The 57,671-nt window shown below is 68.1% G+C and carries 41 protein-coding genes (1 of these 41 running past the window's edge); 22 read left to right on the top strand and 19 right to left on the bottom strand.

The genetic code is table 11. The features are described 5' to 3' along the window. The 3 genes from A5663_RS14330 to A5663_RS14340 all read left to right on the top strand — a co-directional run. Positions 1 to 881, top strand: an 881-nt coding sequence (locus A5663_RS14330; protein WP_068150048.1) for an acyl dehydratase, incomplete at its 5' end; no start/stop codon positions are given. Between the two features lie 39 nt (positions 882 to 920). Next, positions 921 to 2,048 (top strand): CoA transferase, encoded by a 1,128-nt coding sequence (locus A5663_RS14335; protein WP_068150052.1) that lies wholly within the window; start codon positions 921 to 923, stop codon positions 2,046 to 2,048. After that, positions 2,042 to 3,343: an amidohydrolase family protein gene (locus A5663_RS14340; protein ID WP_068150055.1), complete on the top strand. Its 1,302-nt coding sequence runs from the start codon at positions 2,042 to 2,044 to the stop codon at positions 3,341 to 3,343. Before A5663_RS14335 ends, A5663_RS14340 begins: the two co-directional genes overlap by 7 nt. Here A5663_RS14340 and A5663_RS14345 read toward each other — a convergent pair. Next, positions 3,340 to 4,242 carry an alpha/beta hydrolase gene (locus A5663_RS14345; RefSeq protein WP_068150058.1) on the bottom strand — a complete coding sequence of 301 codons (903 nt, stop codon included), beginning with the start codon at positions 4,240 to 4,242 and terminating at the stop codon, positions 3,340 to 3,342. The two genes, A5663_RS14340 and A5663_RS14345, sit on opposite strands and share 4 nt — an antisense overlap. 88 nt (positions 4,243 to 4,330) lie before the next feature. Here A5663_RS14345 and A5663_RS14350 point away from each other — a divergent pair, with 88 nt between their 5' ends. From A5663_RS14350 to A5663_RS14365, 4 genes are all read left to right on the top strand, one after another. Next, positions 4,331 to 7,066, top strand: coding sequence for a LuxR C-terminal-related transcriptional regulator (locus tag A5663_RS14350; protein ID WP_255396376.1), 2,736 nt, complete (start codon positions 4,331 to 4,333; stop codon positions 7,064 to 7,066). A gap of 70 nt (positions 7,067 to 7,136) precedes the next feature. Further along, positions 7,137 to 7,340: a ferredoxin gene (locus tag A5663_RS14355; protein ID WP_068150060.1), complete on the top strand. Its 204-nt coding sequence runs from the start codon at positions 7,137 to 7,139 to the stop codon at positions 7,338 to 7,340. A gap of 2 nt (positions 7,341 to 7,342) precedes the next feature. Continuing rightward, the gene (locus A5663_RS14360; RefSeq protein WP_068150063.1) at positions 7,343 to 7,981 is read left to right on the top strand and encodes a metalloregulator ArsR/SmtB family transcription factor; all 639 of its coding nucleotides are present in this window, start codon (positions 7,343 to 7,345) and stop codon (positions 7,979 to 7,981) included. Then, the gene (locus A5663_RS14365; protein WP_068150066.1) at positions 7,978 to 8,418 is read left to right on the top strand and encodes a hypothetical protein; all 441 of its coding nucleotides are present in this window, start codon (positions 7,978 to 7,980) and stop codon (positions 8,416 to 8,418) included. Before A5663_RS14360 ends, A5663_RS14365 begins: the two co-directional genes overlap by 4 nt. Before the next feature lie 6 nt (positions 8,419 to 8,424). On the opposite strand, the gene A5663_RS14370 is transcribed toward A5663_RS14365, so the two are convergent. Next, the gene (locus tag A5663_RS14370; protein ID WP_068150069.1) at positions 8,425 to 10,587 is read right to left on the bottom strand and encodes an acyl-CoA dehydrogenase; all 2,163 of its coding nucleotides are present in this window, start codon (positions 10,585 to 10,587) and stop codon (positions 8,425 to 8,427) included. A 176-nt stretch (positions 10,588 to 10,763) separates the two neighbouring features. Between A5663_RS14370 and A5663_RS14375 the strand changes: the two genes are divergently transcribed. Both A5663_RS14375 and A5663_RS14380 read left to right on the top strand, forming a co-directional pair. Beyond that, positions 10,764 to 11,987 carry an alpha/beta hydrolase gene (locus A5663_RS14375; protein WP_068150071.1) on the top strand — a complete coding sequence of 408 codons (1,224 nt, stop codon included), beginning with the start codon at positions 10,764 to 10,766 and terminating at the stop codon, positions 11,985 to 11,987. A 30-nt stretch (positions 11,988 to 12,017) separates the two neighbouring features. Further along, positions 12,018 to 13,436 carry a wax ester/triacylglycerol synthase family O-acyltransferase gene (locus tag A5663_RS14380; protein ID WP_068150074.1) on the top strand — a complete coding sequence of 473 codons (1,419 nt, stop codon included), beginning with the start codon at positions 12,018 to 12,020 and terminating at the stop codon, positions 13,434 to 13,436. Here A5663_RS14380 and A5663_RS14385 read toward each other — a convergent pair. Together A5663_RS14385 and A5663_RS14390 are read right to left on the bottom strand one after the other, a co-directional pair. Beyond that, positions 13,423 to 14,685: an alpha/beta hydrolase gene (locus A5663_RS14385; protein ID WP_068150076.1), complete on the bottom strand. Its 1,263-nt coding sequence runs from the start codon at positions 14,683 to 14,685 to the stop codon at positions 13,423 to 13,425. The two genes, A5663_RS14380 and A5663_RS14385, sit on opposite strands and share 14 nt — an antisense overlap. A gap of 41 nt (positions 14,686 to 14,726) precedes the next feature. Continuing rightward, the gene (locus A5663_RS14390; RefSeq protein ID WP_068150079.1) at positions 14,727 to 15,536 is read right to left on the bottom strand and encodes a lysophospholipid acyltransferase family protein; all 810 of its coding nucleotides are present in this window, start codon (positions 15,534 to 15,536) and stop codon (positions 14,727 to 14,729) included. 109 nt (positions 15,537 to 15,645) lie between these two features. Here A5663_RS14390 and A5663_RS14395 point away from each other — a divergent pair, with 109 nt between their 5' ends. The 5 genes from A5663_RS14395 (at position 15,646) to A5663_RS14415 (ending at position 18,910) form a co-directional block, all read left to right on the top strand. Beyond that, complete coding sequence (locus A5663_RS14395) at positions 15,646 to 16,842, top strand: protein kinase (protein WP_068150082.1); 1,197 nt, start codon at positions 15,646 to 15,648, stop codon at positions 16,840 to 16,842. Positions 16,843 to 16,960: 118 nt separating this feature from the next. Next, positions 16,961 to 17,734, top strand: coding sequence for a crotonase/enoyl-CoA hydratase family protein (locus A5663_RS14400; RefSeq protein WP_369816636.1), 774 nt, complete (start codon positions 16,961 to 16,963; stop codon positions 17,732 to 17,734). 47 nt (positions 17,735 to 17,781) lie between these two features. Continuing rightward, the gene (locus tag A5663_RS14405; protein WP_231976789.1) at positions 17,782 to 17,970 is read left to right on the top strand and encodes a hypothetical protein; all 189 of its coding nucleotides are present in this window, start codon (positions 17,782 to 17,784) and stop codon (positions 17,968 to 17,970) included. Positions 17,971 to 17,993: 23 nt separating this feature from the next. Then, complete coding sequence (locus A5663_RS14410; protein ID WP_068150087.1) at positions 17,994 to 18,323, top strand: hypothetical protein; 330 nt, start codon at positions 17,994 to 17,996, stop codon at positions 18,321 to 18,323. A gap of 35 nt (positions 18,324 to 18,358) precedes the next feature. Next, complete coding sequence (locus A5663_RS14415) at positions 18,359 to 18,910, top strand: dihydrofolate reductase family protein (RefSeq protein ID WP_068150090.1); 552 nt, start codon at positions 18,359 to 18,361, stop codon at positions 18,908 to 18,910. On the opposite strand, the gene A5663_RS14420 is transcribed toward A5663_RS14415, so the two are convergent. Further along, positions 18,879 to 19,451: a TetR/AcrR family transcriptional regulator gene (locus A5663_RS14420; RefSeq protein WP_068150094.1), complete on the bottom strand. Its 573-nt coding sequence runs from the start codon at positions 19,449 to 19,451 to the stop codon at positions 18,879 to 18,881. The two genes, A5663_RS14415 and A5663_RS14420, sit on opposite strands and share 32 nt — an antisense overlap. Positions 19,452 to 19,903: 452 nt before the next feature. Here A5663_RS14420 and A5663_RS14425 point away from each other — a divergent pair, with 452 nt between their 5' ends. Then, positions 19,904 to 21,739: an acyl-CoA dehydrogenase gene (locus A5663_RS14425; RefSeq protein WP_068150098.1), complete on the top strand. Its 1,836-nt coding sequence runs from the start codon at positions 19,904 to 19,906 to the stop codon at positions 21,737 to 21,739. Between the two features lie 9 nt (positions 21,740 to 21,748). Here A5663_RS14425 and A5663_RS14430 read toward each other — a convergent pair whose 3' ends face one another. Both A5663_RS14430 and A5663_RS14435 read right to left on the bottom strand, forming a co-directional pair. Further along, a complete protein-coding gene (locus tag A5663_RS14430; RefSeq protein WP_068150167.1) occupies positions 21,749 to 23,224 on the bottom strand; it encodes an aldehyde dehydrogenase in 1,476 nt (491 codons plus the stop codon). A 54-nt stretch (positions 23,225 to 23,278) separates the two neighbouring features. Continuing rightward, entirely contained in the window at positions 23,279 to 24,040 is a 762-nt protein-coding gene (locus tag A5663_RS14435) for a class I SAM-dependent methyltransferase (protein ID WP_068150101.1), read from the bottom strand. 41 nt (positions 24,041 to 24,081) lie between these two features. On the opposite strand from A5663_RS14435, the gene A5663_RS14440 reads away from it, so the two are divergent. Beyond that, the gene (locus tag A5663_RS14440; protein ID WP_068150104.1) at positions 24,082 to 25,242 is read left to right on the top strand and encodes a glycosyltransferase family 4 protein; all 1,161 of its coding nucleotides are present in this window, start codon (positions 24,082 to 24,084) and stop codon (positions 25,240 to 25,242) included. A 298-nt stretch (positions 25,243 to 25,540) separates the two neighbouring features. On the opposite strand, the gene A5663_RS14450 is transcribed toward A5663_RS14440, so the two are convergent. The 4 genes from A5663_RS14450 to A5663_RS14465 form a co-directional block, all read right to left on the bottom strand. Beyond that, positions 25,541 to 26,137: a VOC family protein gene (locus A5663_RS14450; RefSeq protein WP_068150108.1), complete on the bottom strand. Its 597-nt coding sequence runs from the start codon at positions 26,135 to 26,137 to the stop codon at positions 25,541 to 25,543. A 121-nt stretch (positions 26,138 to 26,258) separates the two neighbouring features. Further along, complete coding sequence (locus A5663_RS14455; protein WP_068150111.1) at positions 26,259 to 26,717, bottom strand: DUF2834 domain-containing protein; 459 nt, start codon at positions 26,715 to 26,717, stop codon at positions 26,259 to 26,261. 18 nt (positions 26,718 to 26,735) lie between these two features. Further along, complete coding sequence (locus A5663_RS14460) at positions 26,736 to 28,364, bottom strand: hypothetical protein (protein ID WP_231976790.1); 1,629 nt, start codon at positions 28,362 to 28,364, stop codon at positions 26,736 to 26,738. A gap of 44 nt (positions 28,365 to 28,408) precedes the next feature. Beyond that, positions 28,409 to 29,605 carry a DUF3068 domain-containing protein gene (locus tag A5663_RS14465; RefSeq protein ID WP_068150116.1) on the bottom strand — a complete coding sequence of 399 codons (1,197 nt, stop codon included), beginning with the start codon at positions 29,603 to 29,605 and terminating at the stop codon, positions 28,409 to 28,411. Positions 29,606 to 29,834: 229 nt separating this feature from the next. Here A5663_RS14465 and A5663_RS14470 point away from each other — a divergent pair, with 229 nt between their 5' ends. Continuing rightward, positions 29,835 to 30,947: an acyltransferase gene (locus A5663_RS14470; protein WP_068150172.1), complete on the top strand. Its 1,113-nt coding sequence runs from the start codon at positions 29,835 to 29,837 to the stop codon at positions 30,945 to 30,947. A gap of 24 nt (positions 30,948 to 30,971) precedes the next feature. On the opposite strand, the gene A5663_RS14475 is transcribed toward A5663_RS14470, so the two are convergent. Next, on the bottom strand, positions 30,972 to 32,441 hold the full coding sequence (locus A5663_RS14475; RefSeq protein WP_068150118.1) for an AMP-binding protein: 1,470 nt from the start codon (positions 32,439 to 32,441) through the stop codon (positions 30,972 to 30,974). A 2-nt stretch (positions 32,442 to 32,443) separates the two neighbouring features. Beyond that, on the bottom strand, positions 32,444 to 33,415 hold the full coding sequence (locus tag A5663_RS14480; protein WP_068150122.1) for a phosphotriesterase: 972 nt from the start codon (positions 33,413 to 33,415) through the stop codon (positions 32,444 to 32,446). Positions 33,416 to 33,489: 74 nt separating this feature from the next. On the opposite strand from A5663_RS14480, the gene A5663_RS14485 reads away from it, so the two are divergent. Beyond that, positions 33,490 to 35,085 (top strand): MFS transporter, encoded by a 1,596-nt coding sequence (locus A5663_RS14485; RefSeq protein WP_068150126.1) that lies wholly within the window; start codon positions 33,490 to 33,492, stop codon positions 35,083 to 35,085. Here the strand turns inward: A5663_RS14485 and A5663_RS14490 are convergent. Beyond that, a complete protein-coding gene (locus A5663_RS14490) occupies positions 35,078 to 39,304 on the bottom strand; it encodes a DUF3367 domain-containing protein (RefSeq protein WP_197503401.1) in 4,227 nt (1,408 codons plus the stop codon). The genes A5663_RS14485 and A5663_RS14490 overlap by 8 nt on opposite strands. Then, complete coding sequence (locus A5663_RS14495; RefSeq protein ID WP_068150129.1) at positions 39,282 to 39,455, bottom strand: DUF2613 domain-containing protein; 174 nt, start codon at positions 39,453 to 39,455, stop codon at positions 39,282 to 39,284. Before A5663_RS14495 ends, A5663_RS14490 begins: the two co-directional genes overlap by 23 nt. A gap of 110 nt (positions 39,456 to 39,565) precedes the next feature. On the opposite strand from A5663_RS14495, the gene A5663_RS14500 reads away from it, so the two are divergent. Together A5663_RS14500 and A5663_RS14505 are read left to right on the top strand one after the other, a co-directional pair. After that, positions 39,566 to 40,756, top strand: a complete 1,191-nt coding sequence (locus A5663_RS14500; RefSeq protein ID WP_197503402.1) for a glycoside hydrolase family 3 N-terminal domain-containing protein — start codon at positions 39,566 to 39,568, stop codon at positions 40,754 to 40,756. 35 nt (positions 40,757 to 40,791) lie between these two features. Beyond that, positions 40,792 to 41,421, top strand: coding sequence for a TetR/AcrR family transcriptional regulator (locus A5663_RS14505; protein ID WP_068150135.1), 630 nt, complete (start codon positions 40,792 to 40,794; stop codon positions 41,419 to 41,421). Positions 41,422 to 41,458: 37 nt separating this feature from the next. On the opposite strand, the gene A5663_RS14510 is transcribed toward A5663_RS14505, so the two are convergent. Further along, complete coding sequence (locus tag A5663_RS14510) at positions 41,459 to 42,301, bottom strand: MaoC/PaaZ C-terminal domain-containing protein (protein ID WP_197503403.1); 843 nt, start codon at positions 42,299 to 42,301, stop codon at positions 41,459 to 41,461. Between the two features lies 1 nt (position 42,302). Continuing rightward, the gene (locus A5663_RS14515; RefSeq protein WP_068150140.1) at positions 42,303 to 43,655 is read right to left on the bottom strand and encodes a 3-oxoacyl-ACP reductase; all 1,353 of its coding nucleotides are present in this window, start codon (positions 43,653 to 43,655) and stop codon (positions 42,303 to 42,305) included. A gap of 46 nt (positions 43,656 to 43,701) precedes the next feature. Between A5663_RS14515 and A5663_RS14520 the strand changes: the two genes are divergently transcribed. Next, the gene (locus tag A5663_RS14520) at positions 43,702 to 45,000 is read left to right on the top strand and encodes an acetyl-CoA C-acetyltransferase (RefSeq protein WP_068150144.1); all 1,299 of its coding nucleotides are present in this window, start codon (positions 43,702 to 43,704) and stop codon (positions 44,998 to 45,000) included. Between the two features lie 140 nt (positions 45,001 to 45,140). Beyond that, a complete protein-coding gene (locus tag A5663_RS14525) occupies positions 45,141 to 46,103 on the top strand; it encodes a TIGR03564 family F420-dependent LLM class oxidoreductase (protein ID WP_068150148.1) in 963 nt (320 codons plus the stop codon). A gap of 194 nt (positions 46,104 to 46,297) precedes the next feature. Here A5663_RS14525 and A5663_RS14530 read toward each other — a convergent pair whose 3' ends face one another. Beyond that, complete coding sequence (locus tag A5663_RS14530) at positions 46,298 to 48,133, bottom strand: acyl-CoA dehydrogenase (RefSeq protein WP_068150150.1); 1,836 nt, start codon at positions 48,131 to 48,133, stop codon at positions 46,298 to 46,300. 229 nt (positions 48,134 to 48,362) lie between these two features. Then, positions 48,363 to 57,671, bottom strand: partial view of a type I polyketide synthase gene (locus tag A5663_RS14535; protein WP_068150153.1) — the 3' portion only. 1,674 nt of this gene lie beyond the right edge of the window; 9,309 of the gene's 10,983 nt are visible here — the last part of the coding sequence; its start codon lies off the right edge, out of view; the stop codon is at positions 48,363 to 48,365.

Consider the following 57,671-nt stretch of genomic DNA (forward strand, 5'->3'; position numbering starts at 1 on the left):
AGTCGATCGTCGGCGATCGCCTCCGCCTCGCCCTGGACGGTGAGCTCGCGATGGCCGTTACCGGGGCGACCGGCCCGCTGGCACACCCGGCGTTGGTGTGCGATGTGGCGATCGGCCAGACCACGCTGGCCACCCAGCGGGTGAAGGCCAACCTGTTCTACCGCGGGCTGGTTTTTCACCGCTTTCCCGTCATCGGCGACACCCTGTTCACGCGCACCGAAGTGGTGGGCTTGAAGCAGAACTCGACGAAGCCCGGGCGGGCGTCCACCGGCTTGGCGGCCTTGCGGATGACGACGATCGACGAGCTTGGTCGACTGGTGCTCGACTTCTACCGGTGCGCGATGTTGCCGCTGCGCGACGGGGCCGCCGAGACCGGCCATGCCGACGACCTTTCGACGATCGGCGCCGAAACCCTGCCCACACCCGACCCGACCGCGGACTGGGACGCCGCTGCCTACCGCGCCAAGGTCAAGGGCGTCGAATTCGACCCGGGGCTCGGCGGAGCGGTATTGCACAGCAGCGCCGACGTGGTGAGCAGCGCGCCTGAGCTTGCCCGGCTGTCACTCAACATCGCTGCGACACACCATGATCGGCGCGTCAGCGGCCAGCGGCTGGTCTATGGCGGCCACACGATCGGGCTGGCGCTGGCGCAGGCCACCCGGCTGCTGCCCGACCTCGTCACCGTGCTGGGCTGGCAGTCGTGTGACCACACCGGTCCGGTGCACGAAGGGGACACCCTCTACAGCGAACTGCACGTCGAGCGCGCTGAACCGCTGCCCGACGATCGCGGGGGCGTGCTGAGCTTGCGGTCCCTGGTGTACGCCGTCGGCGAACCAAACCGTCAGGTGCTGGACTGGCGGTTCACCGCGCTGCAGTACTGACGGCCGCCCGATTTCGGCGCTCGCGTCGTACGAAGCACAATGGGGACTGTGACGTCGACACCGTTGTCCGTCCCCACCGCCGTGCTCGACCGGGCGCGGCGCGTCGCCGACACCTATGCGACCTTCACCGGCGTCCGGCTCGATGCCGCCGAGCTGATCGGCGGACGGGCGGCGCTGCTGGGCCTCTCGCCGGACGGGCGGCTGTCGGCGGGTGGGGCGACACGGCTCATGCCGAGCCGCGACGGCTGGTGCGCGCTCACGTTGGCCCGGCCCGACGACCTCGACGCCGTACCCGCGCTGCTGGGTGCCGGCCGGGTGGACGATCCGTGGCCAGCCGTGCAGGACTGGGTCGCCGACAGCGAGAGCGCCGAGGTGACTGACCGCGCCCGACTGCTCGGCCTGCCGGTCGCCGCGCTCGCCGAGACACCTGCCGAGCCGCCGCGGGTCTACCCGTTCGGTGCCGCCACCGTCACCCGCAGCCCGGCGGACCTGTTGGTCGCCGATCTTTCCGCGATGTGGGCGGGCCCGCTGTGCGGACACCTGCTGTCGCTCGCGGGTGCGACGGTCGTCAAGGTGGAAAGCGCTGCCCGTCCCGACGGCGCGCGCAGTGGGCCGAAGCCGTTCTTCGACTGGGTCAACGCCGGAAAGCTCTCGTATGAGGCAGATTTCGACGAACCCGCCGAGCTACGAGCACTACTGGCCGCCGCCGACGTGGTGATCGAGTCGTCACGGCCGGCCGCGCTGGCCCGCCGCGGGCTGGCGCCGACGGACGTGCCGCCTCGCGACGGCCGGGTGTGGCTTCGGGTCACCGGCCACGGGACCGACGGTGACCGCGCGAACTGGGTCGCGTTCGGCGACGACGCGGCGGTGTCGGGCGGTCTGGTCTGTGGCGAGAGCGCCGATCCCGTCTTCTGCGGCGATGCGATCGCCGATCCGTTGACCGGTCTCGAGGCGGCGTTGGCCGTCGTGCAGTCGCTGCGCAGCGGCGGCGGCGAGTTGATCGAGACGTCCATGGCCGCGGTGGCCGCGACGTACGCGCAGCTGCCCCTCGAAGACCAATCACAATTCGATGCGACACCGCAACCCATCGCCTCGGCGCCGCCGCTCGGCGCGGACAACGAGGAAGTCGAACGACTGATCACGCAGCGACGGTTCGCGTCTTGCTGATCCAACGGGCCACGCTGCTCGACGGCTCCGTCATGGATATCCGTGTGGCCGACGAGATCACGGCCGTCGAGCAGACCTTGGCGCCCCTGCCGGGTGAGGACGTCTACGACGCCACCGGCCAGACCGTCATCCCGGGGCTGCACGATCACCACGTGCACCTGCGCTCGGCCGCCGCCGCGTTGAAGTCGGTGCGGGTCGGCCCCGCCGAGGTGCGCAACCGGGCGGACTTGGGCCGCGTCCTGGCGACTGCGGACGTCGGAGACGACGGCTGGATCAGGGCGGTGGGGTACCACGAAGCGGCCGCGGGACCGCTCGATCGCGAAGTGCTCGATGAGCTGTCGCCGCGCGTGCCGGTACGAATCCAACACCGCAGCGGTGTGCTGTGGACGTTGAATTCGATCGGCCTGGCTCGCGTCGGGATGGCCGATCATCCCGACGGCCGGGTGCACAGTGCCGATCACTCCTGGTCGGGTACGTTGCAGCGCAGCGTGATCCGGCTGGACGAGGTGAGCCGTCGGCTCAGCCGGTTCGGCGTCACCGGGGTGACCGACGCCACGCCCGACCTGGAGGTCGGCGACATCGTGAAGTTGTTGCGGTCGCATCGCCAGGGCGAGCTGCGGCAGCGGGTGCATTTCCTGGCGCCCGGCAAGCGGATCCTGCATGACACAGATCTCGACCTCGACGGTCTCGTCGAGTGGATCGCCGACCGGCATGAGCAAGGGGTACCGGTCGCCGTGCATTGCGTGACCGCCGCCCAGCTCGTCCTCACGCTGTCCGCCCTGCAGGTCACCGGAACGCACCCGAACGACCGCATCGAACACGCGGCTGTGGTGCCTGACGGCTGTTTGGCCTCGCTCGCCGAGAGTGGGGTGACGGTCGTGACGCAGCCGAACTTCGTCGCCGAGCGTGGCGACCAGTACCTCCAGGACGTACCGGCCGCCGAGCAGCACGAGCTGTGGCGGGTCGACTCACTGATAGGCGCCGGAGTGAAAGTCGCGCTGTCGACCGATATGCCGTTCGGCGCCGACGATCCGTGGGCGGCGATGCGCGCCGCGGTGCGACGCGTCACCGCCGGCGGCAACGTGCTGGGCGCGGGGGAGCGCATCGCGTCGCATACGGCGTTGAGCATGTTCCTCGGACATGCGGACCGGCCGACCGAGGTTCGCACCGTGGCGGCGGGTCAGCCCGGGGATCTCGTCGCCCTTGCCGCCGCGCCTGCGGAGATTCTCGCCGAACTCGATGCGGACATGGTCGCGGCCACCGTGACAGCCGGCGACACCGCGTTCGTTCGCTAGGCCGCGGCGGGCGCCAGCACCCGCTCCAGCATCGCGCACTGACTGTTGAAGAACCGTTGCGACACGGAGGCGTTCGGGACGATGCCGTCGAAACCGTGGAACGCGCCCTTGATGACTTCGACCTCGCAGGGCACCCCGGCGGCCCTGAGACGTTCGGCATAGGCGAGATCCTCGTCGTGGAAGAGATCCAGGTCGCCGACGCCCATCCACGCGGGGGGCAGGCCGGCCAGGTCCTCGCGCCGCCCGGGCACCGCCACCGCGGGGTCGGCGTCGCCGAGATACGCCGACCAGCCGAACTTGTTGCTCGACTGGTTCCACAGGCGATGGCCGGGCTTGTCGAGGCCACGGCGGCTGGAGGTCCGGTCGTCGAGCATCGGATACACCAGTAGCTGCGCGACAAGGGGAATCTCGCCACGGTCGCGAGCCAGCAGCGCCAGCGAGGCCGCCAATCCGCCGCCCGCACTCGCCCCACCGATCGCGACGCGCCCGGAGTCGACGGACGGCAACGTCGCCAGCCACTTCAATGCCGAGTAGCAGTCCTCCACCCCGGCGGGGTAGGGATGCTCGGGTGCCAACCGGTAGTCGACGGAGGCGACGGTGACCCCGAGTCGCCGTGCGTAGCGGCGGCACAGTTGGTGGTCCTGGCCGGGGTGGCCGATGAGGTAACCGCCGCCGTGAATCCATAGCAGGGCAGGGGTTTTCCCGGTCACGCCGGTCGGCCGGTACAGCCACACCCCGACACCCGACGGCAGGGTCAGCGCCTCGACGTGGCGGGGCACCCGCGACCACAGCCGCCGGGTCGCCATCCGGATGATCGGCAGCGTCACAGGCGTGATCACCTGTTTCGGTGCGAGGCGGGCGGCGACCCGCAAGTCAGGATGCAGAGGGTTGGGTGCCATTCGACCAGTATTACGCGACCAACCCGAGGAATGTGGCGACCGGTCCGGTTCCACCACGGCGCCGTTTGCTGGCTGTCATGATGTGGCCGTGGCGGTGGTGAGCCGGTCCGAGGAGATGCGGGTGATCGAGGGCTTGCTCGCGGACGCAGCGCGCCAGCCCGCCGGTCTTCTGCTGGAAGGCGATGCCGGCATCGGGAAGACCACCCTGTGGCTGGAAGCGCTGGACCGGGCCCGCGACGCCGGTTTCCGGGTGATGTCGGCGCGGGCATCCGAAGCCGAGACCAAACTCGCTTACGGCAGCGTGGCGGACCTGCTGTCGAGCGTGGACGCCGCCGCGTTCTCCGGACTGCCGAGTGTGCAACGTGTCGCGCTGGGTCGGGTCCTCATGCACGACGACGGCGGCGGACCGGAGACCGATCAACGGGTGGTGGCGGCCGCGGTGCTGTCGCTCATCGAGATACTCGCGAGGGAGGCACCGGTTCTCGTCGGCGTCGACGACGTCCAGTGGCTCGACAGTTGCAGCCGCGAGGTCCTCGCGTTCGTCGTCCGCCGCTTGCGCGGCGCCGTTGCCGTCATCGTCTCCGAGCGCACGGAGTCGAGCCGGGACGCCGCGGTGCCGTGGCTGCACCTGCCGAGGCCGGACGCGCTGGTTCGGCTTCGGGTCGGTGCGCTGAACCTCGGCGGACTGCACGAGTTGATCATCAGTCGCCTCGGATGTTCGCTTCCACGGCCGACCATCACCCGGATCGCCCAGGTGTCTGCGGGAAATCCGTTCTACGCGTTGGAGATGGCCCGCGCGATCGACAGCGGGCCCGACCTCCCGAGCACACTCGCCGAACTGGTCCGCCTGCGGCTCGCCGATCTGAACGCCGACACCTATGACGCCTTGCTGGCTGCCGCGAGCGTGCCGGATCCGACAGTGGAGCTGCTGGCCCAGGCCACTGAAACAACACCCAGTGCGATGGCCGCGACGCTCGAGGACGCCGAAAACCGCAGCATCGTCGAGATTTCCGGAAACCGCGTCCATTTCACCCATCCGCTTGTCGCCCACGGCGTTTACGTCGGTGCGGATGGACCGCGCCGCAGGCGGATGCACCGGAAACTGGCCGCCGTCGTCAGGGAGCCCGAGGTGAAGGCGCGCCATCTGGCGCTTGCCTCGACACGTAACGATCCCGAGATTTTGAAGGCGTTGGACGAAGCCGCGGACGCCGCACGAGCAAGGGGTGCGCCCAGTGCGGCAGCCGAGCTCGTGGACCTGGCGATCCGGTTGGGCGGCGACACCGCGTCGCGTCGGCTCCGCTCGGCGAGCCACCATTTCCGCGCCGGTGACCATGACACGGCCTACGAAGTGCTCATGCCCGCGATGGCGGATCTGCGGCCTGGCTTGCTGCGTGCTCTCGCCCTCAACCTGCTCGCCGGAATCTACATCTATCGGCGCAGCTTCGCCGAAGCCACCGAGGTGCTCGTCGAGGCCGTGAGCAATTGCGCTGACAACCCGCCGGTGCACGTCCAGACCCTGTTGATGCTGTCGTTCACACAGGCCAATCAGGGCCGATACGACGAGGCTCTGCACAGCGCAGAACAAGCTGCGAAAGACGCTGAGGCGCTTGGGATCAACGTGCTGACCAGTCAGGCGTTGGCCGACTTGCAGGTGGTGAAAGCGCTGAGCGGCGACGGTTTCGACGAAGACGGGCTGAACAGGGCGGTCGAGCTGGAGGACCCGAATTTCGACGCGCCGATCCCGTTCCGCGCCCACTCCGCCGCCGTGCAGGTCTTGGCCTGGGCCGGTCGGCTCGACGAGGCGCATGAGCACGTGTTGGCGTTGCGCCGATCGTGCATCGAGCGTGGTGCGGACAGCGACATGTTGTTCGTCGCGGTGTGGAGCACGTTGATCAACGTCTGGCTCGGCAATTTCCCCGCAGCGAGTGACTCCGCGGACGACGCGATCGAGCGCGCCCAGCAGATCGGCGGTGACCATGGATTGGTCATCGCGCTGACCGTGCGGGGCCTGGTTTCGGCCTATGCCGGTCGCGTCGAGCAGGCGCGGGCCGACGCGCGCGCGGCGATCGAGGCGGCTGAGCGGTTCAACGCACCATTGCTGAGTGATTGGCCGATCATCACGCTGGGTTTCGTCAGTGTTTCGGTTGGCGATGCGGAGCAGGCACTTCGCGATCTCGATCCGCTGCTGTCGGCAACCGACCGACTGCGTTGCACCGAGATCATCAAGGCGGCCTTCATTCCCGACGCCGTGGAAGCGATGGTGACACTGGGCCGTTCGGCGCAGGCCGAGCCGTTGGTCACGGCGCTGGAGCGCAACGGCAGCAAGCTGGACAGGCCATGGATGTTGGCGATCGCCGCGCGGTGTCGCGCGATGATATACGCCGCCGCAGGCGATCTCGCGGCCGCGGAGGACTCGCTGTCACGAGCGATGGCCGAGCATGAGCGGTTGGAGATGCCCTTCGAACGGGCCCGCACCCAGCTGCTGCTGGGGCAGGTGCAGCGGCGTAACCGCCAGAAGCGGTATGCCTCGGAAACTCTCACCGATGCACTACAGACCTTCGAGCGGTTGGGCGCTCCGCTGTGGGCCGACCGCGCCCGCGCGACACTGGATCGGACGAATGTTCCCCGTGGCCGAACGGTCGATCTCACGCCGTCGGAGCAGCGCGTCGCTGAACTGGTGGCCGCGGGAATGATGAATCGTGACATCGCCGCCAAGCTGTTCATCAGTGCGAAGACTGTGGAAGCCAACGTGACTCGGATCTATCGCAAGCTGGGGATCCACTCGCGAGCGGAGTTGGGCCGGTTGATGGGCCAGCGCCAGTAGCCAAGCTTGTTTATACATTCGAACTCGTATAAATTACGTCTATCTTGAGCGCGAGGACCGAGGAGGCATCGTGCGTGTGGTGGTGGACCGCGATCGATGTGAAGGCAATGCGCTGTGCGTCAAGTACGCGCCACAGGTGTTCGAACTCGACGATGACGACTATGCCGTGGTGACAGCCGATCCGGTGCCCGCCGAACTGCGCGAGCACGCCGAGAAGGCGATCGCCGAGTGCCCGCGTGCGGCGCTGTCCCGAGAACCCGGGCCGGACGACTGACGATGCCTGACGCAAGGCGTGACAAGGTGCTGTCGACGCTGCGGGCTGCTGGCATGCCCTTGAGCATCGTCGACGTCGCACAGCGCCTGTCGATCCACCCGAACACCGCGCGCTTCCATCTGGAAGCGCTGGCGAGGCAGGGCCGGGCGGAAGTGATCAAGCCCGAGTTCGCAAAACCGGGCCGTCCGCCCCGGATGTTCCGTGCCCCAACGGGTATGGACCCCCACGGTCCCCGCCACTACCGGATGCTGGCGGCGGTTCTCGCGGACGCGCTCGCCCGTCAGCGTGACCCGCAGGGCCGAGCGGTCGCGGCCGGGCGCGCCTGGGGGGAGAAGCAAGCCGTCGCCTCGGAGACACACGGCGCCCCAGAGCGCGACCCTCTCGACCGCCTCACCGATCTGCTTGCCGATCTCGACTTCGCGCCCGAAACGCGTTCGGAGCGAGGCGAACTCGGGCTGCGGAACTGTCCGTTCCTGGAGCTCGCGGACGGCCGTCGAGACGTGATATGTCCGGTGCACCTCGGTCTCATGCAGGGCGCGCTGGAGGCGTGGGACGCGCCGGTGACCGTGGACGCCTTGGTCCCGTTCGCCGAACCTGATCTCTGTATCGCAACTATCGCACCGAGAAAGAGGGCTTCATGACGGTTGCACACGCGATCGCGATCGCGCTCACCTTCGTCTGGCTGGGCATGGTCACCGCCATCTCGTTCATCGAGGCGCCGCTGAAGTTCCGGGCGCCCGGCGTCTCGATCCAGATCGGGCTCGGCATCGGCCGATTGGTGTTCCGTGCGCTGAACGCGATAGAGGGCGCGCTGGCCGTCATCCTGGTGATCGCCTTCGTGATCGACGGGTTCTCGACAGCGGCCGTCGTTGCGATCGGCATTGCCATCCTCGCGTTGGCGGCCCAACTGGTGGCGGTGCGCCCGGCACTCAACCGGCGTTCTGACGCCGTATTGTCCACGCCGCCTGGCGAAAACACCGCGGGCCACGGCCGGTCCCGCGCGCACTACGGGTATGTCGGCTTGGAGACGGTCAAAGTCGTTGCGCTGCTCGTCGGTGGCATCGCCCTGCTGAGTTGACCGGGGTTATTTCAGCAGCGGATCGCGTGGCAGTCCCAGGATTCGTTCGGCGATCGTGTTGCGCGTGATCTCCGAAGTGCCACCGGCGATCGTCATCGCGCGGTTGCCGAGGTAGGACTGCGTCAGCGTCGGGGTCTGCCCGACGACCGCTGCCGGGCCGGCCAATTCCATTGCCAGTTCCGTCATTCGCTGGCCGGACTCGGCCACCAGCAGCTTGGTGACATTGCCCTCCGGTCCCGGCTCCGAGCCCGCGATCGCGCGCGTCACCCGGCGCAGGTTCAGCAGCCGCAACGTGTGCGTCTCCGCGATGACCTCCCCCGCGCGCCGGACGAACTGTGCGGCGGTTTCGGCGGGTGCACCGTCGAGCAGTTCGACGAGATCTGCTGCGGTGAACCCCGTTGCGCCGCCGGAACCGCGGCCGATCGAGATGCGTTCGTTGCCCAGCGTCGCGCGGGCCACCAGCCAGCCCTTGTTGACGTCGCCGACCACGTCGGCGTCCGGCACGAACACGTCGTCGAAGAAGACCTCGTTGAAGTGCGAGTGCCCGGTCAGCCCGCGAAGCGGGTTCACCGTCACGCCAGGCGCATTCATGTCGATCGCCATCATCGTCACGCCTGCGTGCTTGGGTGCGTCGGGATCGGTGCGGACGGTGGCCAGCCCCCACTGGCACAGATGCGCCAGACTGGTCCACACTTTCTGGCCGGTCACCCGCCAACCGCCGTCGACCTTCTTCGCCGACGTGCGCACCGCCGCGGCGTCCGATCCGGCGCCGGGCTCGGAGAACAGCTGGCACCACATCACCTCGCCGCGCAGTACCGGCTCGACCCAGCGCTCCCTCTGGTCGTCGGTGCCGGCCTGGGCGATCGTCAGGGTGACCCAGCCGGTGATGCCCATGTCGGGCCGTTCGACGTCCCTGAACTCCTCCTCGATCACCAACTGTTCGAGCACTTCTGCGGCGCGGCCCCACGGCTTCGGCCAGTGCGGCACGAGATAGCCGGAGTCGACGAGGAAGTCGCGCTGCTGCTCGGTCGGCAGCGCGCGGAGGCTGGCGACGGCTTCACGAGCCTGTGCCCGGAAACGTTCGGCCTCAGGCGGCAGCGCGAACGAGGCGCCGTGCGCCTGCCCGTCACGCTGAGCGGCCACGATGTCGGCAAGGGGATCACCGGCCTCGGCCATCAACGCTGCGAGCGTGCGCGCGCGGCGCAGGTAAAGATGTGCGTCGTGCTCCCAGGTGAACCCGATGCCGCCGTGCAGCTGAATGTTGTTCTGCGCGTTGAAGATCACCGTGCGGATCGCATGTGATGCGGCGACCGCCGCGGCGAACCACGCGCTGTCCAGGTCGTCGGCACGGGCGGCGTCCCAGGTGGCGGCGGTCGTCTCTTCGGCGTTGACGAGCATGTTCGCCGCGTGGTGCTTGACCGCCTGGAAGGTGCCGATCGTGCGGCCGAACTGCTCTCGCACCTTGGCGTACTCGACCGCCATCTCCATACTCGCCCAACTGACACCGACCGCTTCAGCGGATGTCAGGATCCGAAACACCGTGCGTGCCTTGCGGGCAGCGCCGCGCAGCACCCTGTCTTCGGGTACCGCCACGCCGGTCAGAGTGACCTTGCCCAGGCTACGCGTCGTGTCCATCGACTCCAGTGCGGCGACGGTGACACTGCCCGTGTCGACCACCACGACGTCGTCGCCGGCGACGATGACGAGCAGTTCGGCATCCGGCGCACCGAGCACCGCTGAACACTCACCGTTGACCGTCAAGTCGGAGTCGACGCTCACATCGCCCGACACCGCGAGCGCGGCGACCGTACTGCCGTCCGCCAACCCCGGAAGCAGTTCGGCTCGAACCGAATCGGGCGCGCAACGGTCGATCACGACGGCCGCTGCCACGGTGGGCAGGAACGGGCCGGGGCACAGTTCGTGGCCTTGGGCCTCCAGCACCACCGCGAGTTCGGCGAGGCCGAAGCCGGACCCGCCGTGCTCCTCGGCAATCGCCAGCCCGGGCCAGCCCAGATCGGCCGCCGCCGACCAGATCTGCGGCGGATGTGCGGGTTCGCCCTCGAGGGTGGCGCGGGCCGCTGCGCGGCTCTTGACCCGGTTGAGCTGGCCGAACGTGGAATCGGCCAGGTCGATGTGCTCTTCGGTGATGGCCAGGGCTGACTTGCTCACGGTGGAAGTCCTCATTCGATGTCGACGGTCGTCGAGCCACGCTAGCCGGAATGCGCAGGTCACGGTATAGGTCGGAGCATCGGCCACGGCCGTCACAGATCGGCCGGCAAATGTCACGCGTAGACACTTGCCCGATGTTGTCCTCTCCCGCGGAGGCGCGGGGGTACTCTCGCGCAATGGCCCAACGACCGGAGCCCCGGTACCCCGGACCGACCTTGTTCACGCGTGCGCGGTGGTTCCTCAACGCCGGACCGTCGGACTACCTCCTGGCGATGAGTGTGGCTTCCGCATCGTTGCCGGTCATCGGTAAGCACCTCGAGCCGCTCGGCGCTGCGACAGCGGCCGGAGTGTGGGGCTCCCGCCATCTGCCCGACTTCCTCAGCGCGACGGCGAAGTCCCTGTTCAGCCCGCGCAACACCGAGCTCAAGCGTTCTGAGCGCAACTGCACCAACGCCGTCACCGAGGCTGCGCTGCGCGGCGTCGTCAACGCCAAGGACCTCGCGATCGACTGGCCCGCGCCGCAGTCGGCGCCCCCGCTGTGGAACTTCCGCGAGCATCGCCGCAGCGTGTACCGCAGCTCGGTGCGCTACGGCCCGCGGCCGTCCCAGCTGCTCGACGTCTGGCGGCTCGAAGAGCTGCCGGCCGAGCCCGCGCCGGTGCTGATTTTCCTGCCCGGTGGCGCCTGGGTACACGGCAGCCGGATGCTGCAGGGCTATGCCCTGATGAGCCACCTGGCCCAGAAGGGCTGGGTGTGCCTGTCCATCGACTACCGGGTCGCTCCGCACCACCCGTGGCCGGCGCACATCAGCGACGTCAAGACCGCGATCGCGTGGGCGCGCGCCAACGTCGACAAGTTCGGCGGCGACCGTAGTTTCGTCGCGGTGGCGGGCGCATCGGCCGGCGGTCACCTGGCGGCTCTCGCCGGCCTGACGCCCAATGATCCGGAGCTGCAGGCCGAGCTGCCGGAGGACTCGGACACCTCTGTCGACGCGGTCATCCCGATCTACGGCCGCTACGACTGGGAGGATCGCTCGACGGTCGAGCGGGTGCGCTTCGTCGACTTCCTCGAACGTGTGGTGGTCAGACGCAAGCTCGCCGATCACCCCGACGTGTTCCGCAAGGCGTCACCGATCGCGCGTGTGCACCGCGACGCGCCACCGTTCCTGGTCGTGCACGGCACGGGCGACAGCGTCATTCCGGTCGCACAGGCTCGCGCGTTCGTCGAGCGGTTGCGCGGGGTGTCCCGGTCGGCGGTCAGCTACGTCGAACTGCCCGGCGCGGGTCACGCGTTCGACATGACCGACGGGGCCAGGACCGGTTCGATCGCCACGGCAATCGGCCTGTTCCTCAACCAGATTCATCGAAACCGGTCGCTGATCGGCGCCAAAGAGGTTATATAGGCACCTCCGGACACGGGGGGTGGCGAAGAAGTGAAGAGGCTCAGCGGCTGGGATGCCGTGCTGCTGTACAGCGAGACGCCGGCTGTGCACATGCACACGCTCAAACTGGCGGTCATCGACCTGTCCGAACTGGGCGACCGGGAGTTCGGCATCGAACAGTTCCGCGAGGTCATCCACGGGCGGCTCTACAAGCTGGACCCCTTCCGCTACGAACTGATCGACATCCCGTTCAAGTTCCACCACCCGATGTGGCGGGAGAACTGCGAGGTCGACCTCGAGTACCACGTGCGTCCCTACCGGGTCGACAGTCCGGGCGGGCGTCGGCAACTCGACGAGGCCGTCGGCCGCATCGCCAGCACGCCGCTGGACCGGAGCAGGCCGCTGTGGGAGATGTACCTCATCGAGGGCCTGGCCAACGGCCGGATCGCGGTGTTGGGCAAGATTCACCACGCCCTCGCCGACGGCGTGGCCTCTGCCAACCTGCTCGCCCGCGGCATGGACCTCCAGACCGGTCCGCAGGCCGACCGCGACTCGTATGCCACCGACCCCGCGCCGGGCCGGGCGGAGTTGGTGCGGACGGCGTTCGCCGACCACATGCGCCAGATCGGGCGGTTGCCGGGGGTCATGCGCTACACGGCGCAGGGCGTCCAGCGGGTGCGCAAGAGCTCCAAGAAGTTCTCGTCCGAACTCACCAGGCCGTTCACGCCGCCGCCGTCGTTCATGAACCACCGCGTGGACGCGCAGCGCAAGTTCGCTACTGCCACGTTGGCGCTCGCCGACGTCAAGGAGACCGCGAAACACCTGGGCGTCACGATCAACGACATGGTGCTCGCGATCTCCGCCGGCGCGCTGCGGGAGCTGTCGCTGAAGTACGACGGGCATGCCGATCACCCGCTGTTGGCTTCCGTCCCAGTGAGTTTCGACTTCTCGCCGGACCGTATCTCGGGCAACTACTTCACCGGCGTCATGATGGTCGTGCCCATCCAGCTCGACGACCCCCTGGAGCGGGTGCGCGCCGTCCACGAGGCCGCGACCGACGCCAAGGACACCCACCACCTGATGGGGCCGGAACTCGTGAGCCGGTGGTCCTCGTATTTCCCTCCGGCGCCGGCAGAGCGGTTGTTCCACCGGCTCGCCGAAAAGGACGGCCAGAACAAGATTTTGAACCTGCCGATCTCCAACGTGCCCGGCCCGCGTCAGCCTGGCCGGGTCGGCGGCGCACTGGTGACGGAGATCTACTCCGTCGGGCCGCTCACCACGGGCAGCGGGTTGAACATCACGGTGTGGAGCTACGTCGACCAGCTCAACATCTCGGTGCTGTCCGACGGCGCCACACTGGAAGACCCACACGAACTGACCGACGCGATGATCGATGCGTTCGTCGAAATCCGCCGCGCCGCAGGGCTTTCCACTGAGCTGACGGTGATCGAGACCGCTATGGCCCAGTGACGGCCGGCTTCTGCTGCTTCACGTGCACCCACGACAGGAACTTCTCGACCGCCTGCGCGGTGTAGTGCGCCCGCGGTGATCCGTAGTAGAAGTCGAAGGCGTGCTGGGCATGCGGGATCTCGGCGTAGGCGACCGTCGACTTCGACACCTTGCGCAGCGCCTCGGCGAAGTCGCGTCCCTCCTGCACCGGGATGATCGAGTCGTCCTGACCGTGGAGCACGAAAAACGGTGGCGCGTCAGGGCGTAACCGCATGATCGACGACGCGTCGACGAAGGTCTGCCTGTGCTCGGCGATCCGCTTCTTCACCACGAACTTCTGCAGGAACCCGATGAACTCCTTGCGGCCCGATCCGGTCGCGGACACCCAGTCGTAGCGGCCGTAGATCGGCACCGCCGCGACCACCGAGGTGTCGGCGTCTTCGAAACCCGGTTGCCACTGCGGGTCGTTCGGTGTCAGCGCGGCCAACGACGACAGATGCCCACCCGCCGACCCACCGGAGATCGCGACGAAGTCCGGGTCACCGCCGTAGTCGGCGATGTTTTCCTTGATCCAGGCCAGCGCACGTTTCACGTCGACGATGTGCGCGGGCCAGGCATGCCGCGGGCTGACCCGATAGTCGATCGAGACACAGACCCATCCGCGGTCGGCCATGTGGGCCAGCAGCGGGTAAGCCTGGGGCCGGCGCATGCCGATGGCCCACGCGCCACCGGGCACTTGCAGCAGCACCGGGGCCTTGCCGTCGCGGGGCAGGTCGGCGCGACGCCAGATGTCGGCACGGTTCACCCAGCGGTGCGGCCCGTACTGCACGGTGCTGGTCTTGCCGACATACCGCCGACGGATCAACTCGTGGGGCCAGAGGCCGACCTTCGTGCGTCGCCGCCGGGCTGGCTGCGACTGGTTCGCGATGCCCTCGTAGTCCTCGCCGAGCGCCTCGCGCAGCGGCTCTTCGAAGTATGGCTGCGAGGCGACATTGCGCCGGTGGATCAGCCACAGCAGTCCCCACGCTATTGCCGTCAGCAGCAACGCTGTTCGGCCACGCGTGCCGCGGAAGTCCCCGCGCACCCCACGGCGCACGGCGTCGAGCATCGACACCGCCATGTACACCGGCGACATCTCGGTCGTGGCCCATCCGAAGGCGAACACCGGCAGCGTGATGTAACCCTCGCGGCCGAGCGGCTGCACGCCGTTGGCGGCGTTGACGAGTTCTGCGGTCGCGCGAATCAGCGGGTAGGGGCGTCTGATCTTCATCGCGCTCCGGCATAGCCGCAGCAGCGACGTCCGAAACACCGCTAGCCCAGCACCGGGAGCCGACGCTCGGTGGCCAGCTCGTCGAGCGCGCGCTGCATGACATGGCGCACGTGCGCGTCGACCTCGTCGACGTCGGGGTCTTCGCCGAACTGCGCCACGATGTCGATCGGCTCGAGCACCTGCATGACGATCTTCGACGGCAGCGGAATGTTGGGCGGAACAACCAGCGACAGGCCGAACGGGAAGCCGAAGGAGATCGGCACGATCTTCGCGCGGGCCATGCGGGCGATCGGGCCCAGGCGCTTGGCCAGCCACGTCCCCCGCGACAGGAAGATCTGGGTCTCCTGGCCGCCGATTCCCACGGTGGGCACGATCGGGACGCCGGCGTTCAGCGCGGCTTTCACATAACCGGTGCGCCCGCCGAAGTCGATCACGTTCTCCGAGAACGTCGGCCGGTACACGTCGTAGTCGCCACCCGGAAACACCACGACCAGGCCGCCGGACCGCAGCGCCTCGTCGGCGTTGCGGTGGTTGGCGCTGATGTAGCCGATCTTGCGGAAGAACTCGCCCGTCGGGCCCACCATCAGCATGTCGTGGCTGAGCGTGTACAGCGGACGGTCATACCCATGGTGTTCGTAGAAGTCCGCGGCGAGGATCGGCACGTCCATCGGCAGCATGCCGCCGGAATGGTTGGATACCACCAGTGCTCCGCCGGCCGGCAGGTGCTCCAGGCCGCGCACCTCGGAACGGAAGTAGCGTTTGAGGAAAGGCCTGGTGACGGCGAAGAAGCGCTCGGTCAGCCCGGGATCCCACTTGGCGAGCTGCGACGGTTCGGTGTCGGCAGTGGCCATCGGATCTCCTCCGGTTGAAAACTGAAACGTGTTCTAGTTTAGCCGACTGCCGCTGTGCTGGACAAATGGTGCAAGTTTGCCTGCGGACGGGTACGGCTACCTTATCGGCATGGACGGCCGCGATCTCCTTGCGGACCGCTACGAACTGCGAGGTCTGCTCGGTCGCGGCGGCATGGCCGAGGTCCACGACGGATGGGACACGCGCTTGGACCGTCCCGTGGCGGTCAAGGTGCTCTACGAGGCGTTCACCGCCGACGCCGACATGCGGCGCCGGTTCGAGGACGAGGCCCGCGCCGCCGCGGCGCTCAACCACCCCAACATCGTGTCGGTGCACGACTGCGGCGAGCACGACGGCGCGCCGTTCATCGTGATGGAGCGCCTTCCCGGGCGGACGCTGCACGACGACATCGCGATGGGGCCGATGCCGCCGGCACGGGTCCGCGCGATGCTTAACGACGTTCTCGGCGCGCTCGCGTGCGCGCATGCGGCGGGCATCGTGCACCGCGACATCAAACCCGGCAACGTGCTGATCGCCCCGGCCAGCGGCGCGATGAAGGTGGCCGACTTCGGGATCGCCAAGACCGCGGGCGCAGCGCTCACGGCGACCGGTCAGATCGTCGGCACCATGGCCTACATGAGCCCCGAGCGGGTCGCCGGCGCGCCGGCGTCGACTGCCGACGACCTCTACGCGGTGGGCGTGATGGGCTACGAGGCGCTGACCGGGCGGCGGCCGTTCCCCCAGGAGAACCCGGCGGCGCTGCTGCGCGCGATCCTCGACGTCCCGCCGCCGCCGATCGGCGTCGTGCGCCCGGACATCGACCCGGTACTGGCAGCGGTGATCGACCGCGCGATGGCTCGCGACCCGAATCAGCGCTTCGGCAGCGCAGCGCAGATGGGTGCGGCATTGGCCGGCGCGCCGGCCGTCACGCCGCCGCCACGGCCGGCGACGAAGGTGATGGCACCGCCGGTGCCTCCGTCCGCGCACTACTCCGCGCACCATGACGTTGCACCCGCCCCGCGGCAACGCCGCCCGATGTCCCGGGAACGCAAGCTGTTGCTGGCCGCTGCGGCGTTCGTCGGGCTGGTCGTCGCGATACTCGCGCTGGCGCTCGACCCGTCGTCGACCACTACGGCGCCCGAGCCGATCAGCACCAGCACCTCCGTGCCGCCGCCCCCGCCGCCTCCCCCGTCAGTCTCGCCGGCGCCGCCGGTGTCGACGGCGGTTCCGGTGGTCGAGGCACCCGACAATCCCAAGAAGGGCGGCCCTGGTAAAGGCAATGGCAACGGGAAGGGAAAGAAGGACTGACACCCGGCCCGGTTGTGCATCTGGCGACGAACCCGGCCGGAAATCGTCGTCATATTCACAAATGAAGACGAACGAACGCTGGTTTCCGACCTGGCAGCCGACCGTTACGATCACCCGCGTGAGTGACAACACCGAACCAGTCGTCCTGGTCGAGCAGCGCGACCGCATTCTCATCATCACCATCAACCGGCCGCAGGCCAAGAACGCGGTGAACGCCGACGTCAGCCACGGTCTCGCCGAGGCCATGGATCGGCTCGACGACGACGCCGGCCTGTCCGTGGGCATCCTGACCGGCGCCGGCGGCTCGTTCAGCGCGGGCATGGACCTCAAGGCGTTCGCGCGCGGCGAGAACGTCGCGATCAAGGGTCGCGGAATGGGCTTCACCGAGCGTCCGCCCGCCAAGCCGTTGATCGCGGCCGTCGAGGGCTACTGCCTGGCCGGCGGCTGCGAGTTGGCACTGGCCACTGATCTGATCGTGGCGTCGAAGGAGTCCGCGTTCGGTATCCCCGAGGTCAAGCGCGGCCTGGTGGCCGGTGGCGGCGGCCTGTTGCGGTTGCCGCAGCGGATCCCGTACGGCCTTGCGATGGAGCTCGCGCTGACCGGCGAGAGCCTGTCCGCTCAGCGCGCCCACGACCTCGGGCTGGTCAACGTGCTCGCCGAACCCGGTCAGGCGCTGGAGGCGGCGATCGCGTTCGCTGAGAAGATCACGGCGAACGGTCCGCTCGCGGTGGCCGCGACCAAGCGAATCATCGTCGAATCGCGCGACTGGAACTCGCAGGAGATGTGGAAGAAGCAGGTCGAGATCTTCGGGCCCGTCTTCATGTCGAACGATGCCAAGGAAGGCGCGATCGCGTTCGCCGAGAAGCGGGCGCCGAAGTGGACCGGCACCTGACGGGGTTTCGATAACCGCGTCCTGGGCAACCGTTAGGCGTGGAAACGTTGACCCGGTTGAGGCACGCGCAGAAGCGAATCTTTAAGGCGCAGCGACGATTGGTGGTGGCGCAGGCGCTGTTCTGGCCCACCGTCGTGCTGGCGTCGACGGGAGCGGTCGCGGCCGCGGTGATGCGGTATCGCGGTCGGGAGACCGAGAATCTGCCGACGCCGGTCGACGGCTTGCCTCATCTGTGACCCCTCGCGAAAAGAGACAGCGCATGGCGCATGACTTGCCGATAGCCGATTACGACCAGTTGCCCATCACCGAGTTGCGGCACCGGATTCGCGCGCTCGACGAACCGCAGTTGCGGGCGGTGTTCGAGCACGAGACCGAGCACGGCAACCGCATCCCGGTCCTCGAGGTGCTCAACGCGCGACTCCGAGAGCTCACGCATGGTGCCGAGCCGTCACCCGGTGACCCGAGCAAGACGCCGGAGGTGAGCGGAGCCTCGGGCGGTTCACCCGTTCAGGAGTCGACGGCCGCGCAGGGCACCACACCGTTGCGCCACGGCGTCGCCTACCAGACACCGGCACGCGGCAAGCCCTGAGGCGCGTGACGCGAGAACGTTGAGGGACAACAGGTTTGGCCACTGTCTACTACACCGCATCCAGCTTGGACGGCTACATCGTCGATGACAGCGGCAGCTTGGACTGGCTGATCTCCCGCGACATCGATCAGGGCGGACCGTTCAACTACAACGAGTTCATCGCGACGATCGGCGCCGTCGTGATGGGTTCGGCGACCTACGAATGGATCGCGCGAAACCATCCGGGCGAGTGGATGTACGAGCAGCCCTCGTGGGTCATGACGCGCCGGCCGCACATTGTCGTACAGCGACATCCGGTGCAGCCCTTCGCCGGCGACGCCGCCGAGCTACACCCACAGATGGTTTCAGCCGCAGCGGGAAAGGACGTCTGGGTGGTCGGCGGAGGTGATGTCGCCGGCCAGTTCGTGTCGGCGGGACTGATCGACGAGATGATCGTCAGTTACGCCCCCTGTTCACTCGGCGCAGGCTCGCCGGTCTTGCCGGTCCGTTCGGAATGGTCGCTGGTCGACGCGGCGGTCAACCGGGAGTTCGTCTGCGCGCGCTGGCGGGCAGCTGCTACTTCCGGTCCGGAACCCCGTACCGGTTGATGAAATCCCTTGACCTGACCAGGAACTCGACCTGCTGAGCCACCTCGCGCAGCGGATCGACGGTGCGGGTGGAACGGCACAGCACGACCGCGCCCTCCAGCGCGGCGATGCACGTGATCGCCAGGGAGGCCGCGTCGGATTCGTCGAAGCCGTCGGAGACGAACGCGCGGGTCAGCGCATCGCGCCAGTGGCCGAAAATGCTGCCGGCCACAGTCGTCAACCGGGGTTCATCCTCGGCCGACCCGATCGCGGCCGCCACGACCGGACAGCCCGCGGTGAAATCGCTTTCGACGAGCAGCTCTTCCCAGAAGGCCACGAATTCGCGGACCAGGTACATGCCGCCCCTGGCGGCCGCGTCGTCGATGACCTCGGTGATCTTCTCGCCCGCGTATTGCAGCGCCTCGGTCAGGATCTGGTTGCGTCCCGCGGGGAAGTGGTAGTAGACCGACCCGCGCGGTGCGCCGCTGCGCGCCAGCACCTCGTCGATGGTGACGCCCGCGGCACCGCGTTCGCGCATCACTTCCGCCGCGCTGACGAGCATCTTGGTGCGCGTCGAACCTCGTCTGTTGGGGGTCTTGGCCGCTGAAGACAGGGCAACCTCCGAAAGCGGTCAGGCCGCTCGGGCGCGGCGCGTCAGCGCCGACCGCCAAGCAAAGGCACGTGGGTTGAGCCGGAGGACGGGCCGGCGACGGTCATGGGCGCTGTGCGTGAAGCGGTGTCCCGCGAAGTTGAGCTCAATGTCCCACATCGGACACCTCCCTGCTTATGACGATCAGCATAGAACCGGCAACACACACGAACAACATTTGTATTCCACATCACAGCCAAGGCTCGATAAGCCGAGGTCGATGAGGACAATGGCGTCGGCCCGCGCACCAGATTATGTTCATGACAATAATTCGGAAGCCGGTCGGTCTCTCGGCGTGAAGTGCAGGTCGCGGCCTCGCCCGACGGCTACGCTCGGGCTCGACGCCGACCAGGAGGGCGCTCAGCATGAGCCATTACAGAAGCAACGTCCGCGATCTGGAATTCAACCTCTTCGAGATGCTGAACCTCGACAAGGCGCTGGCGACGGGTGCGTTCGGCGAGCTCGACGGCGAGTCGGTGCGCCAGATGCTCGACGAGGCGGCCCGCCAAGCCGAGGGGCCGGTGGCGGAGTCGTTCGCCGAATCCGACCGACACCCGCCGACGTTCGACCCGGCCACCCACGCGGTGACCCTGCCGGAGCCGTTCAAGAAGGCGTTCCGGGCCTACCACCAGGGCGAGTGGTTCCGTGTCGGGATCGCCGAGGACATCGGCGGAGTGCCTGCCCCCGCGATGGTGGAGTGGGCGATCAACGAATTCGTGCTGGGTGCACAGCCGGCGGCGTTCATCTACCACGCCGGATCGACGATGGCCGACATCATCAACAGCATCGGCAACGAAGAGCAGCGCCGTTGGGCCGCGCTGATGATGGAGCGCAACTGGGCCGCGACGATGGTGCTCACCGAACCCGACGCGGGATCCGACGTCGGTGCCGGGCGCACCAAAGCCGTCCAGCAGCCCGACGGGACATGGCATCTCGACGGGGTCAAGCGGTTCATCACCAACGGCGACACCGACGACCTGTTCGAGAACATCATGCACCTGGTGCTCGCCCGGCCCGAAGGCGCCGGACCGGGCACCAAGGGGCTGAGCCTGTTCATCGTGCCGAAGTACCACTTCGACCCCGAGACAGGCGAACCCGGTGAACGCAACGGAGTTTTCGTCACCGGCCTCGAGCACAAGATGGGGTTGAAGGTGTCGGCGACGTGCGAGCTGACGTTCGGTCAGCACGGGGTGCCGGCGGTCGGATGGCTGGTCAACGACACCCACAACGGCATCGCCCAGATGTTCAAGGTCATCGAGTATGCCCGAATGATGGTGGGCACCAAGGCGATTGCCACGCTGTCGACCGGCTATCTCAACGCGCTGGACTACGCCAAGACGCGCGTGCAGGGCGCTGACATGACCCAGATGACCGACAAGAACGCGCCGCGGGTGACGATCCTGCACCACCCCGATGTGCGCCGGGCGCTGCTTACGCAGAAGTCCTATGCCGAAGGGTTGCGGGCGCTCTACCTGTACACCGCGGCCCACCAGGACGCGGTCGTCGCGCAGCTGGTTTCGGGCGCCGACGCCGAGATGGCCGGCCGGGTCAACGACCTGCTGCTGCCGATCGTCAAAGGCGTCGGTTCAGAGCGGGCATACCAGTGTCTGACGGAATCACTGCAGACGCTGGGCGGTTCGGGTTTCCTGCAGGACTACCCGATCGAGCAGTACATCCGCGACGCCAAGATCGACTCCCTCTACGAGGGCACCACCGCGATCCAGGCGCAGGACTTCTTCTTCCGCAAGATCGCCCGCGACCAGGGCGCGGCGCTGACGCACGTCGCCGGCCAGATCCAGCAGTTCCTCGCCAGCGACACCCCGCGTCCAGAGCTCGCCGACAGCCGAGCGCTGCTGGCCACCGCGTTGCAGGACGTGCAGGCCATGGTGGCCACGCTGACCGGGTACCTGCTTGCCGCGCAGGAGAATCCGCGCGAGTTGTACCGCATCGGCCTGGAGTCGGTGCCGTTCCTGCTCGCGGTCGGCGACCTGTTCATCGGCTGGCTGTTGGTGCACCAAGCCGAGACCGCGCTGGCCGCGCTCGACGGCGACGCACCGGAGAGCGACCGCGCGTTCTACACCGGCAAGGTCGCCGCCGCGGACTTCTTCGCCAAGAACATGCTGCCGCGGTTGACCGCTCAGCGCGGGATCGTCGAGAGCGTCGGCCTCGAGGTGATGGAAGTCCCCGAAGCCGCCTTCTGACTTTCGGGTTCAGTCCTCCGGGGTGTAGCCGAACGGCAGCAGCACGCTCTTGTGCTCGACGTACGCCTCGATACCTTCGGGACCGTTCTCGCGACCGATTCCGGAGTTCTTGTAGCCGCCGAACGGCGCACCGGGATCGAACGCGTACATGTTCACCGCGTACGTCCCAGTGCGGATCTTGGATGCGACCTCGAGCGCCTTGGCGTTGTCGGTCGTCCAGACGCTGCCCGCCAGCCCGTACACCGAGTCGTTGGCGATGCGGATCGCGTCCTCTTCGGTCTCGTAGGGGATCACCGCCAGCACCGGACCGAAGATCTCCTCCTGGGCGATCGTCATCGAGTTGTCGACGTCGGCGAAGACGGTCGGCTGCACGAACCAGCCGCTGTCGAGCCCCTCGGGACGACCCCCGCCGGTGACCAGTCGGGCGCCTTCCTCGACGCCCTTCTTGATGTAGCCCTCCACACGGTCGCGCTGCTTCTCCGAGATCAACGGACCGATCGCGGCATTCGGGTCGTCGGGCAGGCCGACCGGCATGGCCGAGATGAAGTTGGCGATCTTCTCGACGACCTCGTCGTAGCGGGAGCGCGGCGCGAGGATTCGAGTCTGCGCGACGCACGCCTGTCCGCTGTTCATCACGCCGGAGAACCCGAGCATCGGCAACGTCGAGTCGAGATCGGCGTCTTCGAGGATGATCGCCGCGGACTTGCCGCCGAGTTCCAGCGTGCACGGCTTGAGCTTCTCGGCGGCGATCTTGGCGATCTCCTTGCCGACCGCCGAGCTGCCGGTGAACGTGTACTTGTCGATCAGCGGATTCGCGGTCAGCGCGCGACCGGTCTCCGGGCCGCCGGGCACGATCGAGAGCACGCCTTCGGGCAGGCCGGCCTCGGCGAACATCTCGGCCATCGCGAACACCGAGAGCGGCGTCTCGGCGGCGGGCTTGAGCACGACGGTGCAGCCGGCCAGCAGCGCGGGGCCGAGTTTGTTGGCGGCCAGGAAGAACGGCACGTTCCAGGCGGTGACGGCGCCGACCACACCGATCGGCTCACGCAGCACCAGGGTCTGGCCGTAGATGCCGTCGCGGATTTCCTTCCACGCGAACTTGTCCGCGGCACCGGCGAAGTACTGGAACGACGACAGCGCGGCGCCGTACTGCATCATGTCGACGATCGTCTGCGGCTGGCCCGTCTCGGCGGCCAGCAGGAACTTCAGCTCCTCGCCGCGCTCTTCCATCAGCTTGACCGCGGCGGCGAGCACGGCGGCGCGCTCCTGCGGGGACTTGTGCGGCCACGGTCCTTCGTCGAACGCCTTACGGGCGGCGGCGCAGGCGGCGTCGACGTCGGCGGCCGACGCGAGCGGCACCTTGCCGACGAGCTCGCCAGTCGCGGGGGAGTGCACCTCGATCACGTCCGACGTGGCGGGCTCGACCCACTTACCGCCGATGAACAGCTTGTCCCATTCGGTCCTGAACGCGGTGCTCTGTGTCATGGCCGTCACACTACCCATCCGGACGCAAAACGAGAACCTGTTGCAGTCGGCCGATCACGGTGCCCGTAGAACGAGCACCAGATTGCTCACCAAGAACTCCCGCAGCACCGGCACCTTCGTCAGCCACCAGGCCCATCGCGGGTGGTAGCGGGGAAATGCGGCGAGCAGTGCGCCGGTGCCGGCCGCCCATGCGAGGCCGTCGGCCGCCGAGACCGCGAACAACGACGAGCCGTAGTTGTTCTTCGGCGGATGACCGTTTCTGCGGGTGTACCTGCGCGCCGCCCGAGCGCCGCCGAGGTAGTGCCACAGCCCGGTCTCGTGCCCACCGAACGGTCCCAGCCACACCGTGTACGAGAGCACCACCAGCCCGCCGGGCCGGGTCACCCGCAGCATCTCCCGGCCCATCTGCCACGGCCGCGGTACATGCTCTGCGACGTTGGACGAGAGGCAGACGTCGACGCTGGCGTCGGCGAACGGCAACGCCATCCCGGACGCCCGCACATAGGTGGCTTCGGCCGACGCCGCGGGACCCGCGTGCATCTCCGAGGGATCGGGTTCCACACCGATGTACTGAAACCCTCTGGCGGAGAAGGCCTCTGAGAAGTAGCCGGGGCCGCCCCCGACGTCGAGCACGGTGCGCCCGCCCGGCGACGAGCCGTCGGCGTCGCGCCAGAGATCGGCGACCATCGCAGCGGTGTCGTCGGCGAGTGCGCCGTAGAAGCGGGCCGGGTCGCTCTGCTCGAAGCGGAACTCGGCCAGCAGGCGAAGCGACCTGGACAGCGTCGCCGCTGCGGCGAACTCGTCCGTCACTGGCATGAGACCGAACCCTACGCAGCGACGCGACTAGTCTGGTCGGAATGTCTGACCGTCCGCTCCGCTCAGTGCTGTTGTTGTGCTGGCGCGATACCGGTCACCCGCAGGGCGGTGGCAGCGAGGCCTATCTGCAGCGCATCGGCGCGCAGCTGGTCGAGGACGGTTTCGAGGTCGCGCTGCGCACGGCGCGCTACCCGGGGGCGCGGCGTCGCGACGTGGTCGATGGTGTGCGCATCAGCAGGGGCGGCCGCCGTCACACGGTCTACATCTGGGCAGGCTTGGCCATGGTGCTGGCCCGTTTCGGGCTCGGGCCGCTGCGGCGCGCGAAGCCCGACGTGGTGATCGACACGCAGAACGGCATCCCGTTCATGGCGCGTCTGGCCTACGGGCGTCGCGTCGCTCTGCTCGTGCACCATTGCCATCGCGAGCAGTGGCCGGTGGCCGGTCCGGTGATGGGCAGGGTCGGCTGGTTCGTCGAATCCAAGCTCTCGCCGCGGGCGCACCGGCACAACCAGTACGTCACCGTGTCGCTGCCGTCGGCGCGGGACCTGGGGGCGCTGGGAGTGCGACCCGGCCAGATCGCTGTGGTGCGCAACGGGCTCGACGAGGCGCCGGCGCATGTGCTCGAGCCGGCTCGCTCCGCCACTCCGCGAGTCGTTGTGCTGTCAAGGTTGGTGCCGCACAAGCAGATTGAAGATGCGCTCGAGGCCGTCGCGGCGCTGCGCCAGCGAATTCCAGAGCTGACGCTCGACATCGTCGGCGGCGGTTGGTGGGAACCACGACTGGTCGAGCACGCCGCGCTGCTGGGCATTTCCGATGCGGTGACCTTCCATGGTCATGTCGATGACGAGACGAAACACCATGTGCTGCAACAGTCCTGGGTGCATGTATTGCCGTCGCGCAAAGAGGGCTGGGCGCTTGCGGTCATCGAGGCAGGTCAGCATTCCGTGCCCACGATCGGCTACCGGTCGTCCGGTGGGTTGACGGATTCCATCGTCGACGGCGTGACAGGGCTGCTCGTCGACGAGCACGACGAGCTGGTCGATGGCATGGAGCGATTGCTGACCGATCAGGTGTTGCGCGAACAGCTAGGAGCCAAGGCGCAGATCCGCAGCACCGAGTTCTCGTGGCGGCAAAGCGCCGAAGCGATGCGCACCGTGCTGGAGTCGGTGCATCGCGGGCAGTACATCAGCGGCGTCGTGTAGGCGCCGGGGCGAAAGCTCACCGCTTGTCGGCATCCTTGCCGGCGAGGATGGTCGCCGCGTCGAGCCGGCTTCCGGTTGCTGCGACGCGCGCTCGTGCGCGGGCGAGAACGTCCGCTACCGTCGGTTTCGCTACCGTGTCGACGAGCATTCCGCGCAGGTACTCCTGGAGTGCCTTCCGGACCGAGCCGCCCGAGCGGCCAGCTCATCGCGCACATTTTTCGGGGACGTCCCGGATGGTGATGGCGACCATGCCTTCAGTCTGGCTGCAATGCAGCTGTTATGGAGGCACTGAGCACCGTCAGGTCAGGAGCAACTCGAAAACGTTGAGTTGTGGACAGGTCATCGCCCATGTTCTGGTGATCAGCTCTGGTTCGGGGGTGCCAGCCCTAAGCGCGGCGAGCATCGCGTCGGGATCGAATGAGGGGCCGATGGGGTCGCGGCTGTAGTCGTCTCCGTGCATATACGCCGTGGCGTCGTCGGGAGCCATGTTGTCGATCTGTAGCTCCACCATGTTGCCGTCGGGATCGCGGTAGTAAAGGGAAGTCGTAAGGCCGTGCTGCACCGGAACGTGTGGCTGGATGCCTGCTTTCTTCAGGGCTTCAAATTTCGTTAGGAGACCGTCCAGTGTTGCGAATGTGTAAGCCGAATGTGCGAGCCCGACGGTCGTCGAGGTGCGGGGAGCCGCATCGGGCAACTGCACCAGGGCCAGGCGGTGATGCTCCTCGTCGAAGGTCATGAATGTCAGCATGTCGTTCTCGAATACGACGTGAGCGTCGAGGACGCTCAGATACCAGTCCCTGAGCACGGGCAACTGGTCTGTCTGCAGAACTAGGTGAGCCAGCCTTTTGTTCGCGTGCTGGCCGGCCCAGCCGCCACGGGATGCTGTCGAGCCCATCGGTTTATCGTGACACTTTTCCACTTCTCTTGTTAGAGAAAGGACGCAGCGCTCCACGAGCCTCGTCCTAGGTGGCCGCAATGCGGATTTCAAAGAAGGCTCGCAGTGATCGGTTTCTCTATCAACCCATGTCGATCCAGGTAGTCAGGGCGAGAGCTCCAACAGCGGTCACAGCTAGCAGGATCACGTCGAAAAGGCGAAGGCGCGGCGGCTCTGCCGCGCCGATGCGAATCTCGCGAGCGAGAAGGAAGAGCGGAAACGTCACACTGATGGCGACCAAGGCTCCGCCGACAATGTAGAGCCAGACGAACCTCACCCCATGCTTCCTGGCTTCGACAACCATCAGGATGACGACGGACAAGCTCACCATCAGCGCGTCGGCGGAGATGTTGCGCGAGGCGGCATTCACTCTGGTGTCTTGCCAGAATCTGCCGAAGAAGTCGGCGAGGTCGCCTGTGTAGGTGATGGTTTGGCTCCACGTCGCAACAAGCGCAAGGAGCGCGATCAGCGCGTACACGACGCACAACACTTTGCGAGCGAGCGGCATCGATGCGGGTTGAACCGTCTCGGTGGTTGTCATGGAGACACGCTACGACTTTCACCGCTGTTGTCGCCGCCTGATCGACGCGACGACCGCGGCGCCCCCGCCCGCCAAAAGCATCGCCAGCCACACCAGGTGCGCGGCCAGCACGACACCCCGACCGTCGGCCCCCGGCGACGTACCGCCCACCCGATACAGCGCGATGTCCTCATCGGCGTAGGCGACGGGTAGGGGTAAGGCGGTTGTCGCACCACCGGATTCGACGACAACCCACCCCACTCCGGCGTCGGCCAACTTCTCGCGCGTGACGTCCCCCAACAACATCTCCTGCACCTCGCGCGCTCGCTGCCCTTCACCGGGAACCGTCCGGTCACCGATCTCGAGATCCCCGGTGCTCAGCACGTCGGCCCGCACCCAGCGCGGCAACGGGTCCAGCACCGGTGCCTCGCCGGCCCAATCGAAACGGCGCATGCTGTCGACGGGCAGCACGGCCACCGGCTGCGGGTCGGCGTTGATCATCGACGCCACCGTCCCCCATCCCGGCGGGTACTGCACCGCCGCGACCTTGCCGCCGACTCCCCACGCCAAGTCGGGCAATGTCGCGATCAGCGCCGCGCAGCACACCGCCGCGGTCGCCGCCGCGGGCAGCCACCGTCGCGCCGTCACGACCGCCGCCGCCGCGGCGACCGCATAACCGGGCATCGCCAACGCCACCCACTTCTGTGCGTCGCGCACCACTCCGAGACCGGGTAGCGCCCGCACCAACGCCTCGACGACGGCGAGCCCGGGTCCTGTCGCCATCAGCGCGGGCACCACCACCGCGACCGCGGCCAGCCCGAGCAGTGGCACGGCCGCGGGCCGCCGCAGCACCACCGGCATGCCCAACGCGACCACTGCGAGCAACACCGCAGTGGCGGCGAGAGCGAATAACGTTGTGCGAGAAGCGGGTACCGCCTCACCGTTCCAGATGCCGCCGAGCCCGGCCAGGCTCGCAAGAGTTCCCAGCCCCGGCTCGGCCCGCGCGGCAAAAGCGCCGACACCTTCGGCCTGCGACGGTTCCAGCGTGTGGGCCGTCGTCGCCGCGACCAACCAGGGCAGCGCCGCGATCACCGCCAGGCCCAAAGCCAAGCCTGCGCACCGCCACCGCGAGAAACCATCGCCGGGTGCGAAGACGCACACCAACCCGACGCTCGCCGCCAGCATCAGACCGGTCGGCGTCAACCCGGCCAGCGCGATCCAGAAGACCAGCGCCCACACCGAACCCCACGACTGCGAACCGCGCAGCCTCAGCATGGCGACGGCCACCCACGGCAGACACCCGTAACCGACGATCAGACTCCAGTGACCCTGCAACAGGCGTTCGGCGACATAGGGATTCCACACCGCGACCGTCGCCGCCACGCACTCGCCGGCCATCCCCGACTCGGGTACCACCGCGGCGGCCAGGCGGGCCGCACCCCAGCCCGCCAGCCACAGCCCGATGATCAGCAGCGACTTGACCACCACTCCGCCGTCGAGAACCGATGACACCACGGCCACTAGGAAGTCCTGAGGTAGCGCCCGCGGTGCGGCCTCCGACAGCCCGAGCGCCGCGTCGGACAGATAGGAGCGCGGAGTCGAGACCGCGTCACGCAGCAGCAGATATCCGGGTGCGATCAGCGGGGCGGTGATCGCAAGGGCGAGCACCAGCGCATAGAGCGGAGGGAACGCCCGAAGCGGCAGGCGCGTGATCAGACCGGTCTGTCCGGAGGCACGTCGGTCGGTCTGGATGTCGGTATCTTCTCGGTCTTGGCTTCCGCCCCCGGAACCTTGATCCCCTGGGTGTCGAAGAACCCGTGGTCGGCCTCGTCGAGGCCCGGGTCGATCAGCGCGGACTCCGCGCGCAGGCTGAACGAGCCGAGCACGGCGCCGCCGACGAGCAGCACCAGTCCCATCGCGGTGAACGTGATCGGCAGGATGCGCCCCCACACCGCGACCCGGTCGCGCTCGTCACTGGCGGCGGCGATCTGCGACTCGACGGTCTCCTCGTTGAACGTGACCTTGTAGTCGACGAACGTCACCTCGGGCTTGAGCGGCTCGCGCGCGTAGTAGTGATAGCCGTGCTCGTCCTCTTTGACGACGGTGCCCGACACCGGGTCGACCCAGAACGTGCGCTGAGCGGCATAGAAGCGCGACATCGTGATCGGCGCGTCCGGCTCGCCGGGCACCCCCCACATCGCTGCGCGCGCAGTGACTGCGCTGTCGGCATCGTCGTCGTAGAGCGATGCGTACTTCACCGGCTCGACCAGCTTGCCGTCGGCGTCATAGCCGACGTTCTGAGTGAACCGGTAGGTCGTCATCCCGTTGACGTCCTCTTCGCCTTCGTAGTTGGCGTCGAACGCCTTCTGCGCGATCGGGTCGAAAACGGGATACGTCTTCTTCTCCGTGTCGAAGGGGAAGCGGTAGGCCAGGCCCTCGTGCGGCAGGGCGATGTTGGTCGGCGGCCTGTCGTCGTCGATGGCGCGCGGCTTCTGCACCGCACCGCCGGGATTGCTCTCGCTGGACACCGCTTCGGCGGTGCTGCGGTTGACGGTCACGGTGTCGACCAGCGCCAACAACAGGCCCGACTCCTGCTGCTTGTCGGTCCGGCGCAGCGAGCTGCCGACCTGCAGCGTCACCACGTCGGCGTTCGACGGCGACTCCACCGAGATCTGCTCCTGCATCGCCACCGGCACGTCGCGGTCCACGACGAACCTTTCCGAGTTGAGCGACGCCGGATCGAACGCCGTCGCCGTGCCGTCGCTGATCAGCGTGGTGTCGAGGTCGAGCGGAATCTTGGAGATCTTGCTCTGGGTGTAGGTGGTCAGCAACAGCGCGGCGACCAACAGGGCGGCACCCAGCCCCAAGACGCCACAAGCCGCAATACGGAGCGCCACTGCGCGGTTCAAACCGTGCCTCCCATATCTCGCTCCTCACGTCCGCGACTTCACCCGCGGTACGCCCGCAAGAACCCGTCTGACCCTAACAGCACAAGCTAAGGCGGATACTTAGTTGCCTTGGCACGGGTCCCCGGCGGGACACCCCTGTTCAGGGGCTTTCACTCCTCCCGGCACACTGGTCGGCGTGGCTCAGGACCAGATCGGCGGCACCAGGAACTTCCTGCCCGCCGTGGAAGGCATGCGAGCCTGCGCCGCGATCGGTGTCGTCGTCACCCACGTCGCCTTCCAAACCGGCCACACCGGCGGGATCACCGGGCGGCTGCTGGGCCGGTTCGACCTGGCGGTAGCGGTGTTCTTCGCGCTCTCGGGTTTCCTGCTGTGGCGCGGGCATGCCGCCGCGGCACGCGGGCTGCGGCCGGTCCCTCCGACGGGTCACTATCTGCGCTCGCGCATCGTCCGCATCATGCCCGGCTATCTGGTCGCGGTCGTGGTGATCCTGTCACTGCTGCCCGAGGCGAAGGCCGACCTGACGGTGTGGCTGGCCAACCTCACCCTGACCCAGATCTACGTGCCGCTCACGCTCACCGCGGGCCTGACACAGATGTGGAGCCTTTCGGTCGAGGTGGCGTTCTACCTCGCGCTGCCGCTGCTCGCGTTATCGGTGCGACGGGTCCCGGTGCGCGCGCGCATCCCCGTCATCGCGGTCGCCGCGGTGGCCAGCCTGGCCTGGGCGGTGCTGCCGATCGCCACGCCCGCCGGCGTCAACCACCTGAACTGGCCACCCGCCTTCTTCTCCTGGTTCGCCTCGGGCATGCTGCTGGCCGAGCTGACCGTGTCACCGGTGGGGTGGCCCCACCGGCTGGCCCGGCGCCGGGTGCTGATGGCCGTCATCGCGGTGGCCGCGTTCCTGATCGCGGCCTCGCCGATCGCCGGCCCGGAAGGTCTCACCCCCGGCACGGTCAGCCAGTTCATCGTCAAGACAGCGATGGGCGCGGTCGTCGCCGGAGCGCTGCTGGCGCCGCTCGTGCTCGACCGCCCCGACACCTCGCACCGGCTCCTGGGAAATACGACGATGGTCACCTTGGGCCGATGGTCCTACGGGCTGTTCGTCTGGCATCTCGCGGCGCTGGCGATGGTGTTCCCCGTCATCGGTGAGTTCCCGTTCAACGGGCATATGCCCATCGTGCTGGTGCTGACGGTGGTGTTCGGGTTCGCGATCGCCGCGGTGAGCTACGCACTGGTGGAGTCACCGTGTCGGAATGCGTTGCGGCGCTGGGAGTTTCGCCACGACCGTCCGGTGCCGCCGCTGGACTCGGCGGTCACCGGCGTGGCTGAGCCCGCCGCGCGCTAGCTGAATTGCGCGGCCCGCCGCGCGCTAGCTGGATTGCGCGGCCCGCCGCGCGATGACCTCGTCGCGAACCGCCGAGCGGCGCGCCTTGCCCGCATCGTCCCGCAACGGTACGTCGGTGAACTCGACCGAACGCGGCACCTTGTAGCGCTCGAGACGCTCCGAGAGGAACGCGATGATCCCCGACTCGTCAAGACCACCGCCGGCCTGCACGAGCGCGTGCGGCACCTGGCCCAGATCCTCGTCGGGAAGGCCGACGACCAGGCACGAAAGCACCTCCGGGTGCTCGGCGAGCGCCGACTCGATCTCGGCGGGGTACACATTGCGACCGCCGACGGTGAACATGTCGACGCGACGATCGTTGAGGTACAGGAAGCCGTCGTCGTCGAAATAGCCCAGGTCGCCGAGGGAGTCCCAGCCGTCGCGTGACTTCGCGGTCGCACCGACGTAGCGGTAGGTCGGCGCGCTGCCCGGCGACGGCCGCATGTAGATCTCGCCGACCACGCCGGGCGGACACTCTTTGCCGTCGTCGTCGAGCACCTTCATCTGCCCGGCGACGACGACGCCCACCGAGCCCGGATGTGCCAGCCACTGCTCACCGGAGATAAAGGTCAGTGCCTGTAACTCGGTACCGCCGTACAGTTCCCAGACCACTGACGGGCCCAGGATGTCGATCCACGCCTGCTTGACGGCGGGCGGGCAGACCGCGGCCACATGCCAGAACCGCCGGATCGACGACAGGTCGTAAGCGCCGGGGTCGGCCCGGTACACGGGCAGCAGCCGCTGCATGATCGTCGGGACCGTCGACAGGAACGTCACGCCGTGTCGGGTCACCAGCCGAAGGAACTCGTGCGGTTCGAACCGTGGCATCAGGACAAGGTGATGGCCCTGCACGAGGCCGATCGCGAATGTGGTGAAGCCGGTGTTGTGGCTGAGCGGCACCGAGAGCAGGTTGACGTCGCCTTCCTGCGCGCCGAGCGGATAACCGGCCAGGGCCGGGAACCGGCTGTCGCCACCGGCTTCGATCAGCTTGGGCCGCCCGGTGCTGCCGCCGGAGGCCATCGCCTTGAACACCGGCGACACCGCTTCGGGTAGCGGCGCGTGGGACAACTCCGGATCGGGCGTGAAACCGGTTGGCACGCTTGGTGTCCGGCCGCTGGGGTCGTCGCGACCCACAATCAGCGCGCGCGGGCGCAGCTCGAGCAGTCCGGCGAGTTCGGCGTCCGGCAGCCGTGGCGACAGCGGCTGCGGGATCGCGCCGAGCTTCCACGTCGCGACCACCGCCTGCACCCACTCGATCGAGTTCGGCAGCACGACCGTGACGTAATCGCCCTGTCGCACACCGAGTTCGGCGTACGCACGAGCCAGCCTGTTGGTCGACTTGTCGAGCTCGCCGCGGGTGATCGTGACACCGTCGCACGTGGCTGCCGGAGCGCCGGGGTCTGCCTGCGCGAGACGCGACACCTGGGCGCCGATGGGCGGGGTCGGTTCGGGCATGGTCAGTAGCCGCCTCGGGCTTCGAAGATGCGGCGCGGGTTGTCGACGAGCATCGTGGTCAGCTGTTCGTCGGTCACTCCGCGGTCCTTGAGTGCGGGGATGACGTCGTTGTGGATGTGCAGGTAGTGCCAGTTCGGCATGGTCTGCGGCACAAGGGCTTCCGGCAACCAGTCGATGAAGCAGGACGCGTCGTGTGACAGCACCATCTGATCGGCGTGGCCGCGTTCGCACATTCGGGCCACGGTGTCGACCCGGTCTTCGAACCCGAGGAACACGTCGACTCCGAACCGGTCCATGCCGATGAAGGAACCGTTGCCGATGAGCTCCTCCAGGTAGTCGAGGTCGGTGGTGTCGCCCGAGTGCCCGATGACGACGCGGGTGAGGTCGACGCCTTCCTCGGCGAAGATCCGCTGCTGATCGAGACCACGCTTCGTCGCGGCATGGGTGTGCGTCGAGATCGGCACGCCCGTCTCCCGGTGCGCTTGGGCCACCGCCCGCAGCACCCGCTCGACGCCCGGCGTCACCCCGGGTTCGTCGGTCGCGCATTTGAGGACCGCAGCCTTGACACCGGTGCCGGCGATGCCGGTGGTGATGTCGCGGACGAACATCTCGATCATGGGCTCGCCCATTGGTGTGTCCGGGCCGCTGAAGTGGAAGAACATCGGCACGTCGTTGTAGGTGTAGACACCGGTCGCCACGACGATGTTGATATCGGTCTGCGCCGCGATGCGCTCGATGCGCGGAATGTAGCGGCCCATTCCGATCACGGTGAGATCGACGATGCTGTCGACGCCGCGCGACTTCAGCTCGTTGAGGCGCACGACGGCGTCGGCCTCCCGCTCGGCCTCGTCACCCCAGACCTCCGGATAGTTCGCCGTGATGTCGGTGGACTGGATGAAAACGTGCTCGTGCATGAGCGTGACGCCGAGATCTGTGGCATCGATCGCTCCGCGGGCGGTGTTGATCTGCGGCACGCGGCCGATGCTACGAGATAACGGTCGGCCAAGCGGGTACCTGAAGACAGTTCCACAGCGAAAGGACAAACCGAATGTCGGCACCGTCCACCGTCCGTGCCGCGCCGTCGGCGTGGGCGCCGCTGTCATCGCCGATATACCGCGCGCTGTGGATCGCGCAGTTCGTGTCGAATCTCGGCACCTGGATGCAGACCGTCGGCGCGCAGTGGATGCTGGTCGCCGATCCCGGCGCGGCCGTGCTGGTGCCGTTGGTGCAGACCGCGACGGCACTGCCGGTGATGCTGTTCGCGCTGCCGTCGGGCGTGGTGGCCGACCTCGTCGACCGCCGCCGGCTGCTGATCACCACCCAGTCTGCGATGGCGGCCGGCGTCTCGACATTGGCGGTGCTGACCGGAGTCGGACAGACCACCCCGGCGGTGCTGCTGATCCTGCTGTTCCTGATCGGTTGCGGGCAGGCCCTGACCGCACCGGCGTGGCAGGCGATCCAGCCCGAACTCGTTCCACGCGAGCAGATTCCGGCCGCCGCAGCGTTGACCAGCCTGTCGATGAACGGGGCGCGGGCGATCGGGCCAGCTATCGCGGGGGCGCTTGTCTCGCTGTCGGGTCCCACGCTGGTCTTCGCGCTCAACGCGGTGTCGTTCGTCGGCATCGTCGGGGCCTTGATCGCCTGGCGCCGTCCGACTGCCGAACGGCTGTTGCCGACGGAGCGACCGCTGTCGGCGCTGAGCGCGGGCGGACGGTTCATCCGCAGCTCACCGGTGGTACGACGGATTCTGTTGCGGGCGTTGCTGTTCATCGCGCCCGGCAGCGCTCTGTGGGGGTTGCTCGCGGTGATCGCGAGCCGGCAGTTGCACCTGTCGTCCGCGGGATACGGCGTGCTGCTGGGCGCGCTGGGGATCGGGGCGGTGTTCGGGGCGACGTTGCTCTCCCGGCTGCAGACCGCGTTCGGGCGCAACGTGCTGCTGGCGGTGGGCGCCGGCGGTTTCATGCTCGCCACGGCGGTGCTGGCGCTTGTGCCGGTGTTGACCGTGGTCATCGCCGCGATGGTGCTCGGAGGACTGTCGTGGTTGTTGACCTTGTCGACGCTGAACGCCTCGATGCAGCTGAGCCTTCCGGCCTGGGTGCGCGCCCGGGGCCTGTCGGTCTACCAGCTTGTCTTCATGGGTGGGCAGGCGATCGGCTCGCTGGTGTGGGGGTTGGTGGCAGGCGCCACCAGCAGTGTGACAGCGCTGCTCATCAGCGCCGGACTGCTCGCCCTGTGCGCGGTGTCGCTGCTGTGGTGGCCGCTGCACCCGGGCACCGGGGACCTCGACGTCGAACCGTCGGCGCACTGGCCAGAGCCGGCGTTGGTGTTCGAGCCGGCGCCGCCGGACGGGCCGGTCGTGGTGCTGAAGACCTACCGCGTCGCACCGGAGGACCAGGAGGCGTTCGTCGCGGCGATGGCCCGGGTGAGGCGTTCGCGGCAGCGCACGGGGGCCGTCCAGTGGCGATTGTTCCGCAGCGGCGAGTCGGCCGACACCTTCGTCGAGGGTTTCGTCGTGCGGTCGTGGGAGGAGCACCTGCACCAGCACGTCACCCGGCAGACCGGGCAGGACCTGCTCATCGAGCAGGCAGTCGACAAGTACGTCGTGGGAGAGCCGAAGCTCGAGCACTTGATCGCTGTCAACTGATCTGCTCACTGGTGTTCACGGACACCGTCGACGCCGCGATGGCCGCCACCGAGATCAGCGCCAGCAGCTGCACGCCCCACGAGTGGCCGACATAGCCGTCGACCGACCGCCACGGGTGCTGGCTCAGCACCGCACCGGCCAGAATCAACCCGCCCGCTGCGGCGCCGACAGTGATTGCCTCGCAGAGGCTTTCGCGATTTCGAAGGAGACGGCGTAGCGCCAGCGCGGCCGCCACGACCACGACACCAGTGACCCCGGAGATCGCCGCACCCACCGCGAGTGTGCCAATCGCCACTGCGACGGGATGGGGCCGCCACACGGGGGCCGGGTCGACGTCCGGCCGGCGCCTGCGCAGGGGAACGAAGGCCAGCAGAGCGAGCACCGGCAGCAGCGCCAGCCCGCCGATCAGCCCGGCGCGGTAGATCCCGTTCGACGGGAAAGCCAACGTGATCGGTCCAGCTGTTCCCGGGGGCAGCACCCAGCCCTGCTGCCAGCCGTTCACCGTGATCGGGGTCAGTTGTGACCCGTCCGCGCCGTGCGCAACCCAACCCGGGTTGACGCTTTCGGGCACGACGAGCACCCGCGAGGTCGACGACGGTGCGACGCTGAGCTCGCGTCGGTCGGAGGACCAGGTGTGGATCTGAGCGGGTTTCGTTGGCGCCGAGCGGATTTCACTTGACTCGGGACCGAACAGCTGGGCGCCGTCGACGACGAAAGTGTTTCCCGGGCTGATCACCAGCTCCTGCTGTCCCGCCGGCAGCAGGATCGGTGCGCTGCGGCACGGATGCGCCGCGATCGGAGCATCGTCGAGCAGAGCGCCGACAGTGGTGGAAAGCGACGTCTGGACGAACTCGCCGGCTATGCCGATGACCGGCCCACGCCCGCAGGGCAATTCGATACTGCGGTCCCGATTACGCACCGCATCCGCGGCGGCGATCGGAGCACCGCTGCCGTCGAGCGCTGTCACTTCAGCCAGCCCCGGCGGCTTGAGCTGGTCGAAGCCGAGCGCTGTGCGATCGATGACGTCGTCCCACTCGAGAATCGACACCTTGACGGTGTCGGTGACGTTCGGCTCCAGTTGCACGTTCTGTGCGCCGATGTCCCCGGCCAACCGTCGGACCTGCGGCCCGTCGCCGAGGTCGACGGCGATCAGCGTCGGATGTGCCGGTAGCTCAGACGAACTCGGCGTCACCCGCAGGCCGGCGACTTCGCTTCGCCGGGGAAGTTTCAGAGTCAACGTCGGTGGCGTCTTGTGCTGCACCACGCGTTGAGGCGCTGTCCACGCGGTGCCGGGGTCGCCGTCGGCGGCCGCATAAGCCGAGCCGAGCACGTCGATCGGATCCGCGTCGCCCAGCGCGTGGGCGGCTCCGGGTGCGGCGACCAGCTCGGCCAGTTTGGGTCCCTGCCGGGCCCGCACCCACACCGTCGGCGTCACCGCGATCGGCGTCGGCACCGTTAGGGTCCGGCTGAAGTTCACCGGCTCCTCCGGCGACAGCGCCATCGCGGCCGCGCACCGTATTCCCGTCGGGCTGTGCGCGCAGCCCGACCGGCCCAACAAATCGGAGCCCAGATCCCATTGCGCCACGGTCGAATTCGGTGGCGGCCCGGGCACCGCGACGGTGTGGCGCAGGCTGACCGGATGCGCGAAGCCGTTCGCGTCGTACTGGGTGACGGCGACGTCGGTGAGCCCGAACTGCACGCCCGGCGAGCCATCGTCGGTGGCGACCGCGGTGATCCGCACCCACGGCGACTCGCCGTACGGCAGGGCGGTCGTCAACGGCTTGCCCGCTTCGTCGAAACGCAGCGTGCTGGTCCCGTTGACCGTTGAGATCTCGATACGGCGGATCTGGGCGCCGACCGCGGTGGCACTGGGCGTGACGGTGATCGTCGCGTTCGTGACCGGATGGTCGAAATCGACCTGCAGCCACTGCCCGATCGCCGACTGCAACGAGTTCGAGACCCAGCTCGTCGAAGCGTCGGCGTCGATCGCGGCGGCGGGTCCGGCGCCGGGCGCGACGTTGGGCAGCGCGGTGGAATCGGCCGCCGAACTCGACACCGACACCCGGCCGCCGTTCCACTGCCCATAGACGAGATCGGCTCCGGGCGAGGGATAGTCGATGACCCGGTTCTGGGTGTGCCGGGCGTCATCGGGGGTGCGGACGGCCGACGAGTGGTCGTCGACGCGGCCGTAGTCGGTCTCCCGGGCGAGCGGGGTGTCGGTCACGGTGATCCCCGTTCCTGGGGGGGTGGGCACACCCGCGCGTTCGGCGTCGGCCGTCAACAGCATGGGGCCCAGCGGGGGCTCACCGAGCAGCCGGCGGCGCTCGTCGAGCCGCAGCAACGCCTCCGGGGCGCCGTCGACGCGCGCCATCCGGTCGGTGTCGACTAGGTAGGGCGTAACCGGCGTTTCGGCGCGCACGCGGTAGATCTCGACGGCTGGATACCGCGGGCGCAGGCCGCTGTCGGTGACGAATCCGGCCAGGGTGCCCGCGCCCACCGGTTCGCCGAACTGGGCGACCTTCTCCAGGCCGGGCGACCCCTCGACGGCCTGGTGCACCAGCAGCGGCCGCGCCGACCGCGACGACTCCGGGTCCAGGTCGTTGCGCACCACCACATACGAAATACCCTGGCGGGCAAGGGTATCAGCCAGTCCCGCGGAGGGCCGGCCCGCGGCGAACAGTCGCTGTACGGAGTCCAGCGCGCGGATGGTCTGCGGCGGGGTCAGGGGGATCGAGTCGCGCACGCCCCATGGGCTGTGGCCGAGCACCTGCAGCGGTTCGTCGTGACTGTTGCCCCACACCTGGGTGGCGAATGGCGCGCCCGGCGCGACGAGGACGCGACCGTCGGTGTTGTGTGCGTCGAGCCAGTCCGCGGCCTCGTGCCAGTACTGCGGGATGGCGTCGAAAGTGCCTGGCGGAGTGAGCCTTCCGGTCCACGCGAGCGACGTTCCGGCGGCCAGCGCGACCAGTATCACGATCCCGACGGCGACCCTTCTGTCGCGTTCGGGGTGCATCAGCGCGGTCGTCCACTGCTGGCGCGGCGCGTTGCCCGGCAGCGGAATGCGCCCGAGCACGTGAGCCAACCCGAGCGTGAGCGGCAGCCGAAGCAGCGGCTCGAGCTTGTGCAGATTGCGCAGCGGCGTTCCGGACGCGTCGAGGAACGCCTGAACCTGCAGGGCGATCGGGGATCCCAGCCCGCCGGAGTAACCGACGGCCAGCAGCGTGACACCGACCAACAGGATCGTGATCAGTCGGCCGCGGGCCGGCATCGTTCGCATGGCGAGCCCGGCCAGGCCGGCGGCGGCGACCAGGGTGGTGGCCAGCACCGCGACCGAGCCGGTGACCAGCGACGCGCCGGCCGTCGCGTTCGGGGCGACGAACGGCGTCCAGGCTTCCGTGCCCCGCAACATCTCGGTCAGCGACATCCACCGGGTGGTGACGCCGGACGACTCGATGAAGTCGAGGAACGGCGGGCTGATCCGGCCGAGCATCACCAGCGCGACGACCCACCACAGCACCGCCAGCGCGATGCCCACCGCCCACCACCCGGTGAATCGCCACCACAGCCTGGTGGGACGGTGGCACGCCAGCCAGAGCAGCGCGCACAGGCAACCGGTCAGCGTGGCCACCGCGTTGACCGCACCCATCAGCGCGATCGCCAGCGCCGACCGGGCAGCCAGCAGCCGGACCCGTGCATCACCCTGCATCGCCAGGATCACCGGCAGCAACACCCACGGCGCCAGCATCATCGGCAGCGTCTCCGACGAGATCGCGCCGAGCGTGGTCAATACCCGCGGCGACAGGGCGTATGCGACAGCGGCGATGACCCGTGACGTCGGGCTGCCGATGCCCCTGCCGTCGTTCAAGACCTCGGCCACCCGGATGACCCCCCAGAACCCGACCACCAGCAGCAGCGCCCACCACAGCCGCTGGGTCACCCAGCCGGGCAACCCGATGACGTCACCGAGCAGGAAGAAGGCGCCGTGCGGGAACAGGTAGCCGTAGGCCTGGTTCTGCGCCTGGCCGAACGGCAGCTCGCTGTTCCAGAGGTTGAACGCACGGGCGAGGAACCGCAGCGGATTGGCGGTCAGGTCGAGCTTGGTATCGGGTGAGATCTGTCCGGGTGACTGGGCGAAAGTCAGGAGCAGCGCCGCGGCAGCGGCCACCCACAGCCAACGGCGGGAGAGCGGGGCGATCTCAGCTTCGGTTGCCGTACTCAACCCTGTTGAGCACCGAGGACGCTGGATCGCCCGCTTGCAGAGGAGGCTTGTTGTCCTGCTGCACCATCAGCGTCACACCGAATACGGCAGCCGCGCCCAGCAGCAGGCCCACCACGATGCTGGCGGCCGCGGGCACGAGGAACCGATCCATGCGGCAAAACTAGCATGTGGCCCGACTCGGGCAGGTGAGCCGATGTTCTGGTCGCCAACAGCCGCGTCGGGATGGAATGAGGCGTCCGGTCTCAGTTACTGTCGGGGCCCATGGCTTCGACATCGAGGACTCGGGCGCTTTGTGCGCTGGCGGCGCTGCCCGCACTTGTGCTGGCCTGCTCGCCGGCACCTGACACATCTTCCGCCCCCACCGCGATCTCCGAGGCTCCGGTGACCAAGGCGGCCACCGTCGTACCGCAAGCTCCGGCGCCCTCGGTTCCGGCCGCCCCGGCGTGCGGCGCTCCGCAGGCGATGCTGGCCGCGATGTCGACCCGCGACAAGCTCGCTCAACTGCTGATGGTCGGCGTCACCGGCGCAGCCGACGGGCGCGCGGTCGTCGAGAGCCAGCATGTCGGCGGCATCATGATCGGCAGCTGGACGGACCTGTCGATCATGGGTGATCAGCTGCGCGACATCGCGGGCGCGGCGAGCCCGCTGCCGCTGGCGGTCAGCGTCGACGAGGAGGGCGGCCGGGTCTCCCGGCTCGCGTCGATCATCGGCCCCCAGCCGTCGCCGCGGGTGCTCGCGCAGACCAACACACCCGAGCAGGTGCGCGACATCGCGTTCCGGCGCGGCCAGCAGATGCGGGCATTGGGTGTCACCATCGACTTCGCTCCGGTCGTCGACGTCACCGCTGCGCACGACGGCGTCATCGGAGACCGGTCCTTCGGTCCGGATCCGAACGTCGTCACCGACTATGCGGGCGCGTACGCGCGCGGTTTGCGCGACGCCGGGGTGCTCCCCGTGCTCAAGCACTTCCCGGGCCACGGCTCGGGGTCGGGCGACACGCACACCGGCAGCGCGACCACCCCTGCGATCGCCGAGCTGCAGAAGACCGATCTGGTGCCGTACCGGACACTGACCACCCAAGCGCCCGTCGGCGTGATGGTGGGCCACATCGAGGTGCCCGGCCTGACCGGTAGCGACCCCGCCAGTCTCAGCCCGGCGGCCTACGGGCTGCTGCGGTCCGGCAACTACGGCGGCCCGCCGTTCAACGGCCCGGTCTTCACCGACGACCTGTCGTCCATGGCGGCCATCTCCGACCGGTTCGGCGTCGCCGAGGCTGCGTTGCGCGCGCTGCAGGCCGGCGCCGATGTTGCCTTGTGGGTGACGACCGGGGAGGTGCCCGCGGTGCTCGACCGGCTGGAGAAGGCGGTGTCGGCCGGTGAGCTGTCGATGTCCAACGTCGACGCCTCGGTGCTGAGGCTGTCGGGGATGAAGGGTCCGAACCCGCGCTGCTGACGTCCGCTCAGCGAAGCATTGCTTACCCTGGAGTGATGGCCGGAGGGACGAAGCGGTTGCCGCGCGCCGTGCGCGAGCAGCAGATGCTCGACGCCGCGGTGCAGATCTTCTCGGTCAACGGCTATCACGAGACGTCGATGGATGCGATTGCCGCGCAGGCGCAGATCTCCAAGCCGATGCTGTACCTGTACTACGGCTCCAAAGAGGAGTTGTTCGCGGCGTGCCTGGACCGGGAGCTGGCCCGGTTCGTCGACGACGTGCGCAGCCGGATCGACTTCAAGCAGAGCCCGAAAGACCTTCTGCGGACGGCGGTTCTGGCGTTCCTCAACTACATCGACGCCAACCGGGCGTCATGGATGGTGCTCTACAGCCAGGCCACCAGTTCGCAGGCGTTCGCCCACACCGTGCGCGAGGGCCGCGAGCGCATCATCGAACTCGTCAGCAGGCTGCTGCGATCGGGCACCCGAAACCCCGAGCCCGACACCGACTTCGACATGATGGCCGTTGCCCTGGTCGGCGCGGGCGAGGCGGTGGCGAGCCGGGTCAGCACAGGAGACGCCGACGTGGACGAGGCGGCCGAGCTGATGATCAACCTGTTCTGGCGAGGCCTGAAGGGCGCCCCGTCCGACTCCCACGTCGAAACTGCTGCCAGATCGCAGAATTGAGCCGAATTGCGATCTGTGCGCAGTTTCGGCGCAAGCGCTACAGCGAACGCACCGAGCCGAACAGGTGCGGGTCGCCCTTCTTCAGATGCCGCAGTGTCAGATCCCATCCGTCGGTGACGCGGTCGACGTAGAGGGCGGCGCTGGCGGGCAGCACCACCGGCTTGGCAAACTTCACCGAGTACTTCACCGCGCCCGGTAGCTGGCCCTCGATGTTCGCCAGAACCGCCGCCGCACTGAACATTCCGTGCGCGATCACCGTCGGGAAGCCGAACAGCTTGGCCGCGATCGAATTGGTGTGGATCGGGTTGTGGTCTCCGCCCACGGCCGCGTACTGCCGGATCTGGCCGGGCGTGATGCGCAGCACCGCGTTCGGCGGGCCCAGCTTCGGCTGCTTCTGCGGCGGCGGCTTCGGCTCGTCGGACAGGCTGGTGCGCTGCTGGTGAAGAAACGTCGTCACCTGGTGCCACGCCTGCTCGTTGCCGACTTTGACGTCGGTGAGGATGTCGACCAGCAGACCGCGCCGGTGCTCGCGCAGGTTCTCCGCGTGCACCTTCACCGACACGGTGTCGGTGACGGCGATCGGCCGGTACTGCGTGATGTGGTTCTCGATGTGCACCGAACCCATTGCCGCGAACGGAAAGTCGAAGCCCGTCACCAACGACATCAGCGTCGGGAATGTCAGCGCGAACGGGTACGTCAGCGGGACGGTGTCGCCGAACTGCAGACCCGTGACCGCCGCGTAGGCCGCCACGTTCGCCGGGTCGATGCTCAACTCGTCGACGGTCAGCGTGCGGTCGGGAAGCGACTCTGAACGCGGCACGAAGGGCAACGCGCCCGCGGCGGCGCGCACCATGTTCATCAGTCCCGAGGGTTGACTCACGTCACGCCCCCAGCCACGCCTGGCCGCACACCCGCACCGTGTTGCCCGAGACGGCGTTGGACGCGGGGCTCGCGAAGTAGGCGATGGTCTCGGCGACGTCGACCGGCTGGCCGCCCTGGTACAGCGAGTTCAGCCGCCGTCCCACCTCGCGCGTGGCCAACGGGATCGCCTCGGTCATCTTCGTCTCGATGAACCCGGGCGCCACCGCGTTGACCGTGATGCCCTTGTCGGCGTATGCCTCCGACAGGCTGTCGGTGAGCCCGATCATCCCGGCCTTGGTGGCCGCGTAGTTGGTCTGCCCGCGGTTGCCCGCGATGCCTGCCATCGACGACAGCCCGACGATCCGGCCGCCCTCGCCGAGTGTGCCGTTGTTCACCAGGCCCTCGGAAAGTGCAAGCGGCGCTACGAGGTTGACCGCGACCACGGAGTCCCAGCGCGCCTCGTCCATGTTCGCCAGCAGCTTGTCGCGGGTGATGCCGGCGTTGTTGACCAGGATGTCGGCGCGCCCGCCGTGGTTCTCCCGCAGGTGCTCGGTGAGCTTGTCGACGGCATCGTCGGCGGTCACGTCGAGCGCGAGCGCGGTGCCGCCGACCTTCGTCGCCGTCACGCCGAGCGCTTCCTTGGCGCCGTCGACGTCGATGCACACCACCTTGGCGCCGTCACGGGCGAACACCTCGGCGATCGTCGCGCCGATTCCGCGGGCGGCACCGGTCACGATCGCGACCTTGCCGTCCAACGGCCGGTCCCAGTCCGCGGGCGGCGCCGAATCGTCGTCGCCGACCCGGAACACCTGACCGTCGACGTAGGCCGACTTGCCCGACAGTAGGAACCGCATCGTCGACTCGAGGCCCGTCGCGGCGGGCTTGGCGTCAGGGGACAGGTACACCAGGTTCACCGTCGCACCGCGGCGCATCTCCTTGCCCAGCGACCGCGTGAAGCCCTCGAGCGCGCGTTGTGCGATCCGCTCGTGCTCGCCGTCCACCGCCTCGGGAGTGGTGCCGACGACCACGACGCGGCCCGACGGGCCGAGGTTGCGCAGCAGCGGGGTGAAGAACTTGTACAGGCCCTTGAGCCCGGCCGGGTCGGTGATCCCGGTGGCGTCGTACACCAGGCCGCCGAACGAATCGGCCCAGCGGCCACCGAGGTTGTTCGAGACGAGCTCGTAGTCCTCGGCCAGCGCCGCGCGCAACGGTTCGACGACGCGGCCCTCCCCGCCGATGAGCAGTGTGCCCCCCAGTGGCGGTTCCCCGGGCCGGTAGCGGCGCAGCGTCTCGGGCTGCGGGATGCCGAGTTGTTTGGCGAGGAATGATCCGGGCGCCGAATGGACGATTTGCGAGTACAGATCCGAAGCCATGGGGACGAACTTACTCCTGAGTAAGAAGGGTGGGTACTATGGGGTCATGGCTAGTGATACCCGCCGACGCGTCGCCATCCTCGGTGGCAACAGAATTCCGTTCGCCCGTTCCGACGGCGCCTACGCCAGCGCGTCGAACCAAGACATGTTCACCGCCGCGCTGGGCGGCCTCGTCGACCGCTTCGACTTGTCCGGGGAGACCCTCGGCGCGGTGATCGGTGGGGCGGTGCTCAAGCACAGCCGCGACTTCAACCTGATCCGCGAGTGCGTGCTCGGCAGCGCGCTGTCGTCGTACACCCCGGCGTTCGACATCCAGCAGGCGTGCGGCACCGGCCTGCAGGCGACGGTCTGCGCGGCCGACGGCATCGCCGCAGGGCGTTACGAGGTCGCGGCGGCCGGGGGAGTCGACACCGCCTCCGACGCGCCGATCGCCCTCGGTGACGAGCTTCGTCGCACGCTGCTGGGGTTGCGCCGCGCGAAGTCGAACGTCGACCGGCTCAAGCTGGTCGGCAAGCTGCCGGCGTCGCTGGGCGTCCAGATCCCGGTCAACAGTGAACCGCGCACCGGCATGTCGATGGGTGAGCACGCCGCCGTCACCACCAAGGAGATGGGCATCAAGCGCACCGACCAGGACGAGTTGGCCGCCGCGAGCCACCTGAACATGACTGCCGCCTACGACCGCGGCTTCTTCGACGACCTGGTGACCCCGTTCCTCGGCGTCTACCGCGACAACAACCTGCGGGCCGACTCGTCAGCGGAGAAGCTCGCCAAGCTCAAGCCGGTCTTCGGCGTGCGCAACGGCGACGCGACGATGACCGCGGGCAACTCGACGCCGCTCACCGACGGCGCCTCGGTGTCGCTGCTGGCGACCGACGAGTGGGCTTCGGCTCACGGCATCGAGCCGCTGGCGTACTTCGTCGACGCGGAGACCGCGGCCGTCGACTACGTCAACGGCAAAGACGGCCTGCTGATGGCGCCGACGTATGCGGTGCCGCGGCTGCTGGCGCGCAACGGCCTGAGCCTGCAGGACTTCGACTTCTACGAGATTCACGAGGCGTTCGCGTCGGTGGTGCTCGCTCACCTGCAGGCGTGGGAGTCCGAGGAGTACTGCAAGGAGCGGCTCGGCTTGGACAAGGCGCTGGGCAGCATCGACCGGTCCAAGCTCAACGTCAACGGCTCGTCGCTGGCGGCCGGGCATCCGTTCGCCGCCACCGGCGGGCGCATCGTCGCGCAGCTGGCCAAGCAACTGGCGGAGAAGAAGAAGGAGACCGGGCAGCCGGTGCGCGGGCTGATCTCGATCTGCGCGGCCGGCGGACAGGGCGTCGCCGCGATCCTCGAGGCCTGATTTCCGCGTGTCCCGGCCGGGTGTAACGCCCGCCAGAACCGCGTCGATACACCGGATAGCTCCGTACTGCCGTCTGACCCCCCGACCCGGCGGCAGTGCGGGGCTCTTACTTTTCGCCGCTGGATGCTTCGATGGAACGCATGCAGATCAGCATCTCCCTCGTGGGACTCCTCACCGACGGCGACGGCACCTCACCGCTTGATGCGACCCTGAACAAACTCGCGTCGTTGCGCGACGAGGGGTTCCGTCGCGTGTGGATGGCGCAGCTGCCCTACGACCCCGACCTCCTGACGATCCTTGCCGTCGCGTTCCGCGAGATCGACACCATCGAGGTCGGATCGGGCGTCGTGCCGATCCAGGTGCAGCACCCCACGCAGCTGGCGCAGCGGGCGCTGACGCTGAACGCGATCGCCGGTGGCCGCTTCACGCTGGGGATCGGGCTGAGTCACCGCATGGTCACCGAAGGCGTGTGGGGCATCTCGTACGACCGGCCGGTGCGACAGATGCGCGAGTACCTTGACGGACTGCTTCCGCTGCTGGCCGGCGAGCCCGCGAACGCCTCCGGCGAGTCCTGGACGACGCGCGGCTCGTTGAAAGTGCCCGGGGCACCGCAGCCGGACGTCTACCTCGCGGCTCTCGGCCCGCAGATGCTGCGCCTGGCGGGGCGCCGCAGCGCCGGGACGATGACGTGGATGACCGGACCCAAGACGCTGGCCGGTCACGTCGTCCCGACGCTGCGCGCGGCCGCTGCCGAGGCGGGCCGCGAAGAGGGCGCGGTGCGGGTGGTGGCGTCGCTGCCCATCAGCGTCACCGACGACGTCGACGGCGCGCGGGCCAGGGCCGCCGAAGAGTTCGCCGTCTACGGTCAGCTGCCCTCGTACCGCGCCATGCTCGACCGCGAGGGCTTCGCGGGCCCTGAGGACGCGGCGATCATCGGGGATGCGGCGACGGTGGCTCAGCGCCTCGACGAACTGAGCGCCGCCGGGGTCGACGAGTTCGTCGCGAGCGTCTTCGATCCCGACCCGGAGGCTCGGGAACGCACCCGGGCGCTGCTGCGGTCCAAGCACTCGTTAACAGCTGGAATTGACTCTGGTGTGACCTGAGTCACCGGCGTACGATCGATCGCACGACGGGTTCGGGAGGGCACCAGGTGCGTCACATCAGTCTCGCGCGGTCGGCTCTCAACCCTTTGCCGACTCTTCGGATAAGCCACTCCCGAACCCGCCCTCATACCTGATGACGAAAACCGCCCCCGGGAAGAGACCGGGGGCGGTTTCGTGTGAAGCGGTCGAACCTCTCAGAAGGCCGCCTCGTCGAGTTCCATCACCTCGTTGTCGAGGTTCTCGATGATCTGGCGCGTGCTGGTGAGCAACGGCAGGAAGTTCTTGGCGAAGAACGACGCCACCGCGACCTTGCCTTCGTAGAAGGCGCGGTCGTCACCGCTTGCACCCGCGTCGAGCTTCTCGATCGCGACCACGGCGTGCTGCTGCAGCAGCCAACCGATGACCAGGTCGCCGACGCTCATCAGGAAGCGCACCGAACCGAGGCCGACCTTGTAGAGCTCGGCCGGGTTCTCCTGCGCCGCCATCAGATAGCCGGTGAGCGACGCGGCCATGGCCTGGACGTCCTCCAGCGCGGTGGCCAGCAGTGCGCGCTCGCCCTTGAGCCGGCCGTTGCCCGACTCGTTCTTGACGAACTGCTCGATCTGGCCGGCCACGTACGCCAGCGCCTGACCCTTGTCCCGCACGATCTTGCGGAAGAAGAAGTCCTGCGCCTGGATCGCGGTGGTGCCCTCGTAGAGCGAGTCGATCTTGGCGTCGCGGATGTACTGCTCGATCGGGTAGTCCTGCAGGAAGCCCGAACCACCGAAGGTCTGCAGGCTCTCGGTCAGCTTCGCGTAGGCCTGCTCGGAGCCGACACCCTTGACGATCGGCAGCATCAGGTCGTTGACCTTGGCCGCCAGCCCGGCATCAACGTCGTGCAGCGCCTTGGCGACCGCGGAGTCCTGGAACGTCGCGGTGTAGAGGTACAGCGCGCGCAGACCCTCGGCGTACGCCTTCTGAGTCATCAGCGAACGACGCACGTCTGGGTGGTGCGTGATGGTCACCCGCGGCGCGGTCTTGTCGGTCATCTGCGTCATGTCGGCGCCCTGGACGCGCTCCTTGGCGTACTCGAGCGCGTTGAGGTAACCGGTCGACAGAGTCGCAATCGCCTTGGTGCCGACCATCATTCGAGCCTGCTCGATGACGTCGAACATCTGCGCGATGCCGTCGTGCACCTCACCGACCAACCAGCCGACGGCCGGGGTGCCGTGCTGGCCCAGCGAGAGCTCACACGTGGCCGACACCTTCAGGCCCATCTTGTGCTCGACGTTGGTGACGAACACGCCGTTGCGCTCGCCGGGCTCACCGGTCTCCGGGTCGAAGAAGAACTTCGGTACGAAGAACAGCGACAGGCCCTTGGTGCCCGGGCCGGCGCCCTCGGGGCGGGCCAGCACCAGGTGCATGATGTTCTCGAACAGATCATCGGAGTCGCCCGACGTGATGAAGCGCTTGACGCCGTCGATGTGCCAGGTGCCGTCGGCCTGCTGCACGGCCTTCGTGCGGCCGGCGCCGACGTCGGAGCCCGCGTCCGGCTCGGTCAGCACCATGGTGGCGCCCCAGTTGCGCTCGGCGGCCAGCACGGCCCACTTCTTCTGCTCGTCGGTGCCGTTGTTGTAGAAGATCTCGCACATGCCCGCGCCCATCGCGTACATGTAGGCGGCGGGGTTGGCGCCGAGGACGTGCTCGATCAGGGCCCACTGCAGCGCCCGCGGCATCGGCATGCCACCGAGCTCCTCGGACAGGCCGACCTTGTCCCAGCCGCCTTCGAGCAGCGCGCGCATCGACTTCTTGAACGAGTCGGGCAGCGTCACCGTGTGGGCGTTGGGGTCGAACACGGGCGGGTTGCGGTCAGCGTCGGCGAACGACTCGGCGATCGGGCCCTCAGCCAGCCGGGCCATCTCACCGAGCATCTCGCGGGCGGTGTCGATGTCCAGGTCGGCGAAGTCACCTTCGCCGAGCGCCTTGTCAACGCCGAAAACCTCGAACAGGTTGAACACCTGGTCGCGAACGTTGCTCTTGTAGTGGCTCACAGTTCCTCCTCGATGAGATAGCCACTGTCGGTTGGGTACTTTCGGTTAAGTTACCCACCAGTAACTGCCCGAACTATACCCATCAGTAACTTCAACTCAAACCTCCGAGAAACAATTTCCGGTGCCTAACTAACCGCCCGGTTGGTCGGGCCGCCAAATCCGCAGTTGACGGGCCGCTGACCGGCCGTTTCAGCGTGTTGTGAGAATCGTCACGCCGCCACTTGGCGGGTCATTCGGACGGCGAGACCGGGTGCTCTTCCGGCGCTTCCGCGGTCTGTGCATCGGGCAGTTGGCCCACCAGGTATTCGGCGAGGCCCCCGATGGTCGGGTAGTCGAACACCGCGGTCGCGTTGATCGTGAACGCGCCACCGAACTGGCTGTGCAGCCGGTTGCGCAGTTCGATCGCCATCAGCGAATCCGTGCCCAAGTCGAGGAACCGGCTCGTGGCGGCGGGCGGTTGAGCCAGCCGCAGGAAGTTCTGCACCTCACGCTGCAGGAACTCGGTCACGAAACCGGCGCGCTGCGGCACCGGGATCTCCTGCAACTGCTTGAGCAGCTCGCTGTCCCCGGTCATTTCACCTTCGGGGCGAGGCAACACCAGATCGAGAATCGGGGGACGCACAGCGCCCAACACCTTGGCCGCCCGCTGCCAATTGGCCTTGACGACGGTGGCCTGGCCGGTGCCGTTCGCGACGACCTCGGTGAGCGCGCTCAGCGCGGCCGACGGCTCCAGCGGAATCAGGCCCTGCGCACCGATGTTGGCGCTCGCAGCCTCCGAGGACGCCATACCGCCCTGGGCCCACGGCCCGAAGTTGACGCCCGTCGCCGGCAGGCCCTGTGCCCGACGCCGGGCCACCAGCCCGTCGAGCAGCGCGTTGGCGGTTGCGTAGTTGGCCTGGCCGGGTGAACCGAACACGCTCGACACCGAGGAGGACACGATGAAGAAGTCCAAGTCGTCGTCCTTGGTCAGCCGATCCAGATGGCAGGCTCCGAAGGCCTTGGGCGCCAACGTAGTACGGAATCGCTCGAGGCTCTGCTGCGACAGCAGCGCGTCGTCGAGAACCCCGGCCAGGTGCGCCACCCCGGCGAGTGGCGGCAGCTCCGCGCGGATCCGTTGCAGCAACTGCGCGACGTCGGACTCGTCGCCCACGTCCGCTGTGAAGACGTGAATGCGGCACTTGTAGCGCTCGGTGATGTCGTCGATGGCTTGCTGCGTCGTGGCGTCCGGCGCCCGCCGGCTGGTCAACACGATGTCGCCGGCACCGAGCTGGGCGAAGTACGACGCCGTGTGCAGACCGATCGCCCCGAGGCCACCGGTGATCAGATAGCTGCGCTCGGGCCGCGGCTGGAGCGGAACCGGTATCTGGCACACGATCTTTCCGATGTGCCGCGCCTGCTGCATGCGGCGGAACGCCGCCCGCGCCTCGGTGATCGGGTAGATCTCGGCGGGCAGCGGCGTCCACTCCTGACTGGCCATCCCGTCGGACACTTCGGTCAGCAGTCGCTTGACGTGGTCGGGATTCTGCAGAGCGGTGAGATCCAGCGCGACGATCTCGTAGGCGATGTCGGGCCGGGCCGACGCCATCTGCTCCAGCGTCCAGATGTCGCGCTTGGCGATCTCGGCGAACCGACCGTTCTGTGCCGTCGCGCGCACGGTGGCCTCGACGAAACCCTCATTCGTCAGGCTGTTGAGCACGACGTCGACACCGGCACCGTCGGTGTCCGCCAATATCTGGTCGGCGAAATCCGTCGTGCGCGAATCGTAGACATACTGCACGCCCATCTCACGCAGCGTCGCCCGCTTGTACTTGCTGGCGGTCGCGAACACGACCGCACCGTGCTGCTGCGCCATCTGCACCGCATATAGTCCGACACCGCCGCTGGCGGCGTGGATGAGCACGCGGTCGCCAGGCTTGAGCTGCGCCCAGTCGAACGCGAGCCGAACTGTCAGCGCCGCGGCCGGGATGGTTGCCGCCGCCACCGCGCTCAGCCCCTCCGGCAACGGCGCCACCAATTGGAGCGGAACGTTGAACCGGCTGCAGAACGCGCCCTGCATGAAGCCGTAGACGCGCTGGCCGACCTCGACGCCGGTGACCCCGTCACCCAGTTGCGTGACTATGCCGGCGAAGTCCCCACCGATCGGTCCGGGGTCACCCGGGTAGAGGCCGAGCACGTTGAGCACGTCCCGGAAGTTGAGGCCCGCGGCCTCCACCCGCACCTGCACGTAACCCTCACCCGGGGGTGTCACCTCGGTTTCGACCAACCGCAGGTTGTCGATCGCGCCGCGTTCGGTCGGCGCCAGGACGTAGTCGGCCGAGCGTGGCACCGTCAGATGCCCGCTGCGCGCCCACGGCAACAACCGCGAGGCGAGCAGTTTGCCTTGTCGCAGCGCGAGTTCCGGTTCGTCGATCGGCTCGGCCAGCAGGCCGGCGAGCACCCGTGCCGCCTCCGGTGACCCGTCGCTGTCGACCAGCTTGCAGCGCAGCGCCGGCTCCTCGTTGATAGTCGTGCGCCCGAATCCCCACAGCGCGGCCTGCACCGGGTCCACCGGTTCACCGGACTCGGTCGCCACGGCCCGGTCGGTGCTGATCCACAGTCCGCCCGGAAGCTTCACCGAGCCGCTCTGCACGGTGTGGACGACCGACAGCAGCTGGGCGATCTCGGCCTCGATCCGCTCGGCCGTCTCGGCGCTCGACTCGTCGGTCCCGGGCGCGCTCGCCCGCCACACCACGCCCGAGAAGCCGACACCGCGCTCGTGCGCGTTCACCAGCAGCGGTCCCAACGGCTCGGCGTCGACGGTCTGATGGAACGGGATGCACCCGGGCACCTGGGCTGCCAGTTCGTCGAAACCGGCGATCAGCCAGGTTCCGTTCACCGGGGCGACGTCGTCGTCCGACGGCGGTAGCGGCACTTCGTGCCAGCCGAGCGTGTAGAGCAGCCTGGTCGCATCCCCGCCGAGGCCGCGCAGCAGCGCCTCGCGCGGTGCCCGCTTGACCGTGAACTCGCGAATCCCGCCGAGCAGGCGGCCATCTCGATCGACGAAATCGAGATCGAAGACCTGGGTTTCGTTGTCGACGCCGCTGGCGTGCCACTTCGCCCGGCAGTAGAACCGCCGCGGAATCTTCTCGAGCAGCCACACCTGCCCGTACCGCAACGGCAGGAACATGTCGTTCACGCCACGCTCGAGCGCAAGATGCGACGGGAACGCCGGGAAGGTGACACCGGTGCACAGATCCATCAGCACCGGGTGCATCGGCTCGGTGCCGAGGTGCTCGGCGAGCTTCTCGCCGACGATGATGTCGCCGATCGCCTCGCCCTCGGCAACCCACAGCGCCTTGAGTGACTCGGACCAGGTTGGCCCCCAGTTCAATTCCGCGTCGGCGAAGGTTTCGAACAAGTCCTGCGGGCGCATACGGCCCAGCCGCTCGACCACCTCGTCGATGGGTTCTTCGCTGCCCGATATCGGTTCGTCGGTGAAATCGGTGTCACTCAGGACGGTTCCGTCAGCGTTCAGCGACCACTCGGCGTCGCGAACGCCGTACGGACGGCTGTGCAGCTTGAAGCTGACTTCACCGCTGTCCTCCAACGGATGAAGCGTCAGCTGCACTTCACGGGAACTCTTCTCCGGCAGGATGATCGGCTCGTAGAAGAAGATGTCTTTCGCCCGGGCCGGCGCGCCGACAGCGGCCAGCGCCATCGTCACATATGTGGCCCCGGGGACGACGACGGTTCCGTAGATGACGTGATCGGACAGCCACGGCTGCGACTTGACGGACAACCTGGTGGTGTAGACGGAGTCGCCGGACGCGAGATCCTTTGCGCTTCCCAGCAATCCGGAGACCGCCGGACCGTCGACGGTGATACCCGATGTCTTCGGCCAGAAACGACGGCGCTGGAACGGATAAGTGGGCAACTCGAGGCGACGGCGGCGCTGACCATGCAGCGCGGCGAAGTCGAGTCGGTGCCCGCCGACGTAGGCCGCTGCCAGCGCGTCGGTGATCTGGCGCCGGTCACCGACGCCTTTACGCAGCGAGACCACCGCCCGCGGCGCCGGCATGTGTTCCGGCCAGACCTGTACCGCAGCCCCGGTCAGCACCGGCTGCGGGCCGATCTCCATCAACACCGAACAGCCCAGCGCGGCCACGGTCCGCACGCTTTCGGCGAATTGCACCGGCTGGCGGGAATGCCGCCGCCAGTACTGGGCGTCGAGCGGTGTCTGGGTCGTCAGCACGGCGCCGGTGCGGTTACACACCAGCGGCAGAGTCGGGGCCGCGAACTGCATCCGCGCCGCGTACGCCTCGAATTCGTCGAGCACGGGATCCAACAGCTCGGAGTGGAACGCGTGGCTGGTCTCCAGCCAGGTGCACCGGATGCCTTCGTCACCGAACCGAGCGACTATCTGCTCGAGATCCTCACCGGGACCGGAAAGCACGGTGTTGGGGCCGTTGTACGCGCCCACCGACACCCGGGGGAACTCCGCGGCGGTGTCCTCGACCTGTTTCGCGTCGGTGAACACGGCCACCATTCGCCCACCTTCGGGCAGGCTGCCGAACAGCCGCCCGCGCTCGGCCATCAGCCGCGCTCCGTCCTCGAGGCTGAACACCCCGGCCACACATGCCGCCGCGTACTGGCCGACGCTGTGCCCGAGAACCACATCGGGTTCGACCCCCCACGACTGCCACAGCCGGGCCAGCCCCATCTCGACCGCGTAGAGTGCCGGCTGGGCAAAAGAAGTGTGCCGCAACGCTTCCGCGTCCTCACGGGTGGTGGCGAACAACACATCGAGCAGCGGACGCGGCAGCATACCGTCGACGGCTTCCGCGCAGCGTTTCACCGTCTCGGCGAAAACCGGTTCAGCGGTGAACAACTCACGCGCCATCCCTGGATACTGACTACCTTGCCCGGTGAACAACCACGCTGTCGTCGGGCGCTCGGTGCACTCACCGCGTACCACGCCCGGGCGCTGCCGGTTCGCGGCCAGGTCGACCAAGCCCTCACGCGCGCTCTCGACCGAATCCACGACCAGCGCGGCCCGATGCTCGAAATGCGAACGGCCCGTTCCCGCCGTGAGGCAGACTTCGGCCAAGTCGGCGTCCGGATACTTCTCGAACCAGGCGCCGTACCGCTGGGCCAACGCCAGCAGCGCCTCGGGTGTCCGCGCGGACAACGCCAGCACGTTGACAGGCTGTTCGGCCGACTCCGCGGCTGCTGAACCATCCTCGGCGGCGACGGGCGCCGGCGGCGCTTCCTCGATCAGCACGTGCGCATTGGTGCCGGTGAATCCGAACGAGCTCACACCGGCGCGGCGGGGTTTGCCGTTGGTCTGCCACGGAGTCGCTTCCTCGACGACCCGCACCGGCAACGAGTCCCAGGGGATGTGCGGCGACGGATTGTCGAAGTGCAGGCTCTGGGGCAGCAGTTGATGCTGCAGCGACAGGACTACCTTGATCAGACCCGCTGCCCCTGAGGCTGATTCGAGATGCCCGACGTTGGTCTTCACCGAACCCATCAACAGTGGCCGGTCCGCGTCGCGCGCGGCGCCGTAGGCGGCTGCGGCCGCTTGCACCTCGATCGGATCACCCAGCGGCGTCCCGGTGCCGTGCGCTTCGAGATAGTCGACGTCGCCGCCCGTAACGCCGGCACGCGCCAGAACCGTCTTGATAAGCCGTTGCTGTGCACCGCCGTTCGGTACGGTCAGGCCACTGGAAGCGCCGTCCTGGTTGACTCCGCTGCCCGCGATCACCGCCTGCACGCGGTCGCCGTCACGGACCGCGTCACTCAGCCGCTTGAGCACCAGGATGCCGCAGCCTTCACTGCGCACGTAGCCGTCGGCAGAGGCGTCGAACGTCTTGCACCGCCCGACGGGAGAAAGCATCCGGGCGCGCGAAGCCGCGATCACCGTCACCGGGCTCAGCAAGACGTTCACCCCGCCGGCCAGCGCCATGTCGCAGTCACCGGCGTGCAATGCCTGGCAGGCCTGGTGGACGGCCACCAACGCCGAACTGCATGCGGTGTCGACCGCGACGGCAGGCCCTTCGAGGCCCAGGGCGAAGGCGACGCGGCCGGAAACCGCGTTGAGGGCATTGCCGGTGATGAAGTACGGCTCGATCTTGTCGACCGACTCGGAGGACAGCAGGTGTGCGTACTCGTTGGCGGCGACACCCATGAAGATGCCGGTTCGGCTGCCGCGCAACGAGGCCGGCGAATACCCCGCCCGTTCCAGACCTTCCCAGGCCGTCTCGAGCGTCAGCCGCTGTTGCGGCTCGATCCAGACGGCTTCGCGCGGAGAGATGCCGAAGAACTCGGGATCGAATCCGTCGATCTCGTCGAGGAATCCACCGAAGCGCGTGTAGATCTTGCCAGGAGTCTCGGGATCCGGGTCGTAGAACTCCTCGATGTCGTACCGATCCTCCGGGACCTCCCGGATCGCATCGACACCACCGGACAGCACCTCCCAGAAAGCTTCCGGATCCGGCGCACCGGGGAACCGGCACGACACTGCGACGACCGCGATCGGTTCGTCGGTACGCGTCACCGCGGCGGTGAGTTCCGGCGCCGGAGCCGGCTGGTCGCTGAGTTTGAGGATGTCGCCGAGCAGGTAGTCGGCGACGTCGGACAGCCGGGGATGGTCCATCACCAACGTGACCGGAATCTCGTGCCCCACACCCTGTTCGAGGCGGCGCCGCAGTTCGACGGCCATCAACGAGTCCATGCCGAGGTCGAAGAAACCCGCGTCCTCGCGGATCTGCGCGGCGTCGACGCGTGTCACGTCGGCCACCGCGTCGCGCAGGTAGTCGGTCAGAAGTTTGCGGCGCTGCTGCACCGGAGCGTGGGTGAGTCGCTCGACCAGCTTGGTGTTCCCTGAGGGCAGCACAGCCGGTGCCGTCGAGTCGGCAGGCAACTCACGCTCCAACTGCGCCAGAAACCCGCGCCGGCCGGCCTGCTGGTAGATCGGCAGGAACCGGGCCCAGTTGATCCGGGCCACCACTCCTTGTGCAGATGAAGCGGAGACCACATCGGCAAGACCGGCCAGCGCGTCGGCCGGTGACAGCGTCTTCACTCCGCGTTGCTCCAGTCGCGCGCGCGAGTCGGCGTCGGCCATGCCGGCAGACCATGGGCCGAAGTTGACGCTGACCCCGGCGACGCCCTGCTCGCGCTGACGCCAAGCCAGGCCGTCGAGGAACGCGTTGGCCGCACCATAGGCGGTCTGACCGTATCCGCCCCACACCGACGCGATCGACGAGGTGCTGATGAAGAAGTCGAGCGGAAGGTCAGCCGTCGCTGCACTCAGATGCCAAGCGCCCCAGACCTTTCCCGCGAAGACGCGATCCATCTCGGCTTGCTGCGAGTCGAAGTCCGCACCGTTGAGCGGGGTGGTGCCGTTCTCTCCAGCTGCGTGGACGATGCCGGCGAGCGTCGGCATGTCGGCCCGCACCGTGGTCAGCACACGTGCGACCTCCTGCGCATCGGCGACGTCGGCCGTCATGATGCGGAATTCGCAGCCGTGCCGTTCGCTCAGCGTGTCGATGCGACGCTGAACGTCTTCGCTGGGCTCCCGCCGACTGGTCAGCACCAGGTGCTTCGCGCCGTGCGCGGCCAGATGTCCGGCGATCTCCAGCCCGATCGCCCCGAGGCCGCCGGTCACCAGATATGTTGCTTCGTCACGCAGTTGCAGCGGCACACCGCTCGGCTGGCCGCTTCGCCGGACCAGCCTGGGCACATAGGTCGCGTGGTCGCGCAGCGCGAACTGGTCTTCCCGAACGGCCGAGTCGTGGGACGCCGCAATCCGGTTGACGACCGCAGACCACTCGTCGACGCCGGCTTCTTCACCGGGCGGCAAGTCGACCAGCCCACCCCACAGTTGTGGCAGCTCCAACGCCGCGGCCCGGCCGAACCCCCACAGGCAGCTCTGATCCGGTGCCACGCAGTCACCGTCGACGACGCGCTGCGCGCCCTTTGTCACCAGCCAGACGGGCGCGCGCAGTTCGGCGGTGACCGCGGCGCGGAAGAGCCGCCGTGTTCCGCCCAGGATGCGGTGTTGCATCTCCAGCAGTGACTGCATCGACGGTGTGGTGTCGAGGTCGATGGACGCGACATGCACCACCCGCAGCGCCGGATCCGCTGCTGCCGCAGCGCGTAGTTCTTCTGCGAGCGCTGCTTCGTCGGCGTCGGACGTCGGTAACCCGGCGGTCCGGTGCTGGTGGCCGGCTGCGGTGAGCACGTCGGCCAGGGGTCGGATGGTGTCGGGTTGGTCGCCGACGATGATCCACGTCGCGGTCGCGCCCGAGTGTGCAGCGGGCGACTCCTCCCAGCGGAACTCGTAGCGGTCGTCGGCGATCGACCGGCTTGTCCGTTGCCGGTTGTGTTGTGCGGCAAGCTTGGTCAGCACGTCGATGGCCTGAGGGTCCTCGCCCGCCCCGTCGAGTAGCGCCGCGAGTTCCTCGATCCGGCCGTCCTCGAGCAGACGCAGGGTGTCTGTGCGGGGCCCGTCGAGGTTCTGCTGTTGGTTGGGGCGCTCCCGGGTGTCTCGGTACCAGTATTCGCGGTGCTCGAACGGATAGCGGGGGAGGTCGATCTTGCGCGCGTGCGCCTGTCGCATTGCACCGAAGTCGGGCACGTGGCCCAAGACGTAAGCGCCGGCGACTGCTTCGGTGATCTGCCGGTGGTCGGCAATGGTCGGGCGCAGCGACGCGATGACCCGCGGCGCGGTGGCCGGATCCGGCCAAGCCCCCAGCGCCGCGGCGGTGAGTACCGGTCGCGGCCCGATCTCCAGTAGCACCTTGCAGTTCTGCTCGGCGAGCGTGCGCACGCTCTTGGCGAACTCCACCGGTTGACGCGCGTGACGGCGCCAGTAGGCGGCATCGAGTTTGACGCTCCTGCCGAGCGCGGCGCCGGTGCGGTTGTCGATCAGAATCCGTTGCGGCGCCCTGAATTCGAACTGCGCAGCGAAAGCTTCGAAGTCGCCGAGGATCGGTTCCAGCAGCGCCGAGTGGAACGCGTGGCTCGTCTCGAGCCAGTCGCATCGCACCCCCTCGGCGGACAGCGGAGCGATCGCCTTCTCCAAATCCTCTGCCGGACCGGACAACACGATGTTGGTGCCGTTGTAAGCGGCGACCGACAGGCTCGGGAACTCGTCGGCCCGGCTCTCCACACGATCGGCGGAGGTGAATACCGCGACCATCCGGCCGCCGGCGGGCAGACTGCCGAACAGACGGCCGCGTTCGGCCATGAGTCGCGCGCCGTCCTCGAGAGAGAACACCCCCGCGACGCACGCCGCCGAGTACTGGCCGACGCTGTGGCCGAGCACGACATCGGGTTGCAAACCCCACGACTGCCAGAGCGCGGCCAACCCCATCTCCACCGCGAACAGCGCCGGCTGCGCGTAGGACGTCTGTCGTAACGTCTCCTCACGGTCCGGGCCGTCCAGCTCGAAAATCACGTCCAGCAAGGGCTTTTCGAGGACATCGGCGACCGCTGCCGCGCACCGCTGCACCGTCTCGGCGAACACCGGCTCGGTGTGGAACAGTTCGGACGCCAT

The sequence above is a fragment of the Mycobacterium sp. E740 genome (assembly GCF_001672895.1).
GTDB lineage: Bacteria > Actinomycetota > Actinomycetes > Mycobacteriales > Mycobacteriaceae > Mycobacterium.

Excerpts from the sequence above, each read along its gene's own strand:
- A5663_RS14500 (WP_197503402.1), top strand. The coding sequence starts at position 39,566 with ATGGCTTCGACATCGAGGACTCGGGCGCTTTGTGCGCTGGCGGCGCTG.
- A5663_RS14475 (WP_068150118.1), bottom strand. The coding sequence starts at position 32,441 with ATGCCCGAACCGACCCCGCCCATCGGCGCCCAGGTGTCGCGTCTCGCG.
- A5663_RS14470 (WP_068150172.1), top strand. The coding sequence starts at position 29,835 with ATGCGAGCCTGCGCCGCGATCGGTGTCGTCGTCACCCACGTCGCCTTC.
- A5663_RS14440 (WP_068150104.1), top strand. The coding sequence starts at position 24,082 with ATGTCTGACCGTCCGCTCCGCTCAGTGCTGTTGTTGTGCTGGCGCGAT.
- A5663_RS14360 (WP_068150063.1), top strand. The coding sequence starts at position 7,343 with ATGCCTGACGCAAGGCGTGACAAGGTGCTGTCGACGCTGCGGGCTGCT.
- A5663_RS14450 (WP_068150108.1), bottom strand. The coding sequence starts at position 26,137 with ATGGGCTCGACAGCATCCCGTGGCGGCTGGGCCGGCCAGCACGCGAAC.
- A5663_RS14395 (WP_068150082.1), top strand. The coding sequence starts at position 15,646 with ATGGACGGCCGCGATCTCCTTGCGGACCGCTACGAACTGCGAGGTCTG.
- A5663_RS14385 (WP_068150076.1), bottom strand. The coding sequence starts at position 14,685 with ATGAAGATCAGACGCCCCTACCCGCTGATTCGCGCGACCGCAGAACTC.
- A5663_RS14525 (WP_068150148.1), top strand. The coding sequence starts at position 45,141 with ATGCAGATCAGCATCTCCCTCGTGGGACTCCTCACCGACGGCGACGGC.
- A5663_RS14515 (WP_068150140.1), bottom strand. The coding sequence starts at position 43,655 with ATGGCTTCGGATCTGTACTCGCAAATCGTCCATTCGGCGCCCGGATCA.
- A5663_RS14520 (WP_068150144.1), top strand. The coding sequence starts at position 43,702 with ATGGCTAGTGATACCCGCCGACGCGTCGCCATCCTCGGTGGCAACAGA.
- A5663_RS14455 (WP_068150111.1), bottom strand. The coding sequence starts at position 26,717 with ATGACAACCACCGAGACGGTTCAACCCGCATCGATGCCGCTCGCTCGC.
- A5663_RS14425 (WP_068150098.1), top strand. The coding sequence starts at position 19,904 with ATGAGCCATTACAGAAGCAACGTCCGCGATCTGGAATTCAACCTCTTC.
- A5663_RS14430 (WP_068150167.1), bottom strand. The coding sequence starts at position 23,224 with ATGACACAGAGCACCGCGTTCAGGACCGAATGGGACAAGCTGTTCATC.
- A5663_RS14390 (WP_068150079.1), bottom strand. The coding sequence starts at position 15,536 with ATGGCCACTGCCGACACCGAACCGTCGCAGCTCGCCAAGTGGGATCCC.
- A5663_RS14410 (WP_068150087.1), top strand. The coding sequence starts at position 17,994 with ATGGCGCATGACTTGCCGATAGCCGATTACGACCAGTTGCCCATCACC.
- A5663_RS14420 (WP_068150094.1), bottom strand. The coding sequence starts at position 19,451 with ATGCTCGTCAGCGCGGCGGAAGTGATGCGCGAACGCGGTGCCGCGGGC.
- A5663_RS14375 (WP_068150071.1), top strand. The coding sequence starts at position 10,764 with ATGGCCCAACGACCGGAGCCCCGGTACCCCGGACCGACCTTGTTCACG.
- A5663_RS14495 (WP_068150129.1), bottom strand. The coding sequence starts at position 39,455 with ATGGATCGGTTCCTCGTGCCCGCGGCCGCCAGCATCGTGGTGGGCCTG.
- A5663_RS14365 (WP_068150066.1), top strand. The coding sequence starts at position 7,978 with ATGACGGTTGCACACGCGATCGCGATCGCGCTCACCTTCGTCTGGCTG.
- A5663_RS14505 (WP_068150135.1), top strand. The coding sequence starts at position 40,792 with ATGGCCGGAGGGACGAAGCGGTTGCCGCGCGCCGTGCGCGAGCAGCAG.
- A5663_RS14335 (WP_068150052.1), top strand. The coding sequence starts at position 921 with ATGGGGACTGTGACGTCGACACCGTTGTCCGTCCCCACCGCCGTGCTC.
- A5663_RS14435 (WP_068150101.1), bottom strand. The coding sequence starts at position 24,040 with ATGCCAGTGACGGACGAGTTCGCCGCAGCGGCGACGCTGTCCAGGTCG.
- A5663_RS14485 (WP_068150126.1), top strand. The coding sequence starts at position 33,490 with ATGTCGGCACCGTCCACCGTCCGTGCCGCGCCGTCGGCGTGGGCGCCG.
- A5663_RS14345 (WP_068150058.1), bottom strand. The coding sequence starts at position 4,242 with ATGGCACCCAACCCTCTGCATCCTGACTTGCGGGTCGCCGCCCGCCTC.